The sequence below is a fragment of the Pseudobutyrivibrio sp. MD2005 genome (assembly GCF_000621865.1).
Classification (GTDB): Bacteria; Bacillota; Clostridia; order Lachnospirales; family Lachnospiraceae; genus Pseudobutyrivibrio.
Genome location: NZ_JHXE01000001.1, coordinates 1 through 57,671, shown reverse-complemented (window position 1 = coordinate 57,671; position 57,671 = coordinate 1). Strand labels below are relative to the sequence as shown.

At 34.7% G+C, this 57,671-nt stretch carries 49 protein-coding genes, 4 tRNA genes, 1 rRNA gene, 1 other RNA gene and 1 pseudogene (1 of these 56 running past the window's edge); 34 read left to right on the top strand and 22 right to left on the bottom strand.

Translation table 11 applies throughout. From position 1 onward, the window contains the following. Positions 1-276, top strand: partial view of a molybdenum cofactor guanylyltransferase gene (mobA, locus tag T498_RS0100270; RefSeq protein ID WP_028234178.1) — the 3' portion only. It extends 342 nt beyond the left edge of the window; the window shows 276 of its 618 coding nt (coding positions 343-618); its start codon lies beyond the left edge, outside the window; it ends in the stop codon at positions 274-276. An 11-nt stretch (positions 277-287) separates the two neighbouring features. On the opposite strand, the gene T498_RS0100265 is transcribed toward mobA, so the two are convergent. Both T498_RS0100265 and T498_RS0100260 read right to left on the bottom strand, forming a co-directional pair. Further along, the gene (locus T498_RS0100265) at positions 288-1,142 is read right to left on the bottom strand and encodes a hypothetical protein (RefSeq protein ID WP_028234177.1); all 855 of its coding nucleotides are present in this window, start codon (positions 1,140-1,142) and stop codon (positions 288-290) included. Beyond that, positions 1,139-1,771, bottom strand: a complete 633-nt coding sequence (locus T498_RS0100260) for a type IV toxin-antitoxin system AbiEi family antitoxin domain-containing protein (protein ID WP_028234176.1) — start codon at positions 1,769-1,771, stop codon at positions 1,139-1,141. The genes T498_RS0100265 and T498_RS0100260 overlap by 4 nt, the downstream gene beginning before the upstream one ends. Positions 1,772-1,952: 181 nt before the next feature. Here T498_RS0100260 and T498_RS0100255 point away from each other — a divergent pair, with 181 nt between their 5' ends. Beyond that, a complete protein-coding gene (locus T498_RS0100255; RefSeq protein WP_028234175.1) occupies positions 1,953-2,465 on the top strand; it encodes a hypothetical protein in 513 nt (170 codons plus the stop codon). Positions 2,466-2,594: 129 nt separating this feature from the next. On the opposite strand, the gene T498_RS0100250 is transcribed toward T498_RS0100255, so the two are convergent. Then, the gene (locus T498_RS0100250; RefSeq protein ID WP_081779633.1) at positions 2,595-3,986 is read right to left on the bottom strand and encodes a D-alanyl-D-alanine carboxypeptidase family protein; all 1,392 of its coding nucleotides are present in this window, start codon (positions 3,984-3,986) and stop codon (positions 2,595-2,597) included. A gap of 113 nt (positions 3,987-4,099) precedes the next feature. Here T498_RS0100250 and trmB point away from each other — a divergent pair, with 113 nt between their 5' ends. After that, positions 4,100-4,744, top strand: a complete 645-nt coding sequence (gene trmB, locus T498_RS0100245; protein ID WP_028234173.1) for a tRNA (guanosine(46)-N7)-methyltransferase TrmB — start codon at positions 4,100-4,102, stop codon at positions 4,742-4,744. 90 nt (positions 4,745-4,834) lie between these two features. Here the strand turns inward: trmB and T498_RS0100240 are convergent. The 17 genes and pseudogenes from T498_RS0100240 to rpmH form a co-directional block, all read right to left on the bottom strand. Further along, a tRNA-Lys gene (locus T498_RS0100240) sits at positions 4,835-4,907 on the bottom strand. A gap of 135 nt (positions 4,908-5,042) precedes the next feature. Continuing rightward, complete coding sequence (locus T498_RS16640; RefSeq protein ID WP_028234172.1) at positions 5,043-6,494, bottom strand: hypothetical protein; 1,452 nt, start codon at positions 6,492-6,494, stop codon at positions 5,043-5,045. Positions 6,495-6,508: 14 nt separating this feature from the next. Then, a pseudogene (gene fliY / locus T498_RS0100230) lies at positions 6,509-7,126 on the bottom strand (flagellar motor switch phosphatase FliY); the annotation flags it as partial. Between the two features lie 223 nt (positions 7,127-7,349). After that, positions 7,350-7,421 (bottom strand) — tRNA-Arg (locus T498_RS0100225). 60 nt (positions 7,422-7,481) lie between these two features. After that, positions 7,482-8,354 carry a DUF3881 family protein gene (locus tag T498_RS0100220; RefSeq protein WP_028234170.1) on the bottom strand — a complete coding sequence of 291 codons (873 nt, stop codon included), beginning with the start codon at positions 8,352-8,354 and terminating at the stop codon, positions 7,482-7,484. A 16-nt stretch (positions 8,355-8,370) separates the two neighbouring features. Further along, on the bottom strand, positions 8,371-8,859 hold the full coding sequence (locus T498_RS0100215) for a DUF4446 family protein (RefSeq protein ID WP_028234169.1): 489 nt from the start codon (positions 8,857-8,859) through the stop codon (positions 8,371-8,373). Between the two features lie 27 nt (positions 8,860-8,886). After that, complete coding sequence (locus tag T498_RS0100210; protein WP_028234168.1) at positions 8,887-9,777, bottom strand: ParB/RepB/Spo0J family partition protein; 891 nt, start codon at positions 9,775-9,777, stop codon at positions 8,887-8,889. A 3-nt stretch (positions 9,778-9,780) separates the two neighbouring features. Beyond that, the gene (locus tag T498_RS0100205) at positions 9,781-10,551 is read right to left on the bottom strand and encodes a ParA family protein (protein WP_028234167.1); all 771 of its coding nucleotides are present in this window, start codon (positions 10,549-10,551) and stop codon (positions 9,781-9,783) included. A gap of 306 nt (positions 10,552-10,857) precedes the next feature. After that, positions 10,858-11,337: a hypothetical protein gene (locus T498_RS0100200; RefSeq protein ID WP_028234166.1), complete on the bottom strand. Its 480-nt coding sequence runs from the start codon at positions 11,335-11,337 to the stop codon at positions 10,858-10,860. 42 nt (positions 11,338-11,379) lie between these two features. Then, positions 11,380-12,099 (bottom strand): 16S rRNA (guanine(527)-N(7))-methyltransferase RsmG, encoded by a 720-nt coding sequence (gene rsmG, locus T498_RS0100195; RefSeq protein ID WP_028234165.1) that lies wholly within the window; start codon positions 12,097-12,099, stop codon positions 11,380-11,382. Positions 12,100-12,158: 59 nt separating this feature from the next. After that, on the bottom strand, positions 12,159-14,042 hold the full coding sequence (mnmG, locus tag T498_RS0100190) for a tRNA uridine-5-carboxymethylaminomethyl(34) synthesis enzyme MnmG (RefSeq protein WP_028234164.1): 1,884 nt from the start codon (positions 14,040-14,042) through the stop codon (positions 12,159-12,161). A gap of 88 nt (positions 14,043-14,130) precedes the next feature. Then, positions 14,131-15,501, bottom strand: a complete 1,371-nt coding sequence (gene mnmE, locus T498_RS0100185) for a tRNA uridine-5-carboxymethylaminomethyl(34) synthesis GTPase MnmE (protein WP_028234163.1) — start codon at positions 15,499-15,501, stop codon at positions 14,131-14,133. Between the two features lie 104 nt (positions 15,502-15,605). Next, positions 15,606-16,235 (bottom strand): RNA-binding cell elongation regulator Jag/EloR, encoded by a 630-nt coding sequence (gene jag / locus T498_RS0100180; RefSeq protein WP_028234162.1) that lies wholly within the window; start codon positions 16,233-16,235, stop codon positions 15,606-15,608. Positions 16,236-16,248: 13 nt separating this feature from the next. Continuing rightward, the gene (locus tag T498_RS0100175; protein WP_028234161.1) at positions 16,249-17,523 is read right to left on the bottom strand and encodes a YidC/Oxa1 family membrane protein insertase; all 1,275 of its coding nucleotides are present in this window, start codon (positions 17,521-17,523) and stop codon (positions 16,249-16,251) included. A gap of 18 nt (positions 17,524-17,541) precedes the next feature. Beyond that, entirely contained in the window at positions 17,542-17,754 is a 213-nt protein-coding gene (gene yidD / locus T498_RS16435) for a membrane protein insertion efficiency factor YidD (protein ID WP_197019884.1), read from the bottom strand. A 20-nt stretch (positions 17,755-17,774) separates the two neighbouring features. Next, positions 17,775-18,113: a ribonuclease P protein component gene (rnpA, locus tag T498_RS0100170; protein WP_028234160.1), complete on the bottom strand. Its 339-nt coding sequence runs from the start codon at positions 18,111-18,113 to the stop codon at positions 17,775-17,777. A 48-nt stretch (positions 18,114-18,161) separates the two neighbouring features. After that, positions 18,162-18,296 (bottom strand): 50S ribosomal protein L34, encoded by a 135-nt coding sequence (rpmH, locus tag T498_RS0100165; RefSeq protein WP_015550658.1) that lies wholly within the window; start codon positions 18,294-18,296, stop codon positions 18,162-18,164. Positions 18,297-18,768: 472 nt separating this feature from the next. Here rpmH and dnaA point away from each other — a divergent pair, with 472 nt between their 5' ends. The 21 genes from dnaA to T498_RS14390 all read left to right on the top strand — a co-directional run bounded on the left by dnaA (position 18,769) and on the right by T498_RS14390 (position 43,509). Then, positions 18,769-20,157, top strand: a complete 1,389-nt coding sequence (gene dnaA / locus T498_RS0100160) for a chromosomal replication initiator protein DnaA (RefSeq protein WP_028234159.1) — start codon at positions 18,769-18,771, stop codon at positions 20,155-20,157. A 270-nt stretch (positions 20,158-20,427) separates the two neighbouring features. After that, the gene (gene dnaN / locus T498_RS0100155; RefSeq protein ID WP_028234158.1) at positions 20,428-21,543 is read left to right on the top strand and encodes a DNA polymerase III subunit beta; all 1,116 of its coding nucleotides are present in this window, start codon (positions 20,428-20,430) and stop codon (positions 21,541-21,543) included. Continuing rightward, the gene (gene yaaA, locus T498_RS0100150) at positions 21,543-21,758 is read left to right on the top strand and encodes a S4 domain-containing protein YaaA (RefSeq protein ID WP_028234157.1); all 216 of its coding nucleotides are present in this window, start codon (positions 21,543-21,545) and stop codon (positions 21,756-21,758) included. Before dnaN ends, yaaA begins: the two co-directional genes overlap by 1 nt. After that, positions 21,748-22,857 carry a DNA replication/repair protein RecF gene (gene recF, locus T498_RS0100145; RefSeq protein WP_028234156.1) on the top strand — a complete coding sequence of 370 codons (1,110 nt, stop codon included), beginning with the start codon at positions 21,748-21,750 and terminating at the stop codon, positions 22,855-22,857. Before yaaA ends, recF begins: the two co-directional genes overlap by 11 nt. Further along, complete coding sequence (gene gyrB / locus T498_RS0100140) at positions 22,841-24,769, top strand: DNA topoisomerase (ATP-hydrolyzing) subunit B (RefSeq protein WP_036977573.1); 1,929 nt, start codon at positions 22,841-22,843, stop codon at positions 24,767-24,769. The genes recF and gyrB overlap by 17 nt, the downstream gene beginning before the upstream one ends. A gap of 51 nt (positions 24,770-24,820) precedes the next feature. Next, positions 24,821-27,334, top strand: a complete 2,514-nt coding sequence (gyrA, locus tag T498_RS14400) for a DNA gyrase subunit A (RefSeq protein ID WP_036977572.1) — start codon at positions 24,821-24,823, stop codon at positions 27,332-27,334. 121 nt (positions 27,335-27,455) lie between these two features. After that, positions 27,456-27,543: transfer RNA gene (locus T498_RS0100130), tRNA-Ser, on the top strand. Positions 27,544-27,559: 16 nt separating this feature from the next. Beyond that, positions 27,560-27,630, top strand: a tRNA-Cys gene (locus T498_RS0100125). A gap of 94 nt (positions 27,631-27,724) precedes the next feature. Continuing rightward, positions 27,725-28,945: a tyrosine--tRNA ligase gene (gene tyrS / locus T498_RS0100120; RefSeq protein ID WP_028234154.1), complete on the top strand. Its 1,221-nt coding sequence runs from the start codon at positions 27,725-27,727 to the stop codon at positions 28,943-28,945. Between the two features lie 67 nt (positions 28,946-29,012). Beyond that, on the top strand, positions 29,013-29,588 hold the full coding sequence (locus tag T498_RS0100115; RefSeq protein WP_051524509.1) for a phosphatase PAP2 family protein: 576 nt from the start codon (positions 29,013-29,015) through the stop codon (positions 29,586-29,588). Positions 29,589-29,799: 211 nt separating this feature from the next. Continuing rightward, entirely contained in the window at positions 29,800-30,390 is a 591-nt protein-coding gene (locus tag T498_RS0100110; protein WP_028234152.1) for a manganese efflux pump MntP, read from the top strand. Between the two features lie 8 nt (positions 30,391-30,398). Then, a complete protein-coding gene (locus tag T498_RS0100105; RefSeq protein WP_028234151.1) occupies positions 30,399-31,379 on the top strand; it encodes a calcium/sodium antiporter in 981 nt (326 codons plus the stop codon). Between the two features lie 89 nt (positions 31,380-31,468). Beyond that, complete coding sequence (locus T498_RS0100100; RefSeq protein ID WP_028234150.1) at positions 31,469-31,825, top strand: zinc ribbon domain-containing protein; 357 nt, start codon at positions 31,469-31,471, stop codon at positions 31,823-31,825. A gap of 9 nt (positions 31,826-31,834) precedes the next feature. Continuing rightward, complete coding sequence (gene metG / locus T498_RS0100095; RefSeq protein WP_028234149.1) at positions 31,835-33,802, top strand: methionine--tRNA ligase; 1,968 nt, start codon at positions 31,835-31,837, stop codon at positions 33,800-33,802. 153 nt (positions 33,803-33,955) lie between these two features. Further along, entirely contained in the window at positions 33,956-34,741 is a 786-nt protein-coding gene (locus T498_RS0100090) for a TatD family hydrolase (RefSeq protein ID WP_028234148.1), read from the top strand. A 2-nt stretch (positions 34,742-34,743) separates the two neighbouring features. Continuing rightward, positions 34,744-35,598, top strand: a complete 855-nt coding sequence (rsmA, locus tag T498_RS0100085; RefSeq protein ID WP_028234147.1) for a 16S rRNA (adenine(1518)-N(6)/adenine(1519)-N(6))-dimethyltransferase RsmA — start codon at positions 34,744-34,746, stop codon at positions 35,596-35,598. Between the two features lie 30 nt (positions 35,599-35,628). Then, complete coding sequence (locus T498_RS0100080) at positions 35,629-37,236, top strand: GGDEF domain-containing protein (RefSeq protein WP_028234146.1); 1,608 nt, start codon at positions 35,629-35,631, stop codon at positions 37,234-37,236. A 35-nt stretch (positions 37,237-37,271) separates the two neighbouring features. Beyond that, positions 37,272-39,524, top strand: a complete 2,253-nt coding sequence (locus tag T498_RS0100075; RefSeq protein ID WP_028234145.1) for a YhgE/Pip domain-containing protein — start codon at positions 37,272-37,274, stop codon at positions 39,522-39,524. Between the two features lie 27 nt (positions 39,525-39,551). Then, positions 39,552-39,980: a hypothetical protein gene (locus T498_RS14395; protein WP_051524508.1), complete on the top strand. Its 429-nt coding sequence runs from the start codon at positions 39,552-39,554 to the stop codon at positions 39,978-39,980. Next, positions 39,977-42,169 carry a YhgE/Pip domain-containing protein gene (locus T498_RS0100065; RefSeq protein WP_028234144.1) on the top strand — a complete coding sequence of 731 codons (2,193 nt, stop codon included), beginning with the start codon at positions 39,977-39,979 and terminating at the stop codon, positions 42,167-42,169. Before T498_RS14395 ends, T498_RS0100065 begins: the two co-directional genes overlap by 4 nt. 50 nt (positions 42,170-42,219) lie before the next feature. Next, positions 42,220-43,509, top strand: a complete 1,290-nt coding sequence (locus T498_RS14390; RefSeq protein ID WP_051524507.1) for an alpha-amylase family glycosyl hydrolase — start codon at positions 42,220-42,222, stop codon at positions 43,507-43,509. Here T498_RS14390 and T498_RS0100055 read toward each other — a convergent pair whose 3' ends face one another. Both T498_RS0100055 and T498_RS0100050 read right to left on the bottom strand, forming a co-directional pair. Then, entirely contained in the window at positions 43,510-44,058 is a 549-nt protein-coding gene (locus T498_RS0100055; protein ID WP_028234143.1) for a GNAT family N-acetyltransferase, read from the bottom strand. 26 nt (positions 44,059-44,084) lie between these two features. Then, a complete protein-coding gene (locus tag T498_RS0100050; RefSeq protein ID WP_028234142.1) occupies positions 44,085-44,780 on the bottom strand; it encodes an anaerobic ribonucleoside-triphosphate reductase activating protein in 696 nt (231 codons plus the stop codon). A 196-nt stretch (positions 44,781-44,976) separates the two neighbouring features. Here T498_RS0100050 and tadA point away from each other — a divergent pair, with 196 nt between their 5' ends. From tadA to T498_RS0100005, 10 genes are all read left to right on the top strand, one after another. Beyond that, on the top strand, positions 44,977-45,426 hold the full coding sequence (tadA, locus tag T498_RS0100045; protein WP_036977609.1) for a tRNA adenosine(34) deaminase TadA: 450 nt from the start codon (positions 44,977-44,979) through the stop codon (positions 45,424-45,426). A gap of 50 nt (positions 45,427-45,476) precedes the next feature. Beyond that, positions 45,477-45,673: signal recognition particle sRNA large type (ffs, locus tag T498_RS16430), an RNA gene on the top strand. 46 nt (positions 45,674-45,719) lie between these two features. Then, positions 45,720-46,481 carry a hypothetical protein gene (locus tag T498_RS0100040; protein WP_028234140.1) on the top strand — a complete coding sequence of 254 codons (762 nt, stop codon included), beginning with the start codon at positions 45,720-45,722 and terminating at the stop codon, positions 46,479-46,481. A 17-nt stretch (positions 46,482-46,498) separates the two neighbouring features. After that, complete coding sequence (locus T498_RS0100035; RefSeq protein ID WP_028234139.1) at positions 46,499-48,784, top strand: hydratase; 2,286 nt, start codon at positions 46,499-46,501, stop codon at positions 48,782-48,784. Between the two features lie 18 nt (positions 48,785-48,802). Beyond that, on the top strand, positions 48,803-50,110 hold the full coding sequence (locus T498_RS14385) for an AI-2E family transporter (RefSeq protein ID WP_051524506.1): 1,308 nt from the start codon (positions 48,803-48,805) through the stop codon (positions 50,108-50,110). A 104-nt stretch (positions 50,111-50,214) separates the two neighbouring features. After that, positions 50,215-53,088 carry a hypothetical protein gene (locus T498_RS0100025; protein ID WP_028234138.1) on the top strand — a complete coding sequence of 958 codons (2,874 nt, stop codon included), beginning with the start codon at positions 50,215-50,217 and terminating at the stop codon, positions 53,086-53,088. A 25-nt stretch (positions 53,089-53,113) separates the two neighbouring features. Further along, positions 53,114-55,012 (top strand): 1,4-alpha-glucan branching protein GlgB, encoded by a 1,899-nt coding sequence (glgB, locus tag T498_RS0100020; protein ID WP_028234137.1) that lies wholly within the window; start codon positions 53,114-53,116, stop codon positions 55,010-55,012. 52 nt (positions 55,013-55,064) lie between these two features. Then, a complete protein-coding gene (locus T498_RS0100015) occupies positions 55,065-56,291 on the top strand; it encodes a DUF5711 family protein (protein ID WP_028234136.1) in 1,227 nt (408 codons plus the stop codon). A gap of 7 nt (positions 56,292-56,298) precedes the next feature. Further along, positions 56,299-56,970 carry a CvpA family protein gene (locus tag T498_RS0100010; RefSeq protein ID WP_028234135.1) on the top strand — a complete coding sequence of 224 codons (672 nt, stop codon included), beginning with the start codon at positions 56,299-56,301 and terminating at the stop codon, positions 56,968-56,970. A 422-nt stretch (positions 56,971-57,392) separates the two neighbouring features. Then, positions 57,393-57,671 (top strand): 16S ribosomal RNA (locus T498_RS0100005); the annotation flags it as partial.

Here is a 57,671-nt window from a genome sequence, read left to right as displayed (position 1 = left end):
TACGACATTACCACTTTTAATTTTAATGAAGCCTGCTCCGATACTATTTGCGGTGTTTACAATAAAAATTGCATCGGTACTCTTTTTAAGGGTATGTTCTTTAAAAAAGTTTCAAATAGTTTTCTTCAGGAAAAATGCCGCACCAATCTGATTGAAACAAATGAAATCGATAATATTTCTACTATTTCAATGGAGCAGCAGTTTTACAAGGTTAATGATAGAAGCTCATACTACTATGCTGTATTCTCTATCCTTAAACACAACTTCATCTGCTAATTAATAACATGCTAGTCTAGGAAGCGTTTTAACTGTGGCATCCAATCTCCAAGGAACACCATATTCTTTTCCATCGCTTCCCAGATTGGTCTTAGAAAGTTAACAAGACATTTATTTACGTCTAACCATTCCGGTTCAGACTTCTTTTTTTGTCGTAATTCGACTTTCCACTTTCTTTTCATGTATGTATAGTTGCCATATTCTGCCAACATATCCATTCTGGTATTATCTATCACAATCCCTTTTTGCTTTAATAAATCCTGTAATCTATCTTTTACTTTTCTACCATTTACAGGATTGGATGTAAGAATATCATACACTGTATAGTAATGGTCCATATCATTTATAAGTTCGAGTTTTTCAATTATCTCAAACAAATGCTTTGATAATTCTTCTTCTTTCGGATTTGTCAGCACATCTACTGTTCTATTTTCATAAGCGACCAGTTTTAATGTGATTTTTTCTGGCTCATTGCTGGCCTGATGTCGTTTGAAATAGAGATGAAGTGGAATATACATCTCATCCACTGTCACCTTTAAAGTGATTCCATTTTCACCAACTGATCCTTCTACTGCAAAGCCTTCTTTTGCTGCCTTAGAGATTATCTCTTTTAAAATATCTCTCATATAAAGAATCGCCATTTTGTCATCTAGCTGACGAACGTACTCGTAATAAATATTTGTAATGCAAAGGTCCTTGTAAACCTCTGTATCAAACTCGTTATAATTACACAAATACAATTCATTACAGTAATTACCATCCGCAAGCAATTCGATAATGATTTCTCCAACAGCTGCTGCAAGTAGATTTTTAAATGGAATATTTAGTTTTTCTGCTTTTTCTTTTATTCCATATCTATTTATCATAACCACACGCCTACCATTGTTTGAACTTTCTTAAGCACTTTTCTTTCTTTAGCATATTCCATAAGCTTTGCCACATCTTTATTATCATCCATTATGTATGCCCAAACGCCTTGCTTAAATAGCTCGCGATCAATTTTTTCCTGATACTTAAGCACATCACAAATTAATCTCTCTTTTGTGTAGATTTTCATTTTGCCACCTGCAAAATCTACTTCTTTAACACCAAGCTCCAACACTTCTGGCTCAGTATAATATGGCTCTACTATTGGATAATCAATATGAAATCTGGATTTTGATGTATTCTTATTGATGGCAATGCTCCATTTATATGGCCTATCTTTTAAATATCCATATACCCATAAAGCTGATTCGATTGTAAGAATTCCATCTTCGCCAAATAACTTATATATCCATTCTTCTTCAGAACACTCAAAATACTTCGTAGTATAATAACCACTTTTAACTCTAATCAAATAACCTTCTTCAACAAATTTTAAAACTCTCCTGTAATCAACACCGAGAGCTTCTATATCACTTGTCTTGATTAATCCACCATTTTGCTCAACTAAATCGTTTATTTGTTCTAGTTGATATTGCTTCTTCTCATCTCTTGAAAATAAGTTTTCCATTTTTTCCACTCCTGTAATCAATACGAGGTTATTTTCTTCATTATCCCATTATAATGGCCTGCTGTCAAATAATTGTCAGATTATTTGATTTTAGATAGATAGACACTTTATGTCTTCAATATAAAATATAAATGTCTTATAATATTATTAGTACTATTATTTTTGTCTTTGGGAGGTAATTATGTCTGAAGAAACAATGGGTCTTAGAAAAAATCCTTCTCGTAAAGAATGCGAAAAGGTAATCAAGAAGATACTTATGACTGAAGTATTGGAACGTGGCACTAACGAACACTTTAAGAGTGCTTCCGATTTTATGAAATACTTCCAGTCTCTTTATCCAGCTAGCGATAGTTTGACTAAGCAGGTTCAGCGTGCAGTTAAAAATCTTCAAATGCCAAAAGATGATCGTGGGTATTTCATCATCAACAAAACTGAAGCTCAGCTTAATCAAGATAAGGAAATTGCTTTCCTAATGCAAAAATGCAATTCCAAGCTCATGCCATTTGAAGAATACCAGACTGTTTTTCTTAAAACCGAAGGTAAATACAAAGATTATTTATATCAGCTTCTATCTGAATCAGAGACCTTTGCAGATAAAGTAATTACTATTGTAAACTCTTCTAATGGCCTTATATTGTTTACTAATAATAAACAACAGCTAGAAATTATGATAAATAGTCTGATAAATAGATAATTTGCTCCTTGTTTTAATAATATTATTTCAAAGTCTACAGAATATAAAAACGACAATCTATCAAAAATAGATTGTCGTTTATTTTTTATTTATGTCCTATTTTTTTTAAAATTACGACAGATTATGTCTTTATCTTCTTCTTTTTCTCTTTCTGCCGTTATCTCTTATTATAACCATACCTTTTTTTTCACGTTTAGCATGCTTACTTTCGAATCTATGCTTAACTAATAATATCTTACTTGATTTACTTCTGATAAATAGCACTACCCATACTAAAACTCCAATTATGACTATTATCAAAGCTATTCTAGGATAATCAACCTGAATGTATTGCTTTCCGCTTCCACCCTTTTCTACTGGAAGATTATCAAATGGATAGCTACCAGTTTCTGCGCTTGTAAATACCAGATTAGCACTTCCAACGCTTCTATCTGCATAAGTATATCTTAATTGGCCAATTACTGATTTATCATTTGCATCACTATAAGGTACAACCTCTGCTACAACATCTAAAACACTTGCTGTCTTTGGAATTACTATTAATCCATTTTCATCTACTTTAATCAATTCACTATTTTCGCTAAGTATTCCAGTAACATTCGTATCATCTTCTGAAATCGATGCGAAATCTGATACAGGATATGTATTAAAGTTATCGAAACAGTATTCAAACAGATTTGTTGTATCTGTGTACTCATCACTTGTTGTATCTTTCATTACAACACAAATGAGTGTCATTCCGTCTTTTTTAGCATAAGTAACAAGTGTTGCACCTGCTACTACTGTATAACCTGTCTTACCACCTAAACAATAATCATAAAGATATTTGTTAGTTTTATAGTAATGCAACATCTGATGATGGTTATTAAGTGGTGTTGGATCAGGATGCTTATTTGTTGGTGGAATTGTGTAGTTCTTTGTTCCTGCTATCTCTGCAAATTTTGGAATGGCATAAGCTGCTCTAGCAATCAATGCCATATCATGTGCAGTAGTGTAATGTTCATCATCAGGAAGACCATTCGTATTATTAAAATGTGTATTGGTACAACCAAGCTCTTTAGCTTTTTCATTCATCATATCAACAAATGAAGGAATATCTCCTGCCACATGCTCACCCAAAGCATAAGCACATTCATTTGCCGACTCGAGCATCATTCCGTACAATGTCTGCTCTACAGTCATTTCTTCGTTAACATCTCTGGCGATACTTGATGAACCAAGCTCCGTTCCATAAACTGCATCTGCTGAAAATGTGACTGTTTCATCTAAATCACAGTTTTCCAAAACAATTAGCGCAGTCATTATCTTTGTAATACTTGCAGGGAAATGAACTTCATCCATATTCTTAGAATACAGTATCGTTCCTGTTTCCTGTTCCATTACTATGGCTGATTCTGCAACTACATCTACACCACTCGGCCAGTAGTCTTCAGCCTCAACCGTTTTTGAATTTATTACAAGTAAACTATTTACTAGGCATGTCAATGCCAGCACTTTTGTTATTATCTTATTAATCTTCATATCCCACTTCCTTTACACTTTTTCTAGTATACAGTCTCCAATCTACTACTTGCAATACTAATATTCTAAATTTTATGTTATAATCAGCTTTGATTTTATTCTTGGAGGTAATTATGAGATTAAGAAATATACCTGGAGCTGACGAAGTTGTTGCAAACAGCCCATATTGCATAAATGAACCTATAAAGCTTAAAGGAAAATATAAATCAGAACTTTTTCATAACGACAATCCTATCTACATTGAAATAGGAATGGGCAAGGGCCAGTTTATTACGACTCTTGCAAAACAAAATCCTAATATTAATTATATTGGTATTGAAAGATACACAAGCGTTCTTTTAAGAGCTGTTCAAAAGGTTCAAGAAGAAGAGATTCCTAATCTTCGTTTTATTTGTTTTGACGCAGCTGATATACTTGATATTTTTGCTTGCAGAGAAATTGATAGAATCTATCTTAATTTTAGTGATCCATGGCCAAAGGACAGACATTCAAAGAGACGCCTTACTTCATCCACTTTCTTAAATAGATATAATTCTATTTTAGCTTCAGATGGTCATATTGAATTTAAGACTGATAACAGAGCTTTATTTGATTTTTCTGTTGAAGAAATTAACAATCATCCTTTATGGAAAATAGATGCTCTTACATATGACCTTCATAATGATTCCGTAATGAATGAAGGTAATGTAATGACTGAATACGAAGAAAAGTTTTCTAGCATAGGTAATCCTATTTGTAAGCTTATTGCTAGTAGATAAATAAAAACCCATTTGTTTGATGATAGCAAATGGGTTTTTATTTATAGTTTCTATATACAAAAAAACCGCCGAGAACTTCTCGACGGTAAGTGCGCGATCAGGGGTTCGAACCCTGGACACCCTGATTAAGAGTCAGGTGCTCTGCCAGCTGAGCTAATCGCGCATATTAAATTATTGCCTCAGCAACGAAAATAATTATATAACCTTATTAGATATTTTGCAAGTCTTTTTTTTATTTTTTTAATAATTAGAAAGATTTTTATAAAATTACCTGCCCCTAATCGAGGCAGGTAGGATTTTAAATATTTGCAAATAGCTTTTCTATTTCTTCAGGACTCATTACTCTGTTAGGATCTGTTAAGTCCACTCCAACATCTGGAATTACTATAGAATCATCCTTTTCTTCTTCAGGTTGTTCTGGGACTGGCTCTGGTTCAGGCTCTGGTTCTTCTACTGTTTCTCCTATCTCATCAAGCAATGTATCTAGAGATGCGCCTGGATCTGCTAAAGCTGGCTCGCTAGCTTCAGGAGCAACCTCTACTGTTTCTTCTACTACAGGTTCCTCAGCTACTGGCTCGCTAGGTGCTTCTTCTACAACAGGCTCTTCAATAACTGGTTCTGCTGGAACCTCTTCCACAGGACTCTCTTCTATTGTGGCCTCCTCTATTGGAGCCTCTTCAACTTGCGTTTCTTCTACAGGTATTTCTTCTACAGCTTCTATTTGAATATCTTCGACTGCTATTTCTTCAACTGGCTCCTGCACAGCTTCTTCAGCCACAGATTCTTCTAGTGAAATTTCTTCTGCAATTGGTTCTTCTAGTGATGCATCTCCACTATCAGACTCTTCTATCATTGAATCTAAATCTAATCCAACTTCATCTTCCGCTGCTGGTTCTTCTATTGCTATATCTAAATCTAATCCTAAATCTTCAACAGGAGCTTCTTCTACTGCTGCTTCAAATTCAGGTTCTGGTTCCATCTCTGGAACTGGCTCAGATATTTCTTCTTGTATTACTTCTTCTATTGTTGGCTCAGGAATTATTTCAGGTGTTGGTTCTAATACAGCTTCAGGCATTGGCATTGTAGGCTGTGGTGTAACTGGTGGCACCTGCATCTGCATAGGCTGTGATGCCATAACAGGAATTCCATTTTGTATCTTTCCTTCAATACTTGAAATTTGAGTTGTAAGTGCAGCTATCTTTTGCTGTAAATCAAGATTCGATTCTTTTAATAATGATTGCTGCTTCTCTATAATTTGAGAATTGTTGCTATCTAATTTTTCTTGAATATTAAATAGCTGATTTATCAACTCATCATTTGAGTTCATCAATGCATCTGTATTTTCTTTACTTCTAGAGATTGTTACCTTTGCCACAGCTTTTTGGGCATTGATAATATCTTCTGCTGGCAGAGAACTGTTTTCTTCGATTGCACGGAGTCTTTGCTCCATCTCATCAAAACTTTTCTTAATTACGAGATAAGACGCCTTTTGTGCATTATATATTTCCTCGTATTTTTCTTGCTCCATATCCTTTTGCTTCAAGGACATATCCATTAATGCACTGATAAGGAAAAATAGTGCAAAAATCATCAAAAGAATTCCAGCTGCCATTGCTATAAAATTACTTTTGTAGTTAATCATGACATAGAATTCCATGACTACCAACACAGAAAGTGCAATGCTAGCTAGAATAACTTGAACTTTGTCTTTGGCTATTTCTCTTTGAATTTTCTTAGCGTTCTCGTCCATTGTGCCCCCTACTATTATTTTCTTTCAAATAGAGATACCATATCCTGTGCAAAAGTAATAGGATACAGTTGAACCATAACTGAATCTACTACTGTACCAATTTTTAAATTAAATGTTATCTTTACAAAATCTATTTCTGGTGATTCAAATAACCTCTCAAATATCTTTACACTTTCTACATCAATGTTATCTGTCTTTGGTGGTGAAATATCTACTACTCTATCAAGTAACTGTGACATTGATGACGCAGCACTGCCCATCATTTGATTCATAGCTTCAGATACTGCTGACAACTGTAACTCCCCTATTTCGTCGGGGCCAGCTACACCTGGACCTCCCATCATCAAATCAGCAATAATCTTTACATCATCTTCTTTTAATATTAAAACATTACTTCCTGTTAAACCCTTTACATAATTAATATGTACAAGTACACACACATTATGATAATCGTCCAGAGATTCACTCTTTCTAATTAATTCAATTTTAGGTGTTGTAATATCAACTTTTAAATTATTTAAAAGAGCACTAAGAGAAGTTGCAGATGAACCCATGCTGATATTTGCGATTTCTCCTAATGTATCCTGCTGCTCTTTAGTAAGTGTTAATTCCGCCATAGCCTTTTCCTCCTTTGATTGCTTTCTCCCTTTTTGAAATAACCTAAAGAAGTGCTTGTTACATTCTAATCATTGTCAAATAACTATTAATTAGATTATACAATATTTGCAATTTTTAGACTACTTATCACATTAATTTATTGTAACCTAATATTGCGAAATATCTGTGGACAAAATGTAATTTTTCGAGGTAAAAAAATAGAGCCGACCTAAATCGACTCTAATAATTCATTATTAATGTTCCCTGGGGGAATCGAACCCTCAACTAGTGCTTAGGAGGCGCTTGTTATATCCATTTAACTAAGGGAACATAAGCAACTATTTGATTGTAATCTAATGAATAGAAAAAATCAAGAATAGTGCCATTATATTAATCAAATTCTACAGTTCCCTGTAACCAAATTGTTCCTTTAAAACGTCTACCTACAATTGGTTCACCCAGCAAATTCTTTTTATTGATACAAACCTCTAATACGACATCATTACTTTCAACAACTAATAAATACATTTCTTCCATCGTAAGATGATTCACAACAGATTTTACATCTAGTATGTCACCCATGATTTCGTATTTATCATTTTCAATACCGTAAGGCATGAAAAAGCTTGTTACAACACTTAAAATATCTTCTCTCGCAACGCGTCTTGAAATTCGCTGATAAAGATCAATCTCATCCATTGTAAGACTCTCAAGAGCTTCTTCATTACCTTCTCTAGCCTGTTCAACTAAATCAATTCTTTTTTTATTATTCATTTTTTCCTTTATACGACTTTTTTCATCATCGTACAAAGGAAGAATAATTTTGCCTTCAACAGAAAGAGCCGCTAATCTAATAACTTTTGCGTTACCCTTTTTTACTGTTATATTCTTACGTAAGTACTCTCCCATGTTTTGCAATTGGAAGATAAGATTCACACCAAGTCTAATTTCATCAACCATAACCTGGTAGTTTTCTTTATCTGATTGTTTTATCACATCTACATCATTTGTAATTGAAATAGATTCTGCAAAAAATGTTGGATAATAATAATCTAAAATAAATTCATCATTATAATTGTATATGCCTCGAAGAACCATACCAACATTGTCGGCCACCATATATCTAAGCTCAACAAATTGATTTCCTTCTAAATCTATTGCAGATTCCTGATAGTCAGGTCTCAATATAATCTCTTGAAGGAGACTTTCCATTTCTTCTTTATTTATTTTACTAAAACCTATTGCCGGTAAAAATTTATGCATTACATACCATCCGTGATTAATTTAAAGCCTGCTGAAGAGCCTGCTCCTCTTCTTCTGCAAGCTGGATTATAGAATTTCCATCTATAATTTCCTTAACATAAGTATAACATCCTTCTCGCGAATGCATAGCATTAATTATGTATCCATTATTCTTTTCATTTAACATACAAAGTGAAAAGCTAAGCTTACCACCCATCTCGTTAAATGCGTCATACTTAACAAGACCAATTTTTTGGAAACAATCTTTCATATTCTTGAAGATTGCATCTATATTTCTTTCATTACTAGCATTTGCTTCAATAAGCTCATCAACCTGCTCTAATCTGTATACGAGTGTATCCTCTAAAGACTTAGCATCGTTTCCCTGCATGAAAATCTTGTATCTCTTTTTTAATTTACTCATTTGAACAATGAATACAATTAATAAGATCATCATAATTAGAACTAGCGCTGTGAGTCCGATAACAATATAGTCTGTACTAATTCCTAAATAACGTTCAATCATTATAATATCTCCATTCGAACATATGTTTTATTTTATAGATTCAAGCAAATCAACGATTCTATTTAATTCATCCTGAGAATAGTACTCAATTTCAAGCTTGCCTGATTTGTTATCCTTAGCATTGATAAATACTTTTGTTCCAAGAACACCCTTAAGCTTCTCCTGTGTATCCTGATAAACTGCTACAAGCTGAGGATCAATTCCTACCTTTGACTTTTTATCAGAAGATTTTTCATTGATAAGCTTTTTAACTTCACGTTCAACATCACGAACAGACATCTTTTCATCAAAAGCTCTCTCAGCAAACTCATACTGCTTATCTAAATCTGTAATTGCAAGCATTGCTCTGGCATGACCAGTTGTAAGCTTATCATCAACAATCATATCCTGAACTCGCTTATCTAGTTTTAATAAACGAAGTGCATTTGTAATTGTAGTTCTGCTCTTTGATACTCTTTCAGCAACTTCATCCTGCTTTAGCTTAAACTCATCAATAAGTCTTGCGAAAGCCATTGCTTCCTCAATTGGATTTAACTGTTCACGCTGAATATTATCAATAAGAGAAATCTCAACGAACTCCTGCTCGCTAAGATTCATAATAATTACTGGTACCTCTTTGAAGCCTGCAATTCTTGCAGCTCTCCAACGACGCTCACCACCAATTATTTCATAATACTTTTGACGATCCTGAACGATAATTGGATTAACGATTCCATGAATCTTAATATTATCTGCTAACTCCTGTAGCTTATCTTCATCAAAATTCTTTCTAGGCTGAAGCTTATTAGGCTCTACTTTATCAATATCAACCTTAACTGGTGAACCATGCTGTTCCGGATTAACAGCAACAACACCCTCATTCTTATTTACAATAAGAGAATCTAATCCCTTACCTAATCCTCCCTTTTTTGCAGCCATTTATTATATATCCTTTCTTCCAATAATTTCTTTTGCAAGATTGCGATAGCTTTCTGCTCCAGTAGACTTTGAATCATAAAGATTGATTGGAAGTCCGTGAGAAGGAGCTTCGGCAAGTCTTACATTTCTAGGAATAATTGTCTGGTAAACTGTTGTATTTAAATTATTCTTTACAGTATCAACTACATCTGAAGAAAGATTTGTTCTTGCATCATACATAGTAAACACTACTCCATCAATCTTAAGTTTAGAATTAAGTCTCTGCTGAACAAGATCAATTGTATGAATCAACTGGCTAATACCTTCCAACGCATAGTACTCACACTGGATTGGTACTAATACAGAATCTGCTGTTGTCATTGCGTTGATTGTTAACATATTTAATGAAGGAGGACAATCAATAATTACATAATCGAAATCATCCTTTACGTAATCTACAGCATTTCTAAGAATATATTCCTTTTCATTAATTCCAAGAAGTTCAATTTCAGCACCAGCTAAATCTACATTCGATGGAATAATTGTAAGGTTTGGAATATTTTCTACACTATACATACATTCCTTGATACTACACTGATCAAGAACTAAATCGTAAACTGTGTTTTCACATTCATCTTTGTCTAAACCAAGTCCACTAGTTGCATTTCCCTGTGGATCAGTATCGATAACTAATACCTTCTTTCCTGCTTCAGCAAGACATGCTGAAAGATTAATACTTGTAGTAGTTTTACCAACTCCACCCTTCTGGTTGGCAATTGCAATTACTCTTTTCATTTATTGTCTCCCTCTTTATGTAATATTATTTTATTCAACTTTTAGATTATATCATTCTATATTTTTCAATTCTACCAAGAAATTCTGTTTGATTTAGCATATATCTTTCTTGATATTACTAGATATTGTTATGATTTATATTAATTATTAATGTTTCACGTGAAACATTATTTCTTTAAAACAGCAACATATAGAAGTTGATTTATAAATCCAAATACTATATTTTGTGTTTCGGATGGGCTAAATACAAAAATGTTTCACGTGAAACATCACTATATTTAGGTTAGTAATAATTATAATTACTATTTAAAGTAAAGAAATCAGTTTTTCTAACTCAAGTTTTGCTCTATAAGGATCTAAAACAACAAAATCTTTTATTAATAAAAGAGAATCTTTTAAAGATTTTGTAGAATCGGAATCATTATTTACATCATCATTCACAAAATTTTGTTTTTTAGAAGGACGATTAATAACTGCAGTATTACTTAACAATGCATTTATCTCTACTATTCTTGCATCGAAAAATCTCATTTGTTGTAGCTTATCATTCATCTCACTATTAAGATTTTCTAAGCTAAGTCTAATCTCAGCAGCTTTTTCATTATTTTTTGCATTAATATCTCTAGGAGTAAATTCTTTAAAATAAGACTCATTAGATTCTTCTAATAAAGATAAGAACTTACTCTCTTCTTTAATTTTTGTTTCAAGTAAGTCTATATCTTCTTTAAGTTGAATTCTATCAGAATTTAATTCTTCTTGATATTTTTTTAAGAAATCATTAATCATAAAATCTCCAATACATTAATTGTTTCATATGAAACATAATAATTATTTAAGTGGCTCCTTACTTGGAGTTCCAGCTTTTCTAGGATATACTTTTGGCGTAGATTTAATCTTGTTGATTATAAGAAATGATCTACTAATATCTGTCTCAGGTAAAGTAAATAATATAGGCTTTTTCAACTTTCCACCTAATTTAGTAATAGCTGAACCTGACTGATTAATCTCTTCTGTAATATCACCAGACTTAAAACTAATAAAATATCCTTCTAGTCTTACTAATGGTAAGCAGTACTCTGATAAAGTAGATATATTTGCTACTGCACGTGAAACAACTAAATCAAAACTTTCTCTAAAGATTTTATTTCTACCAGCCTCTTCTGCCCTAGCATGAACAAGCTCAACATTTTTTAATCCTAAAGTATCTACTACTTCTTGTAAAAACTTTATACGTTTATTAAGTGAATCAATTAAAGTAAATTTTAAATTTGGATAAGCTATAGCCATAGGTATTCCTGGAAAGCCTGCACCTGTTCCTAAATCACAAACTGTCTTAACATCTTCAGGTAACACAGTACATATAGATAAACTATCTGCAAAATGTTTTACTATTACTTCATCAAAATCTGTGATAGCTGTAAGATTCATTACCTTATTTTTTTCAATTAATAATTCATAATACTTATCAAGTTGATTTATCTTCTCTTCAGATAAATCAAAATTCCACTTTGATAATGTATTAATTAAATAAGAATAATCTCTATTCATAATACTCCTAAAAAATCAGTGTGTTTTAAGGGTACTTCTATATATCCTAAAAACGATCATTATTTTTTCTTTTTATAGGTTTCTAAGTATACTAACAACACAGAAATATCTGCTGGGCTAACACCAGAAATTCTAGATGCTTGTCCAATATTTGCTGGACGCAATTTTGTAAGCTTCTGTCGTGCTTCTATTCTTAGACTAGATACATCATCATAATCAAGATCTTCCGGAATTAATTTTAGTTCAAGTTTTTTAAATTGTTTTACTTGCTTTTCTTGACGAGTAAGATATCCCTCATACTTAATATAGATATTAACTTCTTCTCTAACTTCAGCAGAAAGCTCTGGTCTATCTGGATCAATAGGAGCAAGTTTATCATAATCAAGTTCTGGTCTTCTAATTAAATCTACTAACTTAATTCCATTAGAAAGAGGTATACTTCCATAAGACTCTAAAAGTGCTTGAACTTCTTTTCTTGCACCTATATTAATTTCTTTTACTCTAGCAACCTCTTCGTTGATCAAACGCTCCTTTTCTACAACATGATCATAGCGTTCTTTTGAAAGAAGTCCAACCTCGTAACCGATTTTAGAGAGGCGAATATCTGCATTATCCTGTCTAAGTAATAGCCTATACTCTGCTCTTGAAGTCATCATACGATAAGGTTCTTTTGTTTCTTTTGTAACAAGATCATCTATAAGAACACCAATATAAGAATTTGATCTATCAAGAATCATTGGCTCCCTATTTTGTAATTTTAGAGCAGCATTAATGCCTGCAACTATACCCTGAGCTGCAGCCTCTTCATAACCACTACTTCCATTAAATTGACCCGCAGCAAAAAGACCATCAATATTTTTAAATTCTAATGATGCTTTTAGTTGAGTCGCGTTTATACAATCGTACTCTATCGCATATGCGTTACGAACAATTTTACAATTTTCTAATCCAGGGACAGTATGATACATAGCATACTGAACATCCTCTGGCATTGAAGAACTCATACCACCAATATACATTTCATTAGTATTTAGTCCTTCAGGTTCAACAAATAATTGATGTCTATTTTTATCTGAAAATCTAACAACCTTATCTTCTATACTAGGACAGTATCTTGGACCTGTTCCTTCAATAACTCCAGAATACATAGGTGATCTATCCAGATTAGCTCTAATTATTTCATGTGTCTTTTCATTTGTATAAGTAAGATAACATGGAACCTGCTCAATCTGAACATCATCAGGATTAGTGCTAAATGAAAAAGGAACAACTGGAGTGTCTCCTAACTGGATTTCCATCTTAGAATAATCAATAGAACGACTATCAATTCTTGCAGGAGTACCAGTTTTAAAGCGGTTCATTTCTACATTATTAGCAGTTAATGAAGATGTTAGGTGGTTTGCAGCCTTTAAACCGTTAGGACCTGTATGTTCAATAACATCTCCATACAAACATCTAGCTCTAAGATATGTTCCTGTACAGATAATTACTGCTTTTGAATGGTAAATAGCTCCAGATAAAGTTTTAACTCCACAAACCTTTCCATCATTAACTATTAACTCAGTAACTTCTGCCTGACGAAGTGTAAGATTATCTGTATCTTGCATAGTTTTTCTCATTCTAAGAGAATATGCAGATTTATCAGCCTGAGCTCTTAAAGAATGAACTGCTGGTCCTTTAGATGAATTAAGCATCTTTGATTGAATAAATGTATGATCAATATTGATACCCATCTGGCCACCAAGAGCATCTAACTCTCTAACTAAATGGCCTTTAGAACTACCACCAATATTAGGATTACATGGCATTAAAGCAACTGAATCCATACTAACAGTAAAACAAATTGTATTCTGACCCATACGAGCTGAAGCTAATGCAGCTTCACATCCAGCATGACCAGCACCTATAACAACAACGTCATAGGTCTCTTCTACTACAGACATATATAACTCCTTAAAAATAAATATATAATAACAAAATAAAAATTTCTTTTGTTACTGATATCAACAAACCTTCGCAAAGCTTGATTTATTATTTTCCCATACAAAATTCTGAGAAGATTTTATTAGCTAAATCATCATCGATTGTTTCACCAGTAATCTCACCTAAATAATTATAGGCATCCATTAAATCAATAGAAAAGAAATCTTCTGGCATCATATTTTCAATACTAACTAAAACATTATTCAAACTATTTTTAGCATTAGTTAAACAAGCCGCTTGTCTTGAATTAGTAATATATAATGTATCATCAGAATGTACATCTCCACTGAAAAACATATCAGTAATAGTACTCTCTAATTTTTTCAAACCATCTAAACTAACAGATGAAAAAGAAATAACATTTTTATTATATTTTTTGTATACATCTTCCTCGCTAATTACAGATACGAGGTCAGATTTATTAAGTAATATTATCACCTTTTTATCCATAATTTTATTAATTATGAACTCATCATCACTATCTATAGGTCTAGATGAATCTAACACAAACAAAATCAAATCTGCATCATCAATAGAATCAATAGCTTTATCGACACCAATCTTCTCAACAATATCATCTGTTTGTCTGATACCTGCAGTATCAATAATATTTAATGAAATACCATTTATTGTAATCTGCTCTTCCAAAGTGTCTCGAGTTGTTCCAGGAATATCTGTAACAATTGCTCTCTCTCTTCTAGATAAAGTATTCAATAAAGAAGATTTACCAGCATTAGGTTTACCTAGAATTAAAGTATTAATTCCTTCTTTTAAAATATGACCAGAATTAAATGAATTAATCAAATCATCAATTGATGAAATCATTTCATTAACTTTTTTATCTAACTCATTTGGATATCCTGTTAAATCATAATGTTCAGGATCATCTAAAGCTGATTCAATATAAGCAGTCTCATATAAAATCTTATCTCTTAGATTAACAATAATTTTATTCAAAGAACCAGAAAGCTGCTTAATAGAATTTTTCATTGAAAGCTCTGAATTAGAAGAAATCAAATCCATAATAGATTCTGCTTCTGATAAATCTATTCTTCCATTTAAAAAAGCTCTCTTAGTGAACTCTCCTGGTTCTGCAATTCTAGCACCAGCATTAACAAGTAATGATAGAACTTTCTTTAAAACTAAAATTCCACCATGACAATCTATTTCAATAACATCTTCAGTAGTATAACTACGAGGTGCTTTCATTATCATAACTAATACTTCATCAACAATATTTTCATTATCATAAATATGTCCATATTGAATTGTATGAGTATCGCAATCTACTAACTTATTCTTTCCACGAAAAATAGAATCAACTATAGAAATTGATTTTTCTCCACTGACACGAATAATTCCAATGCCAGAACTATTTAAAGATGTAGCAATAGCACAAATAGTATCTGAATGATTCATAATAATGCTCCATAAAAATTATTCATTTTATAAAATATACAACATTATTGAACATTTTATAAAAAGAATAAAAAGGGTTAGCCTATAGACTAACCCCTTAATTATTATTTCTTAAGAGTAATAACTACATAACGATATGGCTCTTCACCTTCAGAATGAGTAGTAACATTATTATCATTTTGAAGTGCTGAATGAATAATGCGTCTCTCATAAGGATTCATTGCCTCAAGAGTAACAGCCTTCTTTGTTCTCTTAACTTTGCTAGCCATGTTCTTAGCTAAATTTTCAAGTGTCTCTTTTCTACGACGTCTATAATCTTCTGTATCAATCTTAACTCTTGTATAATTTTCTGCTGAACGATTAACTGCAAGATTTGTAAGATACTGTAAAGAATCTAATGTCTGTCCACGCTTTCCAATTAAAACTCCCATTTCAGGACCAGCTAAATCAATTGAAAGTGTCTTATCAGCTTCTTCATATTCCATAGAAATATTTACTTCAAGCTGCATTGCTTCAAATACACCCTTTAAAAATTCATTAGCAACATCCTTTGGGTCTTCTTCAGTAGAAATAACAACTTTAATAACAGCATCTTTTGAACCAAGTCCAAGAAAACCAGCACTGCCCTCTTCTAAAACTTCGTACTTAATCTGATCAGAAGTTACACCTAATGAAACAGTGGCATTAGTAAGTGCATCTTCTACGCTTTTACCAGTAAACTCTTTATATTCCATTGGTATCTGCCCCCTATTTATTATTTTTTTCATTAAATTCTTTTACAAGATTAGCCTTTGCTGCAAGAGAATTTGAACTTGCCTTTGATCTTAATTCATCAGCTGCCTTTAAAGCATCTTCGTTATCTTTTACAAGATTAGCTTTGTCAGACATTGAAGACTTAGTAGACATACGAGCTGCTTCATAAATCTGAGCCTGACGAATTCCTCTCTTCTCAGCCTTTGCTGCAGCCTTATCTTTATTCTTCTCAATAATACTTTCAAGATCAATCTTTTCAAAATGCTTATTTAAGAAATACTGCTGAACAATACGAACAACAGCACCAGCAATCCAGTAAAGACCGAGACCAACTGGAACAGTGAAGCAGATGAAAAGTGACATAAGTGGCATCATAAGATTCATAGTCTTCATCTGGGCAGCCATCTGTTCTGACTGACCTTCAGTAGCCTGTGGAGTAAGCTTAATATTTGCCATCTGTGTCAAATATGAAATAACAGGAATGAGTAATGCACAAATAATTACTGCAAAGTTCTTTGATTCTGAAGACCATCCAGCCTTAATAAGGTTAAGTGGAGTATCTGAAATATTAAGAACAAAAAGATAATTAATCTTTTCAAGCTTTGCAATAACTGAATCAATTGATGATGTTAAATCAGGAAAAGCACTTGTAACTGCATCCCAACCAGAAGTTGGTAACTTATAAAGAACATCAACAATAAAATTAGAAACAACATCTGAATCAGCTGCTCCAAAATCAGGAGTTGTCTGTAATCTGAGATTAGCTCCATCATAGATACTCTGCATCTTATCAGCATATCCATCAGTTGCAATAATTCCGCTAACTAATCCACCAAATACATTTTTAACAGATGTGATATAAGCAGGTACATTATAGAAAACTCTATAAAGTGCAAAAAGAATAGGCATTTGAATAAGCATGTATCCACATGAACCTGTCATGGAAATACCATATTTATCGTAGAGTGCCTGAGTCTCCATCTGCTGCTTTTGCATACTATCCTGATCTTTAGCACCTTTGTACTTATCCTGAATAGCCTTTAATTCTGGCTGCATCTTACGAGTAAGAACAGCAAACTTTTGCTGCTTATATGTAAGAGGAAACATACATAAGTAAATAAAGACAGTAAAAATAAAAATTGTAAGAGCTATATTCTCGATGCCAATATTAGCAAGAAGAACATAAATCCTATCCATAATCCATCCAAGTAATTTAGCAATTGGTCCAAGGATAGATCCACCGTAAGCGGTAAGTAATAAATCGCTCAATGTAAAACCTCCAGTTACTTATGGAACCGGATCATATCCACCATGAGAAAAAGGATTACACCTTAAAACTCTCCAAAAAGCAAGACAACCGCCCTTTATTGCTCCATACTTTTCAACAGCTTGTAAACCATATACTGAACAAGTAGGACAATATGGACATTTGGTCGACTTCATTGGAGATAAATATTTTTGATAAAACTTAATTAAAAATATAAAAAGCTTCTTCAACATAATAGAAACATCGATTCCAATTATTTACGAGTTACTTTGTGAAGATTTGCAAGATGAAGTAAAGATTTTTGAATTTCACCGAATGTAGCAGATGCTGCAGCTTCTCTTACAACGACTACAATGTCCAAACCACTATTGAACATCTCTTCATTTAGTCTATAGCTTTCGCGTATCAGTCTCGTCAAATGATGCCTAACAATTGAATTTCCAACCTTTTTACTAACAGAAATTCCAAGTCGATTTCGATCTGAATTATTATGGTAAATATACATAACAAGCTGCTTATTAGCTTTGGATACACCTCTTCTGTATACAGTTGTGAAGTCTTTATTCTTTTTTAGAGATTCACTAAATTCCATAACAATTATTTTCCTTTAAATAGAAAGAAAGACCACATGGTCTGTGGCCTAAGCTGATAATTTCTTTCTTCCTTTTGCACGTCTTGCAGCAAGAACCTTACGTCCACCTGCTGTGCTCATTCTAGATCTAAATCCATGAACTTTGGATCTCTGTCTCTTTTTTGGTTGATATGTCATCTTCATAATATATCCACCTCCTCTTTATGAGAAAACATCAGTTGAAATTATAAAGGCAAAAGCCCATAAAGTCAATAAAAATTAAAGGAAAATAAGTTGGAATACATTGTGGATAACTATAAAACACAATATCTAAAGTGATTAAATCAGGATTAATACAAAATATAGTGGAAATCTTCGAAAAAAAATTTCAATCTTATCTACAGCCTGTGGAAAACTATGTGGATAATTATAAAAAAATAAATATTTATCCACATAAAAAGACGAAAATATATTAAAATAAAAGAAAAATATGTGGAAAACTCTAATTATTGATTGTGGATAAATAACAAAACTAATTTTAAAGGCCCAAATTCAAAAAATAAGCCATTTTATTAATCAAACAATCCCCTACACCTTTTTACAGTAAATATTGATTATACGGGCTTTTTAGTTTAGAATAGATAATAGTTTAGAATGTGGATAAAAGGGAAAGTATATGGAAGAACTTGTTAAAAAATGGGACGAAGTCCTGGATTATCTTAAAATTGAGTATAGCATCTCTGATGTTTCTTATAATTCTTGGTTAAAACCTCTCGAATTATTTCAAGTAGAAGATAACAAATTATATATCACTTACAACGGCGATCAAAATAATATGACAATCGGTTATATTACAAGAAAGTACGCCACTCCAATAAAAGTAACAATTGAAGAAATAACTGGAATTCATTACGAAGAAATAATCTTCATCACTCAAGACAATGCAAATCAAATCAAAAAAGAAAAAAATATAAATCTCAATATTAATATGGAAGAAACACAACCATTTGAAGAAAAAAGAATGGGTAACTCTTCCATCAATCCAAAGTTTACTTTTGAAAATTTTGTCGTAGGTAGAAATAATAGATTTGCTCAGACTGCTGCTCTTGCGGTAGCGGAATCACCTGGAGAATTTTACAATCCTCTCTATATATATGGTGGCCCTGGTCTTGGTAAAACTCATTTGATGCAGGCTATTGGAAACTACATCGAAGATCAAAATCCTAATACTCATATCTTATATGTAACTTCGGAAGAATTTACTAATGAAGTAATTGAAAACATGAGAACTAATAATAATGCTACAGCAATGCAGCGTTTCAGAGATAAATACAGAACTGTAGATGTTCTCATGGTAGATGATATTCAGTTTATTATAGGAAAAGAAGCAACACAGGAAGAATTTTTCCATACATTTAATGCATTACATGCAATGGGAAAACAGATTGTAATATCTTCTGATAAACCACCAAAAGATATGGAAACATTAGACGATCGTTTCAAATCAAGATTCGATATGGGTCTTATGGCAGATATAGGATATCCAGATTATGAAACTCGTATGGCTATCCTTAATAAAAAAATTGAAGAGAAAAACTTCAATTTAGATGAATCAATTAGAAAATATATTGCAGAAAATATTCAATCAAATATTAGAGAAATCGAAGGAGCTTTAAATAAACTCATAGCTTTTTCTCGATTGGAAAAGATTGATATAACAATGGATATAGCTGAAAGAGAATTACAGAATTTTATTTCTCCAAATATATCTAGAGAAATAACTCCGCAGTTAATAATAGAAGTTGTAGCAGAACATTTTAATATTACAGTAGATCAAATGGCATCAAAAAATAGATCAAGCTCAGTAGTTAGACCTAGACAAATTGCCATGTATTTATGTAATACAATGACAGATTCTTCACTTCAAGCTATTGGATTACTTCTTGGTGGTCGTGATCATTCAACAATCATCCATGGAGCTAATAAAATAGAAGAAGAAATAGATAAAGATGAAAATACAAAGAATCTAGTTGAAACAATTAAGAAAAAGATTAATCCAAATTAATGTGTAAAACTTGTTGATAAGTATGATAATAACTTGTTAGTTTCATGTTTATAGAATGTAGACAATTAATTAATTCAAAAAATTATCATTTTTTATTCACAAATTATCCATAGTTTATCAATAATTAATTCACATATTTTTTTGATTTAACTTTTTATGTTTTACGTATAAATAAAGGCGTTTCACAGTTATATACAAATCAACAACCTATAAGAATAGTACTTAGAATATAAATTATATTTTTTATGTTTAAGAAAGGGAGCGAATCAAATGAAAATTACTTGTCAAAAAGCTGACCTTGTCAAAGGAGTTAATATTGTATCGAAAGCAGTTCCTACCAGAACCACTATGGCAATACTTGAATGTATTCTTATTGATGCATCTTCTGGTGAAATAAAACTCACTGCTAACGATATGGAAATAGGAATTGAAACAATCATAAATGGAAATATAGAAGAAAGAGGAATCATTGCTCTTGATGCAAAGACTTTCTCTGATATAGTTAGAATGCTTCCTGATAACGAAGTTACTATCAGTACAGATGCTTCTTTCTTAACATACATTACATGTGAAGATGCTGAATACAAAATTGTAGGAAAATCTGGAGAAGATTTTTCTTATATTCCTGTTATTCAAAGAAATCAGCCAATCATCATTTCTCAGCTTACTCTTAAAGATATCATTAGACAGACAATTTTCTCAGTTGCTGATAATGAAAACAATAAGCTTATGACTGGTGAATTAATTGAAATCAAAGATAATAAGCTTAAAGTTGTAGCTCTTGATGGTCATAGAGTATCAATTAGAAATGTAGATCTTAAGAATCCAGCAAATGATGTAAAGGTAATTGTTCCTAAAAAGACATTAAACGAAATTACTAAGATTATCGATGGCGGCATTGATGATGAAGTAAGCATCTATGTTACTGATAATCATATTATTTTCGAATACGATAAGACTACAGTTGTTTCAAGAATCATTGAAGGTGAGTTTTTCAAGATAGAACAAATGCTTTCTGCAGATTACGAAACAAAAATTAAAATTAATAAGAGAAAATTCTTTGATTGCGTAAATGGTGCTACTCCATTCATTATCGAAGTAGATAAAAAACCAATTATTGTTAATGCAGTTGATAATTCTATGTCACTATCATTCTCTTCTGTTAAGGGTTCTATGAACAGAACAGTTGATATTGTAAAAGAAGGTAAGGACATAATGATTGGATTCAATCCAAAATTTGTATTAGATGCACTTAAAGTAATTGATGATGAAGAAATCAATCTTTATATGTTAAATGCAAAGAGCCCATGCTTTATCAAAGATGATGCAGGTTCATACACATATATTGTTCTTCCTGTTAATTTCAATAATCCAGGAGCAAACTAATGGAAAAAATACAAATTAGAGATGAATTTATAAAACTTGGTCAACTACTTAAGTTAGCTAACTTAGTTGAATCAGGTGCAATGGCAAAAGAAGTTATAGAGGATGGATTAGTTAAATACAATGGTGAAGTTGAAACTCGCCGTGGTAAAAAAATCTATCCTGGTGATGTTGTTGAATTTAATGGAGAAAGCGTAACAGTTACTAATGATAATTAAATCCATTGAGCTTGAAAACTTTAGAAACTATGATTCATTATCAATTAATTTTGATGAACATACTACTATCCTTTTCGGTGATAATGCTCAGGGTAAAACAAATATCTTAGAATCAGCTTATATTTCAGGTACTACAAAGTCGCATAAAGGTAGTCGTGATAAAGAAATAATTAAATTTGATAAAAATGAAAGTCATATCAAAACAATTATTTCAAAAAATGATAGAGACTATCAGATAGATATTCATCTTAGAAAAAATAAATCTAAGGGAATTGCTATTAACAGGGTACCAATAAAAAAGGCTGCAGATTTATTTGGTCTTATAAATATTATTTTCTTCTCACCAGAGGATTTGAATATTATAAAAAATGGTCCTTCTGAGAGAAGAAAATTTATGGATGCTGAATTATGTCAGATTGATAAAATATATCTTTCAGATCTTACAAACTACAATAAAGCCTTAAATCAAAGAAATGCTTTGTTAAAAGAAATGGTTTATAAGCCAGAATTGAAAGAAACATTACCAATTTGGGATGAGCAGCTTATTAATTATGGCAAAAAAATAATCAATAGACGTCAGCAATTTATAAATGATATCAATATCATAGTTAAAGATATTCATTCAAAAATCACATCTAACAAAGAAGATATAAATGTTAGTTATGATCCAAATATAGAAGATATCTTTTTCTTAGACGAATTAGTTAAGAATAAAGAAAAAGATATAAGATTCTGTCAAACATCAGTAGGCCCACATAGAGATGACATAAAAATAACAGTTGATGGAATAGATATTAGAAAGTTTGGAAGTCAGGGACAACAACGTACTTGTGCCCTATCTCTAAAGCTTTCTGAAATTAAACTAGTTGAAAATACGATTAATGACAAACCTATTTTACTTTTAGATGATGTTTTATCTGAGTTAGATAAAAATCGTCAAAGTGATTTATTAGATAATTTACTTGATACACAAACTATTATTACGTGTACTGGATTAGATGAATTTGTAAAAAACAGATTTCAGCTTAATACAGTATACAAGGTTAAAGATGGCTCTATAGAATTAATTACGGAGGAACTAAATGGCAGCAGAAATTAATCAGGAATACGGTGCAGACCAAATACAGATTCTAGAAGGACTAGAAGCAGTTAGAAAAAGACCTGGTATGTATATTGGTTCTACATCTGAAAGAGGTCTTCATCATTTAGTTTATGAGATAGTTGATAATGCTGTAGATGAAGCATTGGCAGGATTTTGTAAGCATATTCAAGTTACAATTAATCCTGATAATTCAATTACAGTAATCGATGATGGACGTGGTATTCCAACAGGTATCAATCATAAAGCTGGTATTCCAGCTGTTGAAGTTGTATTTACCGTGTTACACGCTGGTGGAAAATTTGGTGGTGGCGGATACAAGGTATCTGGTGGTCTTCATGGTGTAGGTGCTTCTGTTGTTAATGCCCTCTCAAATTGGGTAGAAGTTGAAATTAAACGTGAAGGAAAAATCTTTAAGCAGAGATATGAGCGTGGAAAAACAATGTATCCTCTTAAAGAAATTGGAACATGCAATCCAAAAGAAACTGGAACAAAAGTAACATTCCTTCCTGATGATACAATTTTTGAAACAACAATATTTGATTATAAGACACTAAAAGTAAGACTTCGTGAGACTGCATTTCTTACAAAAGGTCTTCGTATCACTCTTTCAGATACAAGAAATGAAGAAGTGAAGGAAGAAAGCTTCCACTACGAGGGTGGAATTAAAGAATTTGTTCAATACATCAATCGTGGAAATAAGCCACTTTATGAAGATGTTATTTACTGTGAAGGTACAAGAGATAATATCTATGTCGAAGTTGCAATGCAGCATAATGATGGATATCAGGATCAGGCTTACAGTTATGTAAATAATATTGTTACACCTGAAGGTGGTACACATCTTACTGGTTTTAGAGGTGCTCTTACAAAAGTATTTAATAAATATGCTAGAGACAACAAGATTTTAAAGGATAATGATCCTCAGCTTGAGGGTGATGATATTCGTGAGGGATTGGCTGCAATCATATCAATCAAAATCGAAGAACCACAGTTTGAAGGACAAACAAAGCAAAAGCTTGGAAATTCAGAAGCTAGAGGTGCTGTAGATTCAATTGTTACAGAGCAGTTGACATGGTTCCTTGAGCAAAATCCTGCTACCGCAAAGCTTATTTGTGAAAAATCTCTTCAGGCACAAAGAGCTAGAGAAGCAGCTAGAAAGGCTAGAGATTTAAGCCGTAGAAAGACTCCACTTGAAGGAATGTCACTACCTGGTAAGCTTGCAGACTGTTCAGACAAAGATCCAAGAAATTGCGAAATCTTTATCGTTGAGGGAGATTCCGCTGGTGGTTCAGCTAAAACAGCTAGAAGCCGTGCAACTCAGGCTATTCTTCCACTTCGTGGAAAAATCCTTAACGTAGAAAAAGCTAGAGAAGATAGAATTTATGGTAATGCAGAAATCCAGGCTATGATTACTGCATTCGGAACAGGTATACATGAGAATTTTGATATATCAAAGCTTCGTTATCACAAAATCATCATTATGACTGATGCCGATGTTGATGGAGCTCATATTGCTACTCTCATGCTTACATTCCTTTATAGATTTATGCCAGAGCTTATTAAACAGGGATATGTATATCTTGCTACCCCACCACTTTATAAGCTAGAAAAAAACAAAAAGGTTTGGTATGCATATTCTGATGAAGAATTAAATAATATTCTTACTGAGGTTGGTCGTGATGGAAATAACAAAATTCAGCGATATAAAGGTCTTGGTGAGATGGATGCTGAGCAGCTTTGGGAGACAACTATGGATCCTGAAAAGCGTATCTTAAAGAGAGTTGTTATTGATGATGAAGATGTTTCAGAGATTAACGTTACATTCTCAACACTTATGGGTGATAATGTAGAGCCTAGACGTGAATTCATCGAAGCAAATGCAAAATATGTACAAAACCTTGATATATAAGATTTCTTAAAAATTTTTCGGGCAAAGCCCGTAGAAAGAAAAAGGAAAAATATGGACGACAAAATATTTGATAACATTCATGATGTTGACCTGAAAGCAACAATGGAAAACTCTTATATCGATTATGCCATGAGTGTAATTGCCTCACGTGCTCTTCCAGATGTAAGAGATGGTCTCAAACCTGTTCAGCGTAGAGTTCTTTTCTCTATGATCGAACTTAATAATGGTCCTGACAAGCCACACAGAAAATGTGCTCGTATTGTTGGTGATACAATGGGTAAATATCATCCACATGGTGATAGCTCTATTTATGGAGCACTTGTCAACATGGCGCAGGAATGGAACACACGTTATCCACTAGTTGATGGACATGGTAACTTTGGTTCTGTGGATGGCGATGGCGCCGCTGCCATGCGATACACAGAAGCACGTCTTTCTAAGATATCCATGACAATGTTCGGTATCAATTACAAGGATGATAAATTCACACTTGGTAAAGATATCGACATGGATGGCGTTGACTTCATGCCTAACTTTGACGAGACTGAAAAAGAACCTACTGTTCTTCCAGCTCGTTATCCTAACCTGCTTGTAAATGGTACCACTGGTATTGCTGTAGGTATGGCTACTAATATCCCACCACATAATCTTCGTGAAATTATTGGTGCTGTTAATAAGATTATTGATAATCAAATTGAGGAAAACAGAGATACTGAAATCGATGAAATACTTGAGATTGTAAAAGGTCCTGATTTTCCTACAGGTGGCGTAATTCTAGGAAAAGCCGGAATCGAAGAGGCATACCGTACAGGTAAGGCTAAAATTAGAGTTCGTGCTGTTTCAGAAATTGAGCCTATGGACAATGGTAAAAACAGAATTGTTGTTACCGAAATTCCATATAATGTTAATAAAGCTCGATTAATAGAAAAGATTGCAGAGCTTCATAAAGATAAAAAAATCGATGGAATTACAGATCTTCGTGATGAATCATCTAGAGAAGGTATGAGAATTTGTATCGAGCTTAGACGTGATGTTAATCCTAACATCATTCTAAATCAGCTTTACAAGCATACTCAACTTCAGGATACTTTTGGTGTAATTATGCTTGCCTTAGTTGATAATCAGCCAAAGATTCTCAACCTTAAGGAGATGCTTACTCACTACTTAAATCATCAGAAAGATGTTGTAACTCGTCGTACAAAATACGAACTTAACAAAGCTGAAGAACGCGCTCATATTTTAGAGGGCTTACTCATCGCTCTTGATAATATCGATGAGGTTATTCAGATTATCAGAAGTTCTGCTGATGTAAATACAGCAAAAGCCACTTTAATGGAGCGTTTTGGTTTATCAGATGCTCAGGCTCAGGCTATTGTTGATATGCGTCTTCGTGCTCTTACAGGTTTGGAGCGCGATAAAATTCAGCAGGAATACAATGAATTACAGGTGCTTATTGGAAAATTGAAAGCAATTCTTTCAGACGAAAAGGTACTTCTTTCTGTAATCAAAACAGAAATTACAGAAATCGCTGATAAATATGGCGATGATAGACGTACATCTATTGGATATGATGAATATGATATAAGCATGGAAGATATGATTCCTGTTACAAACACAGTAGTGACATTTACAAAGCTTGGATATATCAAACGTATGAATGAGGATAATTTCAAAGCTCAACACCGTGGTGGTAAAGGAATCAAGGGCATGGATACAATAGATGAAGATTATGTTGTAGAAATGCTAATGATGTCTTCTCATGATTACCTACTCTTCTTCACTAACAAGGGACGAGTATACAGAATTAAGGCATACGAAATTCCAGAAAGTAGTCGTACAAGTCGAGGTATAGCTATTGTAAATATTTTACAGTTGCAGCCAGACGAAAAAGTTACAGCTATGATTCCTATCGAAGATTATCATGAGGACAAATATCTCTTCATGGCAACTGCAGATGGATTTGTTAAGAAAACAAAGATTACTGAGTACGATAACATCAGAAAGAATGGACTTACAGCTATTACTCTTCGTGATGATGATATGCTTATTGAAGTTAAGCTTACAGATGGTGACGAAGATGTAATCATGGTTACTAAGTATGGACAGGCCATCAGATTCAGTGAGACTGAAGTACGTGCAACCGGTCGTGCAACTATGGGTGTAATCGGTATGAATCTTGCCGCTGATGATATGATTATTGGTATGCAGCTAATTTCTCAGGGTGAGTCATTAATGACAGTTTCTGAAAATGGTCTTGGAAAGTGCACATTAATGAGTGAATTTAACACAATCCACAGAGGTGGAAAGGGTGTTAAGTGCTATAAGATTACAGAAAAAACTGGAAATCTTATTGGTGCTAAAGCAGTCGAGCAGGATGATGAGGTAATGCTTATAAATACTGCTGGTACAATTATTCGTATTGAAGTAGCAGGAACTGCTCTCCTTAGCAGAATTACATCAGGTGTAAAACTTATAGATTTAAAAGAGAATACTAAGCTAATTAGTATTGCAAAAGTAAGAAAAAGTGACACAATCTTAGCCGAAAATGGAGAAGAAACAGAGTAAAAATAACTACTGTAAAAAAAATGGGGAAATATTAAATTTTCCCCATTTTTTTATTGACTTTATGGTTCTTCTCTAGTAGAATAACACTTGCGTCGAACAAAAGAAGTAATACCTACAACTTGGAGAAGTACTCAAGAGGCCGAAGAGGCGCCCCTGCTAAGGGTGTAGGTCGGGCAACCGGCGCGAGGGTTCAAATCCCTCCTTCTCCGTTTTACTTTTATATATGGTGCCATAGCCAAGTGGTAAGGCAAAGGTCTGCAACACCTCTATCACCAGTTCAAATCTGGTTGGCACCTCTTTTTAATCCCTCGACCCTAGTAATGGGGGCGAGGGATTTTTGTTTATAAAAAAATATTACTGTTCAAAAATGTGAGAAAGGAGAATTTTGCAATGACAATTTATGACGAGTTAGTAGAACGTGGCCTCATTGCTCAGGTAACAAATGAGGAAGAAATTAAAAAATTAATTAATGAGGGCAAGGCAACTTTCTATATCGGCTTTGATTGTACTGCAGATAGCCTTACTGCTGGTCACTTTATGGCTCTCACACTTATGAAGAGATTACAGATGGCTGGAAATAAACCTATCGCTCTTATCGGTGGCGGTACAACAATGATTGGTGATCCTTCAGGTCGTACAGACATGAGAAAGATGCTCACACGTGAGGATATTGATCACAATGCAGAATGTTTCAAGCGTCAGATGGAGCGTTTCATTGATTTTTCTGATGATAAAGCTCTTATGGTTAACAATGCTGATTGGCTTCTTAACCTTAACTATGTAGATCTTCTTCGAGAGGTTGGTGCTTGCTTCTCAGTTAACAACATGCTTCGTGCTGAGTGCTACAAGCAGCGTATGGAAAAGGGTCTTTCATTCCTTGAGTTTAACTACATGATTATGCAGTCTTATGACTTCTACTACATGTTCCAAAAGTATAATTGTAACCTTGAATTTGGTGGCGATGATCAGTGGTCTAACATGCTTGGTGGTACAGAGCTTATCAGACGTAAGCTTGGTAAGGATGCCCATGCTATGACTATTACTCTTCTCACAGATTCACAGGGTAAGAAAATGGGTAAGACAGCTGGTAATGCAGTATGGCTTGATCCAAACAAGACTACACCATTCGAGTTCTATCAGTATTGGAGAAATGTTGGTGATGCAGACGTTCTCAAATGTATTCGTATGCTTACATTCCTTCCAATGGAGCAGATTCGTGAAATGGATAGTTGGGAAGGTGCAAAGCTCAATGAAGCAAAGGATATTTTAGCTTATGAGCTTACACAGATGGTACATGGTACAGAAGAAGCTGATAAAGCACGTGAGGCATCAAAGGCACTTTTTGCAGGTGGTGCTAATTCAGAGAATATTCCATGTCACAAGCTTGCTGACGAAGATTTCCGTGATGGAAAAGTAGATATTCTTCAGATTCTTGTTTCATCTGGACTTACAGCTAGCCGTGCTGAGGCTCGCCGTGCTGTACAGCAGGGTGGCGTATCTGTCAATGGAGAAAAGGTTGCTGATCCATTTACATCATACGAAAAATCAACATTTGTAGATGAATTCCTTCTTAAGAAAGGCAAAAAGTCATTTTGCAAGATTGAAGCTTAAGATAAAATGATATAATAAAAAGTGCCAAGGCTTAGCTTTGGCACTTTTATTGGTTATGGAGGATTTTATGGAAGCTATAATTGAAAATTCCAATATATTCTATTCTCAATGGGAGTTAGATTTATTACATTGGTTTCAAAGTATTCATAATACAGTTTTAGATTGGATTGTTCCAAAGATTACAATGTTAGCAAACGGCGGATGGTTTTGGATAGTCGCTACTCTCCTACTCCTCTTATTGCCCCATTATAGAAAAATTGGAGTACATGCTGCTGTCTCATTGATTATGGCAGCAATTATTTGTAATGTAATATTAAAACCATGGATAATGAGATGTAGACCATGTTGGCTTGAGCCAGAGGTTCAATTACTAGTAAAAATACCTCATGATTATTCATTTCCATCAGGTCATTCAAATGCGAGTTTTGCAGTAGCAACGGCTATTTTAATGAGAAATAAAAAACTTGGAATTCCAGCTATTGTGCTTGCGGCTTTAATTGCAATTAGTCGATTATATATATTCGTTCATTGGCCAACTGATGTAATTGTAGGTAGTCTAGTAGGAATTTGCTGCGGAATAATCAGTTATTTTATTGTTAATAACGTGTATAAAAGACATGAGAAAAACAGTATGTGTGGATAACTACAGTTGACAATTCCCTTATTTTTTTAGTATATTGTATACATCTTCGTGAGGGAGTAGCTAGCGCATATTGATTGTGTTGTTTGTCAACAGACTCGGTTTTTAACCTGGCAAACATTAAATAGTGAGACTCACGTGTAGCCCTTTAGGGTTGCACGTGGGTCTTTTGTTATATTAGAAACTTTCCTGCGATAGACGAAAGGAGTTTAATATGAGTGTTTTGGACATCTTCCTGCTTGGAGTAGGATTATCCATGGACGCATTTGCTGTATCAATCTGCAAAGGACTGGCAATGAGGCAGGTTAACAAAAAGCAAATGCTTGTTATAGCGCTATTTTTTGGAGGATTTCAGGCATTAATGCCACTAATCGGATGGTTAGTTGGAAGTACCTTTGCTAAAAAGATAGTTGCTTTTGATCACTGGATTGCATTTATTTTACTATTATATGTTGGTGGAAAAATGGTAATTGATGCTATTAAGGAATGGAAAGATATTGATATAGTTGATCAGATGGATCCACCTCTAGACATTAAAGAACTATTTGTACTTGCTATAGCAACAAGCATTGATGCATTAGCATGTGGAGTTACATTTTCATTTGAAGAGAATTTTAATATACTAAAGGCAATATTGATAATCGGAGTTACAACATTTGTACTCTCTTCTATCGCAGTATATGTTGGAAATATCTTTGGGGATAAATATAAAGCAAAAGCACAGCTTGCTGGAGGAATTATCCTTATATTACTTGGTACTAAGATTCTTTTAGAACATACAATGGGGATAAATTTTTTATTCTAGGAGGAAATATGGTTACATTTTTTTCGACAGTGCCGGGAGCACTAATATTACTTATTTTAGGATTCATCTTTTTGATTAAGGGAGCTGATTTTTTTGTTGAAGGCGCATCTGCAGTGGCAAAAAAGCTCCATGTTCCAGCTCTTGTAATTGGAATGACAATAGTTGCTATGGGAACATCACTTCCAGAACTTTCAGTTTCAGTTACAGCATCTTTAGCTGGAAGCAATCAGTTGGCAATTGGAAATGTAGTAGGATCTAATATATTCAATCTGATGGTAGTTTTAGGAAGTTGTGCACTCTTCTCTTCTCTCATGGTTGCAGATGAGACTATTAAAAGAGATTTTCCATTTTCGGTTGGATGCACTCTTGGACTAATGGTACTAGGTCTTATTGGAAATTCAGTTGGACATTTTGATGGTGCAATACTTCTTGTATTCTTTGCAATATTCTTAGGAATAATGCTAAAAAGTGCTATGAAATCAAGAAATGCTGTTAAAGAAAGTAATGAAGAACAGGAAATTGTTGATATTCCAACATGGCTTTGCATCATATATATAGTTGGCGGTGCTGTTGCAATTAAGTTTGGTGGTGATTGGGTTGTTGATTCATGTACTACTCTGGCATTGAAGTTTGGAATGTCAGAAACACTTGTTGGACTTACAATAGTTGCACTTGGAACTTCTCTTCCAGAGCTTGTTACATCAGTAGTTGCTGCCAAGAAAAATAAGTTGGATATGGCAATTGGTAATGTAGTAGGTTCAAATGTATTTAATGTATTGCTTATATTAGGAGTTGCGGGAGCGATATCTCCAATGACTTATCTAACAGTAAATGCAATTGATACATTAATTTTAGTTGCATTTTCAGGCATAATCTGGATTTTCTGTATTAAGAAAAAGAGTTTAAATAGATTTAATGGTATCATTATGCTTGCTTTATATTTTGCATACCTGGCATATATTATTATCAGAGATGGTGGACTTTCATAAAACGGTAAAAAAGTGGTAAAAAAACGGGTTATGTGTTAAAATCAAAAGGTTTAAAGGGCTTATTTTTTCGTTTAAGCGGAGGTAATACAATGGGATTATTAGATGAGCTTTCAGATAGCATAGCAAGTACAACCAAAGAGTTTGGCAAGTTTGCGCAAAATGCTGGAGATTTAACTAAATTACAATACGATAAAAAGGTTAAAGAAGGTGAACTAATAAAGCTTTATGAAAAACTAGGTAAAAAATACTATCAGGAGCATAAGGAAGAGGATATAGAAGAGATTAAAGAAATCACAGCTGTTACTCTTCGAATTAAAGAAATATCAGAAGATATTATGGCTCTTAAGGGTGGTGTTGCATGTCCTAAGTGTCAGGCACTAGTTAAAAATGGTTCCAAGTATTGCAGCGCTTGCGGAGCAAAAATAGAGGATATATTTGAAGAGTAGGAGTTAAAAATGGGTAACAAAGGCAATTATTACATTACAACAGCGATTGCTTACACATCAGGTAAGCCACACATTGGAAATACATACGAAATCGTACTTGCAGACAGTATAGCTCGTTTTCGTCGTCAGGAGGGATATGATGTATTCTTCCAGACAGGTACAGATGAGCACGGCCAAAAGATTGAGCTTAAGGCTGCAGAGGCAGGTATTACTCCAAAGGAATTTGTAGATAATGTATCAGGACAGGTTCGTTCAATCTGGGATTTAATGAATACATCTTATGATAAATTTATCCGTACTACAGATGAAGATCATGAGAAACAGGTTAAGAAGATTTTTAAGAAGCTCTATGATAAGGGCGATATTTATAAGAGCTCTTACGAAGGACTTTACTGTACACCATGTGAGTCTTTCTGGACTGAGTCACAGCTTGTAGATGGTAAGTGCCCAGACTGCGGTCGTGAGGTACAGCCAGCTAAGGAAGAGGCTTACTTCTTCAAAATGAGCAAATATGCTGATAAGCTTATTGAATATATCAATACACATCCTGAGTTTATCCAGCCTGTATCACGTAAGAACGAGATGATGAACAACTTCTTACTTCCAGGTCTTCAGGATCTTTGCGTATCACGTACATCATTTACATGGGGAATCCCAGTAGATTTTGATCCAAAGCATGTTGTATATGTATGGCTTGATGCCCTTACAAACTATATTACAGGTATCGGTTACGATTGTGACGGTGAGTCTACAGACCAGTTTAAGGCTCTTTGGCCAGCAGACCTTCACCTTATCGGAAAGGATATTATCCGTTTCCATACAATTTATTGGCCAATTTTCCTTATGGCTCTTGATCTTCCACTTCCAAAGCAGGTATTTGGTCATCCATGGCTTCTTACAAAGGCTGCAGATGGTGGCGATGACAAGATGTCTAAGTCAAAGGGAAATGTTATCTATGCTGATGAATTAGTTGATTTCTTCGGTGTAGATGCAGTTAGATATTTCGTTCTTCACGAGATGCCATTTGAAAACGATGGTGCTATCTCATGGCCACTTATGGTTGAGCGTGTAAATTCAGATCTTGCTAATACACTTGGTAACCTTGTTAACCGTACAATTTCTATGAGCAATAAATACTTTGGCGGTGTTGTCGAGGATAAGGGTGTTGCAGAAGAAGTTGATGCAGATCTTAAATCAGTAGTTACAGGAACAGTTAAGGCTGTAGAAGATAAAATGGCTGAACTTCGTGTAGCTGATGCTATCACAGAAGTATTTAATCTATTCAAGAGATGTAATAAATATATCGACGAGACAATGCCATGGGCACTTGCAAAGGACGAGGCAAAGCAGGATAGACTTGCTACTGTTCTTTACAATCTTGTTGAAGGAATTTCAATCGGTGCTACTCTTCTTAAGGCATTTATGCCAGAGACATCTGAAAAGGTACTTGCTCAGATTGGTGCTAAAGAAATTCCATATGATGAGCTTTCTACATTCGGACATTATGTAAATGGTGATAAGGTAACAGATTCTCCTGAGATTCTTTTTGCTCGTCTTGATCTTGACGAAGTTATGGCAAAGGTAGCTGAGCTTCACCCTGCACAGCCAGAAGAATCAGATGATGAGGAAGGTATTGATATCGAGGCAAAGCCAGAAATCACATTTGATGATTTCATGAAGCTTCAGTTCCAAGTTGGAAAGATTGTTGCTTGTGAGGCAGTTAAGGGTTCTAAGAAGCTTCTTTGCTCTCAAGTAAAGATTGGTTCTCAGACAAAGCAGATTGTTTCAGGAATTAGTAAGCACTACTCTCCTGACGAAATGGTTGGCAAGAAGGTAATGGTTCTCGTAAACCTTAAGCCAGCAAAGCTTGCAGGCGTATTATCAGAGGGAATGCTTCTTTGTGCTGAGGATGCTGCGGGAAATCTCGCCCTCATGACTCCAGAAAAGGATATGCCTAACGGAGCAGAAATCTGCTAGGAATTATAAGCGTAACAGGCGAGAAAATTATGCACTAAAGTATAGATAGCCTGTAACAGACAATCTCTAAATGTTGCTGTAAGGAACATCTAGTGACTGAAAGCAATATTTAGGATTGTATGTGTAACAGGCGAGCCACACATGAGGTTATTAATGATTTTTGAGACACATGCTCATTATGATGATGAGAAGTTCGACGAGGATAGAGTCGAACTTCTTTCTCATTTATTGAGAGAAAATGGAATAGAAAAATTAGTGAATGTAGGGGCTTCTTTTGAAGGCTGCAAGAACAGCTTAGCCCTTGCTGAAGAATATGAAAATGTATATGCAGCAGTTGGTATTCATCCAGAGGAAATTGATGAAATAGATGATGAAGTATTGGATTGGATGCGAAAAACAGCGTCACACCCAAAGGTTGTGGCGATTGGTGAAATCGGTCTAGACTATTATTGGGTGAAGGATGAGGCGCAAAGAGCAAAGCAAAGAGAATGGTTTAATAGGCAGATGGATTTGGCTCTTGAAGTAGAACTGCCGGTAATAATACACTCAAGGGACGCTGCAGAAGACACTTTAAACACAATTAAGATGTATAATAATAGGCACCTGAAAGGTATTGTCCATTGTTATTCGTATTCTAAAGAAATAGCTTTGGAATATGTAAAAATGGGTTGGTACATAGGTGTAGGTGGTGTCGTAACATTTAAAAATGCTAAAAAACTTGTGGAGACAGTTGAAGCAATACCACTTGAAAGTATTGTATTAGAGACTGATTGTCCTTATATGGCACCAGTTCCTCATAGAGGAGAAAGAAATTCTTCTATCTATCTTACATTAGTTGCAGAAAAGATAGCAGAAATAAAGGGTGTTTCTTTAGAAGAAGTTGAAAGAATCACTTATGAAAATGCACTTAACATATATAATAAAAGTAAAAGGAATTAAACATGGCATATTTAAGTAATCCAACATATACACGTGCTGTTTTAGAGGCACATGGATTCTCATTTCAAAAAAAATATGGTCAGAACTTTCTTATTGATGGGAATGTTTTGAATAGCATTATAGATGCAGCAGGCATTACAAAAGATGATTTTGTGCTTGAAATAGGCCCAGGAATCGGAACTATGACACAGCGCCTTTGTGAGGAAGCAAGGGAAGTTGTTGCTGTAGAAATTGATAAGACTCTGATTCCAATTTTGGCTGATACTCTCTCATCATATAAGAATTGGACTGTAATTAATCAAGATATTCTCAAAGTTGATATCAATAAGTTAGCTGAAGAAAAAAATGCTGGAAAACCTATCAAGGTTGTAGCAAATTTGCCTTATTATATTACAACACCAATCATTATGGGATTATTTGAAAGTCATGTACCACTTGAGTCAATTACTATAATGATTCAGAAGGAAGTTGCGGATAGAATGCAGGAAGGCCCTGGTTCAAAGGAATATGGAGCTCTCTCTCTCGCTGTTCAGTATTATTCTAAGCCTGAAATCGTGTGTGAGGTTCCACCAAGTTGCTTTATACCACAGCCTAAGGTGTCTAGTACAGTAATTACGCTTAAATGTCATGATAATCCGCCAGTAGAATGTGATGAGAAACTCTTATTCCAGATAATAAGAGCATCATTTAATCAAAGACGTAAAACATTACAAAATGGATTAAGTAATGGTTTACACTATTCTAAGGAACAAATTGCTGAAGCAATTGAAAAAGCTGGATTCAGTCCAACTATAAGAGGTGAAGCATTATCATTAGAGGATTTTGCTACCCTGACAAATATTTTAAAAGAAAGCTAGTGAAGCTTAATGTATTGGGGAATATGATGTATGGATGTTCGTAGTTATAGCAGAGAGATTCAACTTCTAATAGGTGATATACAAAAGAATAGAGGTAAGGATTCTACTGCCCTAATTCAGGCATGTGATGAGCTGCTTGCATACGGCAAGGGATTGAAGGATGATGCATTGATTGGATATGCTTATTTTTCAAAGGGTGAGACATATTATCTTTTGAATGATGCATCAAACTTTTATTCTCAAATGCTGTCTTGCATGGGCCCTATGGAGCATGTTAAAGAATGGGGTTATGTTGCTATGGCCAACAACATGCTAGGAATCGTTTCTTTAAATCGTGGAAATGCCCCTTTTGCTCTAGATTATTTCATAAAAGCAATCAGTATTTGTGAGGACTACTCTCTTCCAGATATTGAATGGATGATACATATGAATCTTGGTTCACTGTATCTAAATATCGAAGAATTTCAAAAATCTATTTCACATACAGAAATTGCATATAGATATCTATTAGACCACAAAGATATTGAAAACTATACAGAAAGTATCACTGCTACCCTACTTGGTATGGGGCGAGCATATTTGATGTTAGATCAGGATGATAAATATTTAGAGATTGAAAAGCGTCTTAGGGTCGACTGTCTTCCATTCTTGCAGGAAATGGATAAAATCGTTATTTTTTGCTTTTTTGCAAGAGTTCATCAGGCAATATCCGAAGAAGAAGCCAGGGATTATTGGATAAAAATGGTTAATGAGCATGCTAGCACCAGTATGCCTATTTTGGATGTATTTGATGATTTCTATGATTATCTACACATGTTATTAACTATTGAAAAATATGATGATTTCTTTAATGCATACACAATCTTAGACGATCTAACAAAACGCACGGCTATTAAGAATCTAGAAAGAAAACTTCTTACTTTAAAAATCAGATATTACAGACGCGTAGGACAAATTGAGGAATATAAAATAGCTTCAGTCCTTTATTTTGAGCTGTCAGAATTTATGGAACGTGAAAACAGATTGATGGTTAGTAATATGATCGTTATGCACAATTCGTATATGGAGCTTACACAAATCAATCGAAAAGTCGAAGAAAAGAATACATTCTTACAAAAACGTTCAGAGACAGATCCTTTAACGGGAATGTATAATAGACTGAAACTTAATGAATATAGTGAGGAAGCTTTTGAAAAGGCATTAATCAATAGAACAAGCATTGCAGTAGAGATTCTTGATATAGATTTCTTTAAGCAGTTTAATGATAACTATGGTCATCAAAAAGGTGATGAATGTATCAAATTTATAGCCAATACTCTTATGAAACTAGCGGAATATGAGGGTATTTTCGTTGCCAGATATGGCGGTGATGAGTTTGTTGTTATTTATGAAGGACTCAGTTATGAAATGGTAGAGGCTAAAGCTAATGAACTGAGAGAAATGATTTATGAAGAAAATGTTGAGCATCTCTTCTCTCTTACCGATGATAGAGTCACAATTTCACAGGGAATATGCTATGGAGTTCCTGAAAGGGATGACAGCATGTTTGCTTATCTACAAGGGGCAGATAAGATGTTATACGAGGTAAAACAACATAGCAGAAATGCCATAAAAATTAGTAAAGCTTCCGATTTATAGTTTTATTTGAATATAAATAAAAGGGACGTATAAATATGAAAACCATAAAAAGGATATTTTTAGATGACATTTTGGGCTTGGTAAAGAATTTCTTTGCACTAGTAATAGTGCTTGGAGTATGTTTTTTACCAGCGCTTTATGCATGGTTTAATATTTATTCTAATTGGAATCCATATGGAAATACTGGCGCACTAAAAATTGCAGCAGTATCAATGGATAAGGGATATACAGATGAAGATGGCAAGTATCACAATCAAGGTGATACTATCATGGAAAATCTAAAAGAAAACACATCAGTCAATTGGCAATTCGTAGATTCATCAGAAGACGCTGTAAATGGCGTATATAGCGGCAAGTATTATGCCGCTGTAGTTGTCGATGAAAATTTCACATACAACATGTTCAATGTTCTTACAGAAAAAGTAGATAGACCTACTCTTCACTTCTATGAGAATCAAAAGAAAAATCCAGTAGCAACTAAAATATCAGATACAGTTGTGCAGACATTGCAGAATAATATAAATGTAGCTTTCACAGAGGTTGTTGTCAGCGAGCTTTTTTCAAATGCGGAAGACGTATCGAATGACATTCAAGAAGAAGGAAGCGTTGATAAGGCATTAGAAAAGCTTCAGTCACTTAGTGAAGATCTTACAACATATCAAAACTCACTTACAGAAATAATAGACAATGATGCTAAGCTTCAGGAATCTCTGGAGGCTGCAAAGGTAGATGCTGGCAACCTGAAAGATCAGGCATATAAAAGCGCAAAAGCTGTTAAGGACTCTGCTAGTGATGCAGTAAAGGCAAATACTACAATCAATAGCTATTCCGAAGATGTAAATAAAGCCCTTGATGTTATAAATAGTAAATCGGCAGATTTGACAAAAATACTTGATGAGTTATCTAGTTCAAACGATGCGGCAGTTATTAATAGCAAATTACAGGAAGCATCAGTCTTAATATGCGAAATCGAAAAGGATATTTATGCCCTACCAAATACAATTGGTGAAGAAAGATTGGATTTTGCAAAAGAACACACATTAAATCGACTAAACAGAACAATGAGTCTGATTCTTAATTTTGAAAGAATCTTTAAAACAGATAACCAGGAGTTAAAGGCTTTAATAAGTAATCTTCAAAAATCAGTAAATGAAATAGATTTTTCTGAAGAAAATGTATCTGCCAAAATTTCAGAAATAAATTCACTTGAAGAAGCTATAAAATCAATGGGATTAAATGGCGTAACCGTTGATGTTAATGATGATTTGAGAAGCGCTCTTAAAGAAGCAAAGCAGGAAGGGGCTAATTTAGAATCTACTTTAAACAGCGAAGTAATACCAAAGATAAGTACAGGCTTATCTTCTCTCTCAGGAATGTTAGATAACACAAACGCATTGCTAAATAATGTGGGTGAAACATTTGGCAATTTAGAAATAATGTTTGATGCTATAGGTAGCACAATCGATAATGCAAACACAAGTCTTGAAAAAACTAACGAAGCAATCGTGTATGTAAATGGTAGATTGATTGAGTTAATTAATGATGTTGAGAAGGCTGGAGAAAGTGAAAAGCTAAAAGTATTAATTAATGCTTTGTCAGGTGACCCAGAAATGTATGGAAAATTCTTTTCAACACCTGTAGAAGTAGTTACTGAAGAAGTATATCCAATAGAGAATTATGGTTCGGCAGTTGCACCTTTCTACTCTACATTGGCATTTTGGGTTGGAGCTTTAATTCTAACAGCATTAATTAAAGTAAAACCGGATAAAGAAAAATATTCAAATGCGTCTTTAAGACAATTATTTTTTGGTAGATATGTACTATTTTGGATATTAGGACAAATTCAAGCGGTAATTATTGTTATTGGAGACATATATCTATTAAAAATTCAGTGTTTACATCCTGGATTATTCTTACTTGCAGGTTCCATAATAGCGACAACATTTACCCTATTAATCTATTCACTTGTTGTTACTTGGGGAGATGCAGGTAAGGCATTGGCAGTAGTACTTGTAGTTATCCAAATAGCTGGAAGCTCCGGAACTTATCCAATTGAATTACTACCAGATTTTTTTAAAAAGATGTACATTTTCTTCCCATTCCCTTATGCGATAAATGCCATAAGAGAATGCCTATGCGGTTTATATAAAATGGATTATGTTAAATATCTTGGCACACTGCTAATCTTTATAGCTGTGGCATTATTTATAGGATTACTCATAAGAATTCCATTTGAGCCAATTAATCATTATATGGAAGAACGAATGGAAGACACGGAAATGATGTAGAAAATCTTCGTAATTTGAGGAAAAAATATGGCTAACGATAAAGAAATATTGTATGAAAAGTTTTTGGATTTGCAGCAGCAAATTCATCAAAAGAATCAAAGAAAAATCAAAGTAGGATTAAAAGTAAATATTCTACTTCCATTAGTGTTTTTGATTATTAGTTTTGTTTCCAAGCGCTCCAAACTGGTATTTCTTTTACTTTGGATAATCTCACTATTTGGAATAGCTTTTTATCTTTTGTATGTTGAATATATGGATTTTAAGTTACAAGAACAATTAAGGGAACTTGGAATAATGGAAAAAGAGGCAGAAGCCCAAGCTTTAATTGGTGAGGAAGTCATTCAGAGCATTAAAGATATTCACGATGCAAGTAACGAGATGGTTAATGATATAAAAGATTTAAAAAATGGACTTAAATCAGATATACGATCAATAGGAGACAAATTGAAAAAATGAAAAATGTGATAAAAATAATTGTCTCAGACATAAAAAGGTTATCTGTAAATGTTGTTGCCATGGTTGTAATAATAGGACTTACAGTAATTCCTAGCTTATATGCGTGGTTTAATATTCTTTCCAATTGGGATCCATATGGGGCAGATGCCACAAAACATCTTCAGGTTGCTGTAGCATCATCAGACCAAGGAATAGTAATCGGAAGTATTGAGCTAAATGTTGGAGATTTAATAATTAGTAATCTAAAAGAGAATACAACTATAGGCTGGGTATTCACAGATACAGCCGAAGAAGCCATTGACGGAGTGTATTCTGGAGACTATTACGCAGCACTTGTAATAGATGAAGAATTTAGCGCAAACATGATAAGTTTCCTTGGTGGAAATATCGAAAATCCAGTAATAACTTATTATGAGAATGAGAAGAAAAATGCTATTGCTCCAAAAATCACATCGAAGGTAAAGACTACTATAGAGCGTGAAGTAGATCATGCTTTTGTAGGTACTATTGCAGAATCACTGCTTAAAGGTGGAGAATATTTTGCCACACTTGATGAAGAAGGCAATATAACAGGTGAAGGAATTGCCAAGTTAGAGAGATTAGATTCTGATTTAAACGGAGTGATTGCTTTATTAGATTCTTATGTAGCACTTGTAGATTCAACTGAAAGTGTTGCTAGTGCTGGAGAAGCTATTACAGATAGCGCTGACTCTATTACAAAGCTAGCAGAAGAAATGGCAAAATCAGCTCAGAATTCTGCAGCAGATACAAAAAATGATATACAAGATATAAAGAACAAAAAAGACGATAAGGTTTCTGGATTTAACGATTACTTAGATAATGTAGATGGAAAAGTCGAAGAAATAAGAAGTCTTGTTAATGCGATTGCACCAAAAGCTGGAGTCAATAGTATTCAGGAAATCAATGAAAAGGTACTAGCATTCCAGGCTGATTGGGGTACACGTGATGATGGTGCAGGCTATTATTATCTTTTAACCCATGTAAATACGGGCTTATTAATAGATAAAAATACAGTAGATAAGATTGCAGCATGGGCAGATAGTTTTAATGAAAAAGTCCAAAAATTAGATGATGATGTTTTTGCTGTTGAAGAAGCTGTTTCAAATGGTAAGGGCAATATTGAAGAGGCTAAAAATGCATTATCAAAAGATTTACAGGCTTGTTTAGATGAAACAAAGGATGTTAGAGAAAAGTATGTTTCAGCAATAGAACCTATGGAGCAAGAAGTAATAAGCTCTGCTTCTAATTCGGTGGCGGAAATTGAAAAGCTGCTTAACTACAATGCGACAAGTATTGATTTAGTAGTGGATAATTTGGATAACTATTCAACAATAATGAATCAGTCCAAGGAATCCCTTGTTAAATCAAGGGATGAGGCCATTGAAATGGAAGAACAATTGTCTTCTATGATTGCTGAAATCAAAAGTTTAGGCCAAAATGATGCATATAAAAAGCTAATGGATTTACTGAAATCTGATCCAGAATTACTATCTGATTTTATCAGTAGCCCGGTAGAGATTTCCGATGAATATATTTATCCTGTTGAAAATAATGGTTCCATGACAGCGCCATTTTATATTGTTTTATCTATATGGGTTGGTTCGCTTATTATGTCTACAATCCTCAAAACAAATATTAAGAACAAAGAAGGCTTTGAAAATCTTAAAAACTGGCAATGCTTCTTTGGTAGATACTTTGTAACATTTGTAATTGGTCAAATACAAACAATAATTACAGTCATGGGCGCTTTATTGTTTGTTGGAATCCAGTGTGAGCATCCATTTTACCTATGGTTAGCCTGTGCATGGTCTGTACTAATATATTCGTTATTCTTGTATGCCCTTTCATATTCATTTGGTAATCTTGGCGAGGCATTATCAGTAGTACTCATGGTTATACAGGTAGCGGGAGCAGGCGGAACTTTTCCAATTGAAGTTCTTCCAAAGGTATTCCAAATCCTATATAAGTTTATGCCATTCAACTATTCGATGAATGCAGTAAGAGAATGTATAGCCGGATTCTATAAGCACACATATAGAAACTGTATGTTAACACTTATTATATATGGCATTGTGGCTATTTTTATTGGAGTCGTATTATATCATCCTTTCAAGTTAATAAATGAAAAAATTGAGAACAGTAAAGAAAATTCGGGCATTTTGATTTAAAATAAAGGCAGGGCAACCTGCCTTTAAATATTATATAGTGGGAGGTTTTTATGAGAGACATCGAGTGGGTTAAGAAATCGGTATTTTATCACATTTATCCTTTAGGCGCTTTTGGATGCCCTAGAGAGAATAAAGGTGAAGAGACAGCTGGTAGAAGAATTCTTACATTGATTGATTGGATACCACATCTCAAGGAAATAGGCGTAAATGCAATATATTTAGGACCTATTATGGAATCAGGCACACATGGATATGACACAATCGATTATTACAAAATTGATAGTCGATTAGGCACCAATGATGATTTTAAAAAAGTAGTTTCGGAATGTCATAAGAATGACATAAAAGTGGTATTAGACGGAGTCTTCAATCATGTAGGTAGAGGACATGAAGCTTTTGTCGATGTTTTGAAAAATCGCGAAAACTCAAGCTATAAGGAATGGATAGCAGGATTAAACTTAGGTGGTAACAACTGGCATAATGACGGTTTGTCATACGAATGTTGGTCAGGTGCAGAAGAATTAGTTAAACTCAACCATTGGTGTGAAGCTGTGGATAACCATATACTAAACGCAGTGGGAATGTGGATAGATGAATTTGATATAGATGGCCTTAGATTGGATGCTGCAGATTGCATAGAAAGAGGCTTTTTCAAACGACTAAAAGCCTTTACAGAGCAGAAAAAATCAAGCTTCTGGTTGATGGGAGAAATAATCCATGGAGATTATAATATCTATGTCAACGAAGAAATGCTGGATGCTGTAACAAATTACGAGTGTTGGAAGGGAATATACTCTAGTCATAATGATCACAATTATTTTGAGATAAATTATGCTATGAAGCGCCAATGGGGCCAGGGTGGATTGTATGCAGGAAAGTATTTATACAATTTTGTGGACAATCATGATGTAAATCGCATAGCTACACTTTTAACTGATAAGGAAAACATCTTCCCAACATACACACTACTATTCACAATGCCTGGAATTCCTTCAATCTACTATGGAAGTGAGTGGGCTATTGAAGGTGATAAAAAATCTGGAGACGGAGATTATGCATTGCGACCAGCAATTGATATTAAATCTATGAAAAATCCAGACTTAATAGAACATATAAAGACACTTGCTGATATCAGAAAAGAGTCAAAGGCACTTCAGCAAGGAATATACGAGGAAGTGCAGGTTAAAAATGAAACTTTAGTATTTGCAAGAGTATATGAGGATGAGTATGTGGTAGTTGCTCTGAACAATACGGCAGAAAAAAAGCCTCTAAGTTTTGATTATAGAGGCCAGCATTACGATATTGAATTAGAACCACATGGAAGTAAAATTTTAAAATAATTAATTATCCGCTAAATAAGCATACATGCAATGATCAAGGCGTTCTCCGTTGATAATAATTTTATCTCGGAGGATGCCTTCAAATTTAAATCCAAGTTTTTCGACCATATGAATAGATGGCATATTATCAGGCAAAATAAGGGCTTCAAAACGATGAATATCAAAATCTTCTACAAGAAGAGGAATTGTAGCCTTGATAGCTTCGCTACAGTAACCTTTATTCATGTTATCTCTATCCATTTTGTATCCAACTGTACAGCATGCATAAATAGGTCTAACAATATTTCTATAGCTTAAAGTACCAATGATTTCGTATGGATTATCTTTATTAAATATCCAATATCTAATCATCACAAGACGCAGAATATTCTTATGCTCAAAATCTAGAATTTTCTTTTGATGGGCAAGTGTGTAAAAATCATCACCTATAACAGGCTCGTATTTTTCAAAAATATCACGGTTTTTCTGATAAAATTTAAGAACCATAGGAGCTGACTCAGGCCCCAATACTTTAAGTAACAGTCGATCTGTTTTAACTTCAAATTTCATGCCAAATTCCCCATATTACATAATATTTAATCTACACCTCTTAGGTTAGTATTTGTTATGTATGGTTTCAATAGGTTAACAAAATCTTTTAATGTATCGTAATCATGTGGTGAAAAAATAGGATTAATCACCTGTTCAGATTCTTTATAGCTCTGTAGATAATAAGCTTTTGCACCCTTTAGCCACTCACCAATGGCTATCATATCAGATGAATCATGACATTCCTTCATGATAGTAGTTCTAAATTCATAGTCTACCTTTCCCTCAAGTAAGATAGAAACAGATTCTTCAATAGGCTTAATATCAAAATTTTTCATGCAGGCAATAGAATTGTATTTTTCTTTTGAATTTTTGATATCCATGGCGATATAGTCCACAAGTCCATTATCTATAAGCCCTCTAAGCATGGCAGGATTGGTGCCATTAGAATCAAGCTTAACCAATAGTCCTAAATCCTTAATTTTCTTGATAAAATCAGGTAGGTCTTTGTGTAGAGTAGGCTCGCCACCAGTGATACATACACCATCTAAAACGCGTTTCTTCGCGATTAAATGGTCAAAAATCTCTTCTTCAGAAAAAGCAAATGCATCAGCAGGTGGAATAACAAGTTCGCTGTTATGACAATATGGACATTTAAAATTACAGCCACCAGTAAAAATGGTGGATGCAACCTTGCCAGGAAAGTCTAAAAGCGTTGTTTTTTGTAGTCCTAGTATTAACATAAGCTTTCTTTCCTTTTGTATATAAAAGTGATATAAATAACATAGCAGAAATTGCGTATATTCGCTATTTACAAGAAAAGTATAGCAAAACAGGAGGGGAAAATCTATGATGTCAAAGGAGGAACGCGAAGAAAAGCGTTTAGCCAAGCAGATAGAGAAAGACGAAAAGCATAATCTGAAAATCTATGAAAAATACATGGAGCAAGCTCTAAAGGAGGCACAAAAAGCCTATGACATTAACGAAGTCCCAATTGGTTGCGTAATTGTTCAAGATGATAAGATAATTGCACGTGGATACAATCGAAGAAATACTGAAAAGAGTGTTTTAGCTCATGCAGAAATTGCAGCAATTTCAGAGGCTTGTAAAAAGACAGGCGACTGGAGACTAGAAGATTGTGTTTTATACGTAACTCTTGAGCCATGTCAAATGTGTGCAGGAGCAATAGTTCAGGCTAGAATCCCAAAAGTTGTAGTGGGAGCTATGAATCCTAAAGCAGGCTGTGCAGGCTCAGTTATCAACATTTTACAGATAGATAAGTTCAACCATCAGTGCGAATTGGAGACAGGAATTTTAGGCGAAAGATGCACTCAGATGATGACGAAATTCTTTGAAGAGTTAAGGGAACAGAAAAATCAAATTATGTAATACATGGATTTTATTGACAAAGGAGTCCTTTTTAGCTTAAAATAAGGACTCCGAGCAATAAATTTAGATATCATTTGGCGGTCGCTTTATGGGGGCTATGATCTTTGGGTCCTGCGTAATGGGCACCTACGAATCGTGTCAGGGCAGGAATGCAGCAGCACTAAGTAGGACCGTTCATCTGACGCGGGGTCACCTGAAGGGAGTCCTCACAGAGCGGCTACCAAATGATATCTAGAGATTGGCTCGGTATTTTTGTATATAGAGCTTAATTATTTATAGAAAAGGATAAATATATGGGCGCACAAGATAGAACAGAAAAAGTATTAAGAGATATGCATGTGCTATTTTCAAAAGCACAGCCTTATGAAGGCAGCACAAGAAATGTCATTGTCAACAAAAACGAAATGATGGATCTTTTAAAAGAATTAAATGCTTGTATGTACGATATGATGGAGGAGCATGAGCTTACTGTCAAAAGTCGTGATAAGGCCAATCGTGAAATGCAAAAGCAGGGAGATGACATTGTATTTGAGGCAACAAGAAAAGCCGAGGATATCTATGCTGCATCTTTAATGTATACAGATAACGCTCTTGATTCTATACAAGACATTATAAAAGAATCCCAGGATTCTATTACTAAGATATACGAAGAAGCAACTAAGAAAATTAAAGAAGAAGCAAAATCAGTTAAAACTAATCAGTTGGAATTAAAGAGTCATCTAGGTGATTTGATTGATACTCAAAAATATCTGAGATTAATTGATGAAGAAAACATGCGAATCCGCAAGGAAAAAGAGGAGGGCACAGAAGAAGATTTCGATAGTGCTCCAAAATATGCAGCTCCTGAGATTCGTATTGATAAAGATTATTTTGCACGTGCCGGTCTTGAAATAGACGAGGATTTAGATCAGCCTAACGAAGAAGAAAATGAGGAAAATCTCATATCTTCAGAGGATTTAGATGCCGAGTATTTTAAGTGGCAAGAGGAGGAGAATACAGAACCTAAGAAACCTGAAAAGAAAGGCCTTTCCGGTCTTTTTGGATTAAAGCACTAAAAAAGGAGAATTAAGGAATGAAGCTTTACAACAACGGAGTATACCTAGTTAATGGCACACAGATCGTTGAAGACGGTCACGAGGCAGCTGCCGCTATTAAAGCAGCGACAGGCCTTGACGTTACTAAAGAACAGGCACATCAGGCAACTATGGCTTATGGCATTTTATCTGATCACAACACATCAGGTAATATGAACAATTTGCAGATTAAGTTCGACAAACTTATAAGCCATGATATCACCTATGTAGGAATTATTCAGACAGCAAGAGCTTCAGGCCTTGAGAAGTTTCCTATTCCATACTGCCTTACAAACTGCCACAATTCACTTTGTGCAGTAGGTGGTACTATCAACGAAGATGATCACATGTTTGGACTTACATGTGCAAAGAAGTACGGCGGAATCTATGTTCCACCACATCAGGCTGTAATTCACCAGTTTGCTCGTGAAATGATGGCCGGAGGCGGCAAGATGCTTCTTGGTTCAGATTCACACACAAGATACGGAGCCCTTGGAACAATGGCTATGGGCGAAGGTGGCCCAGAGCTTGTTAAGCAGCTTCTTAATCAGACATATGACATTGCTATGCCAGGCGTTATTGGCGTATATATGACAGGTACACCAAGAAAGGGTGTTGGTCCACAGGACGTTGCACTTGCTATTATCGGAGAGGTATTCGATAAGGGATACGTTAAGAATAAAGTTATGGAGTTTGTAGGCCCAGGTGTTGCCAACCTTTCTATGGACTTCAGAATTGGCGTGGATGTTATGACCACAGAAACAACATGCCTTAGCTCAATTTGGACTACAGATAAAAAGACTGAGGAATTCTACGAGATTCATGGTCGCAAAGAAGAATATAAGGAGCTTAACCCAGGACAGGTTGCTTACTATGATGGCATGATTGAGATTAATCTTGATGAGATTAAGCCTATGATTGCTATGCCATTCCACCCAAGCAACACATACACAATCGAAGAATTAAATGCTAATCTTATGGACATTCTTGATGATTGCGAGAAGCGCGCAAAGGTTTCTCTTGATGGTCAGGTAGAATTCTCGCTTAAAGATAAGGTTAGAAACGGAAAATTATACGTAGATCAGGGTATTATCGCAGGTTGTGCTGGCGGTGGATTCGAAAATATCTGTGATGCAGCAGATATCCTCAGAGGAAGCAGCATTGGGCCAGATGAGTTCACTCTTTCTGTATATCCAGCATCTACACCTATTTATATGGAGCTTGTTAAGAACGGTGCAGTTGCAGACCTTATGAGCACAGGTGCTATCGTTAAGACAGCATTCTGCGGACCTTGCTTCGGCGCTGGTGATACACCATCTAATAACGGCTTCTCAATCCGCCACTCTACTAGAAACTTCCCTAACCGTGAAGGTTCTAAGCTTCAGAATGGTCAGATTGCTTCAGTTGCTCTTATGGATGCTCGCTCAATCGCAGCAACAGCAGCAAATAAGGGATTCCTTACAGCAGCAACAGATATGGATGTTGATTTCAGTAAGCCAAAGTATCACTTTGACGGAAGAATTTATGCTAACCGCGTATTTGATTCACATGGAGTTGCTGAACCTGAGACAGAGATTCACTTTGGTCCAAACATTAAAGACTGGCCAAAGATGAGCGCTCTTCCAGAGAATTTATTCCTTCAGGTTGTTTCAGAGATTCACGATCCTGTAACTACAACAGATGAGCTTATTCCTTCAGGTGAGACATCATCATATCGTTCAAATCCACTTGGACTTGCTGAGTTTACACTTTCTCGTAAGGATCCAGAGTATGTTGGACGTGCAAAGAATATACAGAAAGCTCAAAAGGCGCTTGAGGCTGGCGAGTGTGCAGGAGAAGCAGTTCCAGAATTAAAGAAAATTGTTCACAAGGTTAAGGAGACGTATCCAGATGTTAACCATGATAACTTCGGTGTTGGTTCTACTATCTTTGCTGTAAAGCCAGGTGATGGTTCAGCAAGAGAGCAGGCAGCTTCATGTCAGAAGGTTCTTGGTGGATGGGCAAACATTGCCAATGAATATGCCACAAAGAGATATCGTTCAAACCTTATTAACTGGGGTATGCTTCCATTTGTAATTCCAGAAGGAGAGCTTCCATTCAAGAATCTTGATTATATCTTTATTCCTGGAATAAAAGAAGCTGTTGTAAATAAGGCTGAGGTAATTAAAGCCTATGTTGTAAAAGAAGAAGGTCTAAAGGAGTTTACAATGACTTTAGGCGACCTTACAGATGATGAGAGAGAGATTATTCTCAAGGGCTGTTTAATAAACTACAACAGACAATAGTTGTGATAGGAGGCTGTTATGCCAGAAGATAACGAAAAAAATGAACAAAAGGCATTAAGAAGAAAGCTGTGTAGCTATGTATTTGCAACCTGTGTGACGATTTCATTTTATTTTCTACTAAGAAATAGTAGAAGTGTATCTATGGCATTGAATCATGTAAATAAAGTTATTCAACCGATTCTTATTGGATTCGTCATGGCATTTTTGATGAATCCAATAATGGCCTTTTTTGAAAAAAGACTGTATATGCCATTTTCTTTAGTATGTAAGACGGATAATGGAGTTAGAAAGGCAAGTAGAGCTTTATCGTCAATCATTTCCCTTGTTATTTTAACGGGAGTGGTAATGTTTATTATTGCATCGATTTTGCCAAATCTCTTTAATACCATACTTTACCTTGCTAATCACATTGAAGAACAGATTGCAGGAGTATTAGATTGGTGTAATGACATTACTAAGGGACAATACGAAGAAGTCTTAATGAAAGCAAAAGACAATAATATTGGTGATTTGGTTGATCAGGGACTTGTTTTGGCTGACCAATATATTGATTACGACACTACTGATATGATGTCTATGATTACTAGCAGTGTTTTATCAGTTGGTAAATTCATTGTAAACATAGTCATCGGAATGTTTGTTTCTGTATATGTTTTGATGTCAAAAGAGACATTTAAGGCTCAGGCTAAAAAGCTTGTATGTGGACTAGTTGCACCTAGGTATTCAAACATAATTCTTGAAATCACAAGGAAATCTACAGAAATATTCTATGGCTTTATCATAGGAAAAATTATAGATTCAATCATAATCGGAATAATATGCTATATCGCTTGTTTGATCATGAGCATGCCATATCCAGTGCTTATATCAGTAATTGTAGGTGTAACAAATGTTGTTCCGGTATTTGGTCCATACATAGGAGCTGTTCCAACAGTATTTATTGTTTTCTTAACAGAGCCAGTAAAGGGTATATATTTCTTGATATTTATCCTGATATTGCAGCAGATTGATGGAAATATTATAGGGCCAAAGATTTTAGGTGGCTCTACAGGAATATCATCATTCTGGGTAGTATTTGCAGTAGTAGTAGGTGCCGGATTCTTTGGCATTGGAGGAATGATTATTGCTGTGCCAATAGTTGCAATTATTCATTACATTGTAGGTAGAGCAGCCACATATTTGGTATCAAAGCGCAATCTTCCACGAGATACTGGCGAGTACATATTGATGGATTATATTGATTTAGCTACCAATAAACTTGTAAAACGTGAGGATAAAGCTTTTAAAAGGACAAACCTCAATTTTCACCTAAAAAAGAATAAATAAATCAATCAAAAACCAGGATTTTTTCCTCCTGGTTTTTTTGATTTTAAAGAAGACCTATGTTAAAATCCTTATAACTATAAGTATGACTTTTGGAGAATAATTTTGTGGAAAAAATGGAGTATCGTACTAGAATCGAAGAGATGAAAAATCTCGTATCAAAAAATAAGTTTGCAGATGCAATGAATGTTGCTGATACTATAAACTGGCGCAAGGTTCATAATATAAACGACTTAATTGCAGGAAGTGAATCATATGAGACTTGTGGAAAAATCGAAGAGGCAAGAGATTTATTATTAATTGCCCACGAGCGTTCGCCAATAGGCAGAATGATTCTATACAAGCTTTGTATGATTTCTATCAAATTAAGAGATATAGATGAAGCCCAGGAGTATTACAACGAATTTGTTCAAATTGCACCTCATGATAGCTTAAGATATATCTTAAAATATAACATCAATGTAGCAAAGGGCGCGGATAATGCTACTCTTATTAAAATCCTTGAACAATTAAAAGAAAGTGATTTTATCGAAGAGTGGGCATACGAGCTTGCTTATCTTTACCACAAAACCAATCAAGGTGATAAATGTATCGCATTATGTGATGAAATCATACTTTGGTTTGGTGATGGTCCAGTAGTTGAGAGAGCTCTTGAATTAAAAATGCTCTATCAGCCTCTTGATAAAAGTCAAGAGGATAAATACCGTAATTTCCAGCAAAAGAAAGACGGTATTACAGAGATTTCGCCTCAAATTATTGCTGAATCAAGTAGTGTGGTTCCAAACATTAAGCAGATTCAATTGCCAGAAGGTCCAGAACGTTTTGACACAATAAATCTTCAGGCAGAAATAAAAAAGAATATTGATGAAATCATGAAAGCTACTGATACTGGAGAGGTATCAGAGAATATTGATGCAATTAAAAATCTTGTTGAAGAGATACCTTATCTTCAGGTACCGGAAGAGCCAATTGAAGAAGAAACAGAAGAGTTCTCAATCAATGATACATTCCAGCAATACCTCGAAGAAGGCTTTGATGGTCAAATCAGTCTAAGACTTACAGATGACAGTACAGAGACAGAAGAACAAATCGAAGGTCAAATGACAATCGAAGATGTTTTGGCTGAGTGGGAAAAGACAAAAAGAGCAGCTGAAGCTGCCATGGAAGATGCAAAGTCAAAAGAGCTTGAAAGTGCACGTGCAAAGGCATTAAGAGAGGCAAATAGTGTTTTAAATCGACTAGAAGGAGCTATGTCAAAGCTTGATGCAGGTGTAAGCCCTCAAGACCTCTTAAAAGAAGAATATTTGTCAAATGAATCTACAGCAGATGCAGCAGCACCTGTTGAGGCTATTGAGTCTACTGAAACAGAAGAAATTGTTTTACCTGAGCTACCTGAGGAGCCAGAGGAAATAGCTTCTGAAGAAGTAGCAATAGAAGAAGACATACCTGAGGAAGAAATCGAGACTAGCGATATTCCTAAAGATGAAGAAATAGCAGACTTAGAAGAAAAGGCTACGGAACATACAGGATTTGCTATTCCAAAGTTATCTACAGATGGTATGCAGCAGGGATTGGTAGATATTCCAGTAGTTAGTGCAGCAGAGGCTGCAGCGGCAGGAGCAGAAATTGCAGCAGCTGGGGCTCTTATGCATGGCGCAGGTGTTTCATTAGGAGATACTACAAGCTGGGAGCCACCTGTACTTGAGTCCGAGGAGGACCAAGATGAAGTAGACTATACAGAAGCATCACAGATGATTGCAGATATGAATAGTCTATTGCAGAAAGAAATCGATAGGTTAACAGTTCCTAAAAAGGAAGATGAGCCAGAATTACCAACTATCCAAATGCCAGAAGGCTTGAATGAAGAATTTGTAGAGGATTCTTCCGAAGATGTTTCTGAGGATATTGATGAGGCACCACAATCTCAGCAGACTATCGATGATGATTTTGAGCTTCCACCAATCATTATTCCAGAGGATATCCTTAAAGAGATGTCTGGTACATCTTCATTTGATGCAGAAGAAATTCCTGTGGAAGAATTAGAAGCTCCTGTTCAAGAAGAATACGTTGAGCCTGAACAGTATGCAGAGCCATACATACCGGAGGTTTCGGTTGAGGAACCAATACCACAACAGGTAGAAATAGAACAAGAGCCTGTTCAGCAGGTTATGCCTGAGGTAAAGCCTTATGTACCAGAATCAAATCATGAAGCATTTACCTATAGAGAAACCACGGTAGTGGATCTTGAGGAAGAAGATTTAGATATATTCTCTTATTTCTTACCAATCGACGGTATGAAGGAGAGTATTGTACGTGCCATCGCAGGAACAGCAGAGCATCTTAGACATCCTGGTGACAATGGCGGAAGCATTGTTATTGTTGGTGAGCCTGGATCTGGAAAGACACAGATGGCAACCAGCATCATAAAGGTTTTACAGAAAAAGGTTGGCTATCCAAAGGGTGGAATAGGAAAGATTTCCGGCGAAAAGCTTAATGAAAAGGATATACAAAAGCTTTATGCCAAGATCCAGGGTGGTTGCCTGATTATAGAATCAGCTGGAGGAATCTCAAAAGAAACAGCAGTTACTTTATCATTATTGATGGAAACAGATGATTCCGGAACAATTATTATCATTGAGGATAATAAAAAGGGAATCGATAAGGCTTTAATGAGGGATGGTTCCTTTGCAAAGCGATTTACAGAAAAGATTGTTATACCAGTATTTTCAATTGATGAGCTGGTTTCATTTGCTAAGACATATGCATTAGAAGCTGGTTGTACTATCGACGATATGGGAATACTTGCGTTATATAACAGAATAAATCTCATCGGTCGATATGACCACGTCACCACTGTTAAGGAGGTAGCAGAGATAATGGACGATGCCATTGAAAAGTCTACTAAGGGTGGATTTTTCAATAAGCCAAAATACGACAAGAATGGCAACGTCATTTTAAAGGAAAAGGATTTTGATAAGTAATTTATTTAAAAGGGGAATGAAGTATATGAGCAATTTTACAGACTTAGATGCCTACCTTTTTGGGCAGGGTACTCACTATGACATCTACAAGAAATTAGGCGCACACAAGGGTAAGCACGGAAAGGAAGAGGGCTTCTATTTCGATGTCTGGGCACCACATGCAGCAAGTGTTGCAGTAATTGGTGAATTTAACGGCTGGAACGAATCCAGCAATCTTATGCATAGAGTTGAGCCAGCGGAGGTTGGAGTATATGAGACATTTATTCCAGGCGCAAAGGAAGGTCAGCTATATAAGTTTTTAATCTATACAGAAGATGGTACTAAACTATATAAAGCAGATCCATATGCTAGTTATGCAGAAGTCAGACCTGGTACAGCATCAAGACTCTACGATACAAGTAAATTTAAATGGACAGATCAGGCATGGATGAAACAGCGTAAGTCTCACAAAGAGTTTTGGGAGCAGCCAATGGCCATTTACGAGGTGCATCCTGGTTCATGGAAACGTCATCCAAGACCAGAAAACGATGGTTTTTACTCATATAAGGAATTTGCTCATAGCATAACAGAATATGTTTTGGATATGGGGTACACTCATGTGGAGCTGATGGGAATATCAGAATATCCATTTGATGGTTCATGGGGATATCAGGTTACAGGTTACTATGCACCTACATCAAGATACGGTACACCTGATGATTTCATGTATTTAATCAATTATCTCCACAAAAATGGAATAGGCGTTATTTTGGATTGGGTACCAGCCCACTTCCCAAGAGACGCCCATGGATTGGCAGACTTTGATGGTCAACCTTTATATGAATATCCAGACCCAAGAAAGGGTGAGCATCCAGACTGGGGCACAAAGATATTCAATTATGGTAAGACAGAAGTTAAGAATTTCTTAATTGGTAGTGCTTTACAGTGGATTGAGCACTATCACATTGATGGACTTAGAGTCGATGCAGTTGCATCAATGCTTTATTTGGATTATGGAAAGCAGGATGGACAGTGGGTTGCCAATGAATATGGCGGAAACGAAAATCTTGAAGCTATAGAGCTCTTTAAGCACATTAATACGCTTATTAGAGGCCGTAATCCAGGTGTTGTAATGATTGCCGAAGAATCAACAGCATGGCCAAAGATTACAGGTGATGTTGAAGATGGCGGTTTAAATTTCTCATACAAATGGAACATGGGATGGATGCATGACTTTATTGATTACATGAAGTTAGATCCATACTTTAGAAAAGATAACCACAATAGAATGACTTTTGCTATGAGCTACAATGAGGCTGAAAGATATATTCTAGTGCTTAGCCACGATGAAGTAGTTCATTTAAAGGGATCTATGCTTGCAAAGATGCCTGGTTTAGAGCTTGATAAATATAAGAATCTTATGGCTGGATATGCATTTATGATGGGTCATCCAGGCAAGAAACTGTTATTTATGGGTCAGGAATTTGCTCAAGGCACTGAGTGGAGTGAGGCAAGAGAGCTTGATTGGTATGTTTTGGAAAATCCAAATCATAGACATGTAGCAACAATGTTTAAAGAGCTTCTTCACATCTACCGTCAGTATCCAGCTATGTACGAGCAGGATGTATCATGGGCTGGCTTTGAGTGGATAAATGCTAATGACAACTATAGAAGCATATTTAGTTTTATAAGAAAATCAAAAAGTGGCAAGAATAACATGCTGTTTGTTATCAATATGACACCTATGAGATATGACGATTATAAAGTAGGTGTACCAGAAAACAGAAAGCTAAAGTTATTGCTTGATAGCGAAGAAGAGAAGTTTGGTGGTCCAGGAAGTATCATCGAAAAGAGTTACACACCTGAAAAAGCTGAATGTGACGGCAGAGAGTACTCAATCGCATTCCCTGTTGCACCATATCAAGTAGCTATTTTTACATACTAAACATATGGGCTGTGAAAGCAGCCCATTATTTTTTAAGTAGGGCGCAGTTATAATGGAAGAATTTAAAATAATAACTTTACCAAACAAAAAAGATAATGAAGACGAAAAAGAAGAAAAAGTAAAGGTCAAAGAAGAGCGAGTTAAGATGGATGACGACTACAATCCACCGAAAAAGCGCTACTTCTTTATATTTTTGCTTTTATTAATAATAGTTGTATCTATACTTACAATTAGAATAGTAACCACCTATGACGACTATGAAGTTGAAAAGACTTGGGAACGACAGGATTCAGCTGAAAGCCATTACCTTAGCTATAATAACAATCTAATAAAATATAGTGCAGATGGTATTTTTTATACAAATTTCGATGGAAGCTTAATATGGAACTATACATATGACATGGTAGATCCAAGCATTGATATATGCGATGATTACATAGTTGTCTATGATAAGAAAGGTTCAGAGGTCGACATTTTTTCAACAAAAGGGTTTGTGCGCTCTATATCAACCACTACGCCGGTAATTGAAGCAAAAATAGCTTCTCAGGGAACGGTAGCGATGTTGCTGCAAGAAGGCACAACAAGCTACATACAAATGTATGATAGAGATGGAACATTACTGGTTTCGGGAGAAATTCATCCTGAAAATAGAGGATTTCCTATATCCATGGCGTTATCATCAGATGCAACAAGACTATTGCTTTCTATAGTTAATATCGATGATGGAGAAGTATCTTCTGAGCTTGTATTCTATGATTTCACAAGTGCAGGAAAAAAAGAGCAGGATAATATAGTTGCGACATATCAATATATTGGAGCTCTTATTCCAAAAGTAGATTTTGTAAAGAACAATAAAGCTATAGCTTTTTCAGACTCAAGGGTAATCATTTTTAACAATAATACAAAGGCTACAGTAGCTAAGGATATATCAGTTGGAATAGAAATGAAGAGTATCTTTTACAACGACACACATTTTGGATTTGTATGCGAAAAAGCATTAGATAATGGAGAAGTTGTAAATGAACTAAATGTATATAATCTTTATGGATTTAAATGTGTTTCAAAAGAAATAGCTAATAGTTATCAGGATGTAACTATTTTGGATAATAACGAAGTATTCATTAATAATGGAAATGAAGTGGCATTATATAATTTGCAGGGATTTGAAAGATTCTCATACACATTTGATGAATCAGTATATAGCATTATTCCGGCAACCACATCTAGAAGATACTATGTAATTCAAGAGAACAAGACAGAAGAGATATACTTAAAATAGGTGTAAGATGGAAATTAATTATCTATTGATAGCAATAATCATAATATTATTAATATGTATTATTAGAGGCGCTACAAAGGGCATGCTACGGATTATATTTGGTCTAGTATCATGGATTTTCTTAATATGCTTTGTAAATTATGGAAGTGAGTTTGTATCGGGCTATATATCTACAAGTACAGCATTACCTCAAACAATACAGACGAATATAGATAATCATTTACATGAGAGATATAGAGTATCTGAAGAAGAGGAGGCTGGATCTGGAGAAGATGCAGTCATGAAGATAGTACCAGCAAATATTAAAAATAAGGTATTAGAATCTGTACAGACATCTATAGACATGACGATTAGTTTAATTGCTACAGAATTAGCATTGGCAGCGATTAAGGGCTTTTCTACTATATTATGCGTAGTTGTTGGTGTTTTGTTGATATTTATATTGGATAAAATAATAAAAGCTATTGGATTTGTTCCTGGAGTAAAAGATGTAAATCGCCTATTAGGTATAATAGCTGGCCTTATAGAGGGATTACTAATTATATGGCTTTTGATGTTTATTGCTGATTGTTTTCCTACATCTAGCATAGGCAGGTTTGTAAGGGAGAATGCTCAGAGTAACCAAGTAATATATTGGGTTTATAGTAACAATGTAATTGAAAGAATTATCGGAATATAAAGATAATAAGTTTTTTTCAAAAAAGTGTTGACGAAAACGGTTACGGATGATATTATATTTTTCGTTCCGCTAAGAGCGGTAACCACTTAGAAAACAGTGAGTTTTCTAAAAAAGATTTTGAAAAATAAATCAAAAAAGTTGTTGACAAAAAGCTGACATCGTGGTAGTATAAACGAGTTGCTGCTGAAGGCAACAACAAAGTGAAGATTGATAACTGAACAGTGAAACAAACCTTGAATTAATACAAGTTTTTAAAACATGTATCCTTGAAATTCATTTAGTTTCTAAGACGAAACAAAACCTTTATTATATGAATATGAATTTTGAAACTTGATTTCAAAATTCGTGTTCTAGTAAGAATCTTTGATTCTTACATTTACAGTAAACAAGTCAGTTTTATACTGATTCGGAATTAAACTTTTTAACATGAGAGTTTGATCCTGGCTCAGGATGAACGCTGGCGGCGTGCTTAACACATGCAAGTCGAACGAAGCAATTTATCACGATCCCTTCGGGGTGACGATTTATTGACTGAGTGGCGGACGGGTGAGTAACGCGTGGGTAACCTACCTTGTACAGGGGGATAACAGTTGGAAACGACTGCTAATACCGCATAAGCGCACGGCATCGCATGATGCAGTGTGAAAAGTTTTTCGGTATAAGATGGACCCGCGTCTGATTAGCTAGTTGGTGAGGTAACG

Bases quoted from the DNA above. Each gene is read 5' to 3' on its own strand.
- T498_RS0100265 (WP_028234177.1), bottom strand. From the start codon at position 1,142: ATGATAAATAGATATGGAATAAAAGAAAAAGCAGAAAAACTAAATATT.
- T498_RS0100260 (WP_028234176.1), bottom strand. From the start codon at position 1,771: ATGGAAAACTTATTTTCAAGAGATGAGAAGAAGCAATATCAACTAGAA.
- T498_RS0100255 (WP_028234175.1), top strand. From the start codon at position 1,953: ATGTCTGAAGAAACAATGGGTCTTAGAAAAAATCCTTCTCGTAAAGAA.
- T498_RS0100250 (WP_081779633.1), bottom strand. From the start codon at position 3,986: ATGAAGATTAATAAGATAATAACAAAAGTGCTGGCATTGACATGCCTA.
- trmB (WP_028234173.1), top strand. From the start codon at position 4,100: ATGAGATTAAGAAATATACCTGGAGCTGACGAAGTTGTTGCAAACAGC.
- T498_RS16640 (WP_028234172.1), bottom strand. From the start codon at position 6,494: ATGGACGAGAACGCTAAGAAAATTCAAAGAGAAATAGCCAAAGACAAA.
- T498_RS0100220 (WP_028234170.1), bottom strand. From the start codon at position 8,354: ATGCATAAATTTTTACCGGCAATAGGTTTTAGTAAAATAAATAAAGAA.
- T498_RS0100215 (WP_028234169.1), bottom strand. From the start codon at position 8,859: ATGATTGAACGTTATTTAGGAATTAGTACAGACTATATTGTTATCGGA.
- T498_RS0100210 (WP_028234168.1), bottom strand. From the start codon at position 9,777: ATGGCTGCAAAAAAGGGAGGATTAGGTAAGGGATTAGATTCTCTTATT.
- T498_RS0100205 (WP_028234167.1), bottom strand. From the start codon at position 10,551: ATGAAAAGAGTAATTGCAATTGCCAACCAGAAGGGTGGAGTTGGTAAA.
- T498_RS0100200 (WP_028234166.1), bottom strand. From the start codon at position 11,337: ATGATTAATGATTTCTTAAAAAAATATCAAGAAGAATTAAATTCTGAT.
- rsmG (WP_028234165.1), bottom strand. From the start codon at position 12,099: ATGAATAGAGATTATTCTTATTTAATTAATACATTATCAAAGTGGAAT.
- mnmG (WP_028234164.1), bottom strand. From the start codon at position 14,042: ATGTCTGTAGTAGAAGAGACCTATGACGTTGTTGTTATAGGTGCTGGT.
- mnmE (WP_028234163.1), bottom strand. From the start codon at position 15,501: ATGAATCATTCAGATACTATTTGTGCTATTGCTACATCTTTAAATAGT.
- jag (WP_028234162.1), bottom strand. From the start codon at position 16,235: ATGGAATATAAAGAGTTTACTGGTAAAAGCGTAGAAGATGCACTTACT.
- yidD (WP_197019884.1), bottom strand. From the start codon at position 17,754: ATGTTGAAGAAGCTTTTTATATTTTTAATTAAGTTTTATCAAAAATAT.
- rnpA (WP_028234160.1), bottom strand. From the start codon at position 18,113: ATGGAATTTAGTGAATCTCTAAAAAAGAATAAAGACTTCACAACTGTA.
- rpmH (WP_015550658.1), bottom strand. From the start codon at position 18,296: ATGAAGATGACATATCAACCAAAAAAGAGACAGAGATCCAAAGTTCAT.
- dnaA (WP_028234159.1), top strand. From the start codon at position 18,769: ATGGAAGAACTTGTTAAAAAATGGGACGAAGTCCTGGATTATCTTAAA.
- dnaN (WP_028234158.1), top strand. From the start codon at position 20,428: ATGAAAATTACTTGTCAAAAAGCTGACCTTGTCAAAGGAGTTAATATT.
- yaaA (WP_028234157.1), top strand. From the start codon at position 21,543: ATGGAAAAAATACAAATTAGAGATGAATTTATAAAACTTGGTCAACTA.
- recF (WP_028234156.1), top strand. From the start codon at position 21,748: ATGATAATTAAATCCATTGAGCTTGAAAACTTTAGAAACTATGATTCA.
- gyrB (WP_036977573.1), top strand. From the start codon at position 22,841: ATGGCAGCAGAAATTAATCAGGAATACGGTGCAGACCAAATACAGATT.
- gyrA (WP_036977572.1), top strand. From the start codon at position 24,821: ATGGACGACAAAATATTTGATAACATTCATGATGTTGACCTGAAAGCA.
- tyrS (WP_028234154.1), top strand. From the start codon at position 27,725: ATGACAATTTATGACGAGTTAGTAGAACGTGGCCTCATTGCTCAGGTA.
- T498_RS0100115 (WP_051524509.1), top strand. From the start codon at position 29,013: ATGGAAGCTATAATTGAAAATTCCAATATATTCTATTCTCAATGGGAG.
- T498_RS0100110 (WP_028234152.1), top strand. From the start codon at position 29,800: ATGAGTGTTTTGGACATCTTCCTGCTTGGAGTAGGATTATCCATGGAC.
- T498_RS0100105 (WP_028234151.1), top strand. From the start codon at position 30,399: ATGGTTACATTTTTTTCGACAGTGCCGGGAGCACTAATATTACTTATT.
- T498_RS0100100 (WP_028234150.1), top strand. From the start codon at position 31,469: ATGGGATTATTAGATGAGCTTTCAGATAGCATAGCAAGTACAACCAAA.
- metG (WP_028234149.1), top strand. From the start codon at position 31,835: ATGGGTAACAAAGGCAATTATTACATTACAACAGCGATTGCTTACACA.
- T498_RS0100090 (WP_028234148.1), top strand. From the start codon at position 33,956: ATGATTTTTGAGACACATGCTCATTATGATGATGAGAAGTTCGACGAG.
- rsmA (WP_028234147.1), top strand. From the start codon at position 34,744: ATGGCATATTTAAGTAATCCAACATATACACGTGCTGTTTTAGAGGCA.
- T498_RS0100080 (WP_028234146.1), top strand. From the start codon at position 35,629: ATGGATGTTCGTAGTTATAGCAGAGAGATTCAACTTCTAATAGGTGAT.
- T498_RS0100075 (WP_028234145.1), top strand. From the start codon at position 37,272: ATGAAAACCATAAAAAGGATATTTTTAGATGACATTTTGGGCTTGGTA.
- T498_RS14395 (WP_051524508.1), top strand. From the start codon at position 39,552: ATGGCTAACGATAAAGAAATATTGTATGAAAAGTTTTTGGATTTGCAG.
- T498_RS0100065 (WP_028234144.1), top strand. From the start codon at position 39,977: ATGAAAAATGTGATAAAAATAATTGTCTCAGACATAAAAAGGTTATCT.
- T498_RS14390 (WP_051524507.1), top strand. From the start codon at position 42,220: ATGAGAGACATCGAGTGGGTTAAGAAATCGGTATTTTATCACATTTAT.
- T498_RS0100055 (WP_028234143.1), bottom strand. From the start codon at position 44,058: ATGAAATTTGAAGTTAAAACAGATCGACTGTTACTTAAAGTATTGGGG.
- T498_RS0100050 (WP_028234142.1), bottom strand. From the start codon at position 44,780: ATGTTAATACTAGGACTACAAAAAACAACGCTTTTAGACTTTCCTGGC.
- tadA (WP_036977609.1), top strand. From the start codon at position 44,977: ATGGAGCAAGCTCTAAAGGAGGCACAAAAAGCCTATGACATTAACGAA.
- T498_RS0100040 (WP_028234140.1), top strand. From the start codon at position 45,720: ATGGGCGCACAAGATAGAACAGAAAAAGTATTAAGAGATATGCATGTG.
- T498_RS0100035 (WP_028234139.1), top strand. From the start codon at position 46,499: ATGAAGCTTTACAACAACGGAGTATACCTAGTTAATGGCACACAGATC.
- T498_RS14385 (WP_051524506.1), top strand. From the start codon at position 48,803: ATGCCAGAAGATAACGAAAAAAATGAACAAAAGGCATTAAGAAGAAAG.
- glgB (WP_028234137.1), top strand. From the start codon at position 53,114: ATGAGCAATTTTACAGACTTAGATGCCTACCTTTTTGGGCAGGGTACT.
- T498_RS0100015 (WP_028234136.1), top strand. From the start codon at position 55,065: ATGGAAGAATTTAAAATAATAACTTTACCAAACAAAAAAGATAATGAA.
- T498_RS0100010 (WP_028234135.1), top strand. From the start codon at position 56,299: ATGGAAATTAATTATCTATTGATAGCAATAATCATAATATTATTAATA.